A 56,573-nucleotide genomic window follows, 5' to 3' on the forward strand; every position below is an offset into this window, starting at 1 on the left:
GTCAAGGCCAAACGTTTGGCTTATGAAGCCATCAGCTCCGGACAGGCCAGACTGGCCATCGGCACCCAGGCCCTGATTCAGGACAATGTGCAATTTCAGCAATTAGGATTGGTGATTCTGGATGAGCAACACCGCTTTGGTGTTGGCCAGCGTCTGGAGCTGAACCGTAAAGGGGATGCGCAAGACAAGAAAGGTCAGGCTTATTTGCCGCATCAGCTCAATATGAGTGCCACACCTATCCCTCGTACCTTGGCCATGGCTTTTTTCGCGGATCTGGATGTCTCCGCGATTGACGAGTTGCCCCCAGGTCGCAGTCCCATCATTACAAAGCTGGCCGCCGATAATCGCCGTGATGAAATCATGGCGCGCGTCCGGGCTGAAGTTGCCCAAGGTAGACAAGCCTATTGGGTCTGCCCCTTGGTCGAGGAAAGTGAAGCCCTGCAATTGCAAACCGCCGTCGATACCCATGCTGCTCTGGAGCAAGCCTTGGCCCCCTTGCGGGTAGGGCTGATTCATGGCCGCTTGTCTTCCTCGGAGAAAGCCGAGGTCATGGAAGCGTTCCGTAGCGGCAATCTGGACGTGCTGGTGGCGACCACTGTCATTGAAGTCGGTGTAGACGTGCCCAACGCTTCTTTAATGATTATTGAACACGCCGAGCGCTTCGGCCTGGCCCAGCTGCACCAGTTGCGCGGCCGGGTAGGGCGGGGGCAGATTCAGTCCGTCTGCGTCTTGCTGTATCAGGCACCGCTGTCGGCCATTGCCCGCCTGCGCTTGCGCGCCATGTATGAAACCACCGATGGCTTTGAAATTGCCCGCCGCGACCTGGAACAACGCGGCCCGGGCGAGTTCATGGGCATGCGCCAATCCGGGCAGGCAGGCTTGCGTTTTGCCAGCCTGGAGTCCGATGAAGATTTGATCGAGCAGGCCCAAACATTGGCCAGCACCTTTCGCCGTGATTATCCAGACCACGCTCACCACCATTTACAGCGCTGGATGAAGGGCCGGGAAGAATTACTCCGTAGTTAACCCAAGGTCTTAATGCTGTTTTGCACAAGGAATTGTCATGACATTGACCGAGCTGAAATACATCGTTGCCGTAGCACGCGAGCGTCATTTTGGACGTGCTGCCGAAGCCTGCTTTGTGAGCCAACCGACGCTGTCGGTGGCCATCAAGAAGTTGGAAGACGAATTAGGCGTGGTCATCTTCGAGCGTGGCGGGCCCGAAGTGGCTATTACTCCCATCGGGCTGCGCATTGTCACCCAGGCACAGAAAGTCCTGGAAGAGGGTGCCAACCTGCGCGAGATTGCCCGCCAGGGCCACGATCCTTTGGCAGGCCCTTTGCGCGTTGGCATTATTTACACCGTGGCACCGTACCTGCTGCCCAAGCTCGTTCCCAAGCAAATCGAGCTGACCCCGCAAATGCCACTTTTATTGCAAGAAAACTTTACCGTGCGTCTGCTGGAATTGCTGCGCCAAGGTGAGATTGATTGCGCCATTGTGGCCCTGCCTTTGCCTGAAACAGGCTTGGTTATCCGCGAGCTGTACGACGAGCCTTTTGTGGTGGCCATGCCCCATGAACACGCCTGGGCCAAGCGCAAGGAAATTGATCCCGAACAGCTGAAAGATCAGACCATGCTGCTGCTGGGTGCCGGCCATTGTTTCCGCGACCAGGTGCTGGATGTTTGCCCGGAACTATCGCGCTTTTCAGCGTCCAGTGAAGGCATACAGCGCACCTTTGAAGGCTCTTCACTGGAAACCATCCGTCATATGGTGGCCACAGGCATCGGTCTGACTGTCCTGCCTGCCAGCTCTCTGACAGCCCCCGGCCAGGCCAACGAACTGCTGGCCTATGTCCCCTTCAAAAAACCCATTCCAGATCGTCGCATTGCCTTGGTCTGGCGCAAAAGTTTTCCACGTACGTCGGCCATTGACGCCTTGACCCGTGGGATCATGGAAAGTGGCTTGGCTGGGGTCAACTACTTAAAAGTCGAATACAACAGCAATTTCCCGTATCCTGAACTAGCGTAAATCGCACACCTACTGCGTGTTATTCTGCTTCAGTACCTATTTAGCCCTCTGTTCAACAGGAGTCCACTATGGCAAAAGCCGTGAAAGCAGTCAGTAAAACCGCCAAGGTCAGCAAGGCCGAAGAAGCCCCGAACACTGATACCAAGGTCGCAGTTGCAGCCGATGTAAAGGCTGAACCAAAACCGGCAGCCGCCAAGGCCCCCGCCAAAAAAGTGACCGCTAAAAAGGCCGTCGCCAAAAAGCCTGCCACCGCAGCCAAAGCTCCCGCCAAGGCGGCTGCTAAACCTGCGGCCAAGCCAGCTGCCAAACCAGCCGCTGCTCGCAAGCCTGCCGCAACCACGCCGGTTGCCGCCGCCAAACCCGCTGCTCCTGCCAGCGCCGCCAGCAGCGCTCTGAAAATTGATATCGGTATTTCGACGGCAGACCGTGCTGCTGTAGTTAAAGAGTTGTCCAAGGTACTGGCCGACTCCTACACCGTGTACCTGATGACGCACAACTTCCACTGGAACGTCACCGGCCCTATGTTCAAGACTCTGCATGAGCTGTTCATGACGCAGTACACCGAACTGTGGCAAGCCCTGGATGACATCGCCGAGCGTATCCGCGCCCTGGGTCACTACGCCCCTGGTACCTATGCCGAATTCCAGAAGCTGTCCTCCATCACCCAGCCCGCTTCCGTGCCGGATGCTACCACCATGATCGAACTGCTGGTCAAAGGTAACGAAGCGCTGGCTCGTACTGCACGCACCGCTTTTGACCGTGCCGACTCGGCCGACGACCAGCCTACCGCTGACTTGTTGACCCAGCGTCTGGACGTGCACGAGAAAAATGCATGGATGCTGCGTAGCCTGCTGCAGTAATTTCCATCTTATCGCCCTCAAATAGCGATAAAAAAAGGCCACCAAACGGTGGCCTTTCCTATTCCCCCTATAGAAAACCCTGAATTCAGGCGTCAGGCAGGCATAAAGCCCTGTTATCGGTGTATGCTTTCCTGCATATTCACGGAGGTGTTTTCTATGAAAATTCGTTTCACTCCTGTTGCAGCGGCCATGAGCCTGGCAACGGGTCTGCTCTTGTCCGGTGCTGCTCACGCTGACAACATCCGTATTGCACTGGCCGGTCCTTTCACAGGCTCGGTTACCCAATACGGTGACATGGTCAAACAAGGCGTCGATACGGCCATTGAACAGATCAATGCTGCCGGTGGCGTTCTGGGCAAACAGCTCGAACTGGTCACTGTTGACGATGCCTGCGAACCCAAGCAAGGTCCCGTCGCAGCCAACCGTATCGTGAATGACAAGATCCACTATGTTGTCGGTCACGTTTGTTCGGGCGCTACCATCGCGGCCACCGATATCTACAACAACGAAGGCGTGTTGATGGTGACTCCATCGGCAACAGCACCTGCTGTTACCGACGGCAAAGGCTACGAAATGATCCTGCGCACCATTGGTCGCGACGATCAGCAAGGTCCAGCCGCTGCCAAGTTCATCCTGGAACAGATCAAGCCCACTAAAGTTGCCGTCCTGCACGACAAACAGTCCTACGGCCAAGGTATTGCCGCTTCGGTTCGTTCCGAACTGCAAAAAGCCGGTACCGAAGTTGCCCTGTTTGAAGGCATTAACGCGGGGGACAGCGATTACTCCGCCGTCATCACCAAGCTGAAATCCACCGGCGTGGACTTCGTGTACTTTGGTGGCTACCACCCTGAAATGGGCCTGCTGCTGCGTCAAGCCGCCGAGCAAGGCGTAAAAGTCCACTTCATGGGACCGGAAGGCGTGGGTAACCCCGACATTAACGCCATTGCCGGCAAAGCCGTTGAAGGCATGTTGCTGACCTTGCCTGCGGACTTCTCGCAAGATCCGGACAACCAGGCCATCGTCCAGGCTTTCAAGGACAAGAAGCGCGATCCTAGCGGTGCGTTCCAGCTGTCCGCTTACGCCGCAACTATTGCGATTGCCGAAGGCATCAAGGGCGCTGGCGAGGACGATCCAGTCAAAGTGGCCGATTACCTGCACGCCAACAGCGTGAAAACGCCTATCGGTCAAATCAGCTGGAACAAGCAGGGCGACCTGAACGACTTCAAATTTGACGTCTTCAGCTGGCACGCTGACGGTTCCAAGACCGTCTACGGCAAGTAATCCCTGATTCTTGCTCGTAAAAAAACCGGCCTTCGGGCCGGTTTTTTATTATGTATCGCCTTGGAGCACCTTGTTTCAGGCAGGCTGCTCAGGCCTCGATACGCAAACCCGTATCGCGGTCGAACCAATGCAAAGGGTGGGGTGGCATGTAGCCAATCTGGATAGCCTCGCCAATTTGAATTGGATATTCGCGAGTCTGCTCAATCGGGCAGCGCACGATGATGCGATAGTCGCCACAACCCAGATGCAGCAACTGCTCGGAACCCAGAATTTCCACCATTTCCACCTGCGTAGTCACACCGGGCACATGCAGCTGGATGTGTTCTGGTCGTATGCCCAGGAACACCTTGCGGCCACGCACCGCAGCGGGCACCATTTCCGGGCCAAACTGCACAGGCTGACCATTGTCTTGCGTGATCTGACCTTGTGCATCCACCTCTACTGGCAACAAGTTCATGGGCGGTGAACCAATGAAAGTGGCCACAAAAACGGAAGCAGGCTTTTCGAATACCTCGGCGGGTGTCCCGATTTGCTCAGGCATGCCCTGATTCATCACAATCATGCGCTCGGCCAAGGTCATGGCTTCAATTTGATCGTGAGTCACATACAGGCTGGTGGTTTTCAGGCGACGATGCAGTTTCTGAATTTCCAGACGCATCTGCACTCGCAGCTTGGCATCCAGATTGGACAGGGGCTCGTCAAACAGAAACACCTTGGGTTCACGCACAATCGCACGGCCCATCGCAACACGCTGACGCTGGCCCCCCGACAGTTGCCCTGGACGACGTTCCAGCAGGGCACCCAATTCCAAGATCGCAGCGGCGGCATTGACCCTTTGCTTGATTTCATCCTTGGAAAACTTACGGATTTTCAAGCCATACGCCATATTGTCAAAGACTGACATATGGGGGTAGAGCGCGTAGTTCTGGAACACCATGGCAATGTCACGTTCAGCCGGTTCCAGATCATTGACGACCTTGCCGTCGATCAGCACCTGACCTGCCGTGACAGATTCCAGCCCCGCCACCATACGCATCAGGGTCGATTTACCGCATCCAGAGGGGCCCACAATCACCACGAACTCGCCATCCTTCACGTCCACATCAATGCCGTGAATAACGACCGTCCCGTTCGGGTAGGTTTTCTTGACGCCTTCAAATCGTAAGCTAGCCATTCAATAAAGCCTGTAGAGAATTACTTTTCAGAGTCGATGAGACCTTTGACGAACCACTTTTGCATCAGCATCACCACCAGGGCAGGCGGGATCATGGCCAAAAGGGCCGTGGCCATCACCACGTTCCACTCGGTCACGCTGTCACCACCGGAAATCATGCGCCGGATACCGACCACGATCGGGTACATATCCTCTTTGGTGGTAATGATCAGCGGCCACAAATACTGGTTCCAGCCGTAGATAAACTGAATCACAAACAAAGCGGCAATGCTGGTCTTGGACAAGGGCAGCAGAACATCTTTAAAAAACCGCATCGGGCCGGCACCATCAATACGGGCGGCCTCGATCAATTCATCGGGCACCGTCAGAAAGAACTGACGAAACAGGAAGGTCGCGGTTGCTGAAGCGATCAAGGGCAGGATCAGGCCCCCATAGCTGTCCAGCAACTGCAGGTCCGCCACGACCTTGTACGTGGGCATAATGCGCACTTCCACCGGCAGCATCAGGGTGACGAAAATCATCCAGAAAAACAGCATGCGGAACGGGAAGCGGAAATACACCACGGCAAAGGCCGAGAGCATGGAAATAATGATCTTGCCAACCGCGATGCCCAGCGCCATCACCATGCTGACCAGCAACATGCGTCCCACTGGTGGGGAGTTGGTGGCCGTCCCCTGCAAAGCGGTGATGTAGTTCTCTACCATGTGCGAGCCCGGCCAGAGCGACATGGGCGCACGGGCCACTTCCGCGCTGGTCTGGGTGGAAGCCACAAACGTGATGTACAGGGGCAGAGCAATCACGATCACACCCAGGATCAGGGTCAGATGCGTGAAAAAATCAAGAATAGGGCGTCGTTCAACCATGACTATGTTCCTTGCTGCGCATCAGCTGTACGTCACTTTGCGATCAATATAGCGGAACTGAATCACCGTCAGCGCCACAACCACCGCCATCAGCACCACAGACTGGGCTGCCGAAGAACCAATATCCAGGCCACGGAACCCCGTGTTGTAGACCCGGTAAACCAGAATCGAGGTGGCTTCACCCGGCCCGCCCTGACTGACCACGTCAATAATGGCGAAGGTGTCAAAGAAGGCATAAATAATGTTCACGACCAGCAGGAAGAAAGTCGTCGGGGCCAGCAAAGGAAACACAATGCCCCAGAAACGGCGCATGGGACCGGCACCATCCATGGCGGCCGCTTCAATCAGGGAGCGCGGGATGGCTTGCAGGCCAGCCAGGAAAAACAGAAAGTTGTAGGAGATCTGCTTCCAGACCGAAGCAATCACCACCAGCAACATGGCGTCATTGCCATTCAAGCGTGGATTCCACTGAATGCCATGCTCCAGCAGGAACACGGCCACAATCCCTACAGAGGGGGAGAACAGGAACAACCACAACACCCCGGCCACCGCCGTTGCCACGGCATAAGGCCAGATCAGCAAGCTGCGATACAGCAGCGCGCCTCGTATCACTCTATTCGCCATCACGGCCAGAACCAAAGCCACGACCAGGCCCAACACTGACACGGCAAGCGAAAATACCGCCGTCGTCTTGAACGAGGCCATATATTCTGCACTATTGAACAGCTCGGCAAAGTTATCCAGGCCTACAAACTGCGAAGACAGGCCAAAGGGGTCTTCCAAATGAAAAGCCTGCCACAGCGCTTGACCGGCAGGCAGAAAAAAGAAGATCAGAGTAATGGCTAGCTGCGGAGCAAGTAGCAAATAGGGCAGTGTCTTATGACGAAAGACGACACGTTTTTCCATAGGTTTGCGCGCAATGGGAAGGGAGCGCCACCATCAGGGTGGACAGACTTCTAATGAAACGAAAAGCGTATGAGCGGCTTGGACAAGATGGTGACAGTTTGCCGGCCTGAGGCCAAGACAAGACGCCGTCCGCACACTCATACGCTCGATTGTAAACCACCCGCGCAAGGCGGGCAGGGCTTACTTCACGCTCTTTTCAAAGCGCTCCAGCAGTTCGTTGCCACGACTTTGCATGGCTTTCAAACCTTCTTCAGGGGTGACTTTGCCAGCAAAAATCTGTTCCATCACACCGTCTTCGATGTCACGAATCTGCGGCAAGGAACCCAGGCGAATACCACGCGAGTTCTCGGTGGTGCTGGCGTCCAGCTGTTTGACGGCAACGTCTGCGCCCACGTTCTTGGCGTAGAAATCGGAGTCCTTGGTCTTTTCAAAGCCTGCTTTGGTCACAGGCACATAGCCGGTGTCCTGGTGCCAGGCCGCCGCTTGGTCAGGGCTGGAGATAAAGTGGAAGAATTCGGTCACGCCCTTGTAGACATCATCCGATTTCTTGGCAAAGACCCACAGGGAAGCACCACCAATAATGGAGTTCTGAGGCGCGCCCTGTACATCGCTGTAATAGGGCAGGCTGCTGGTGCCAAATTCAAATTCGCCGGTTTTGATGATGTTGGCGCGGTTACCGCTGGAGCCGGTAAACATGCCGCACTTGCCGCTGGTAAACAGGGCGTTGGCCGTATCACCACGACCGCCGTAGGAGAAGGAACCATCCTTGGACATATTTGCCAGGAAAGTCATGTGCTTCAGGAACAGTGGGTTATCCAGCTGCAGCCGAGCGCTGGGGCCGCCAAAACCGTTGTTCTCGCTGGCAAAGGGGATGTTGTGCCAGGCGGCAAAGTTCTCCAGCAGAATCCAGGAGGGCCAGGAAGAGGTATAGCCACACTCTTGGCCGGACTCACGCAGTTTCTTGGCGGCTTCGTGCAGCTCCTGCCAGGTCTTGGGTGGCTTCTCGGCATCCAGGCCAGCTTTCTTGAAGGCGTCCTTGTTGTAGTACAGCACCGGGGTGGAGCTGTTAAAAGGCATGGAAATCAGCTTGCCTTCGTTGGAGGAGTAGTAACCGGCAACCGCACCCAGAAAGTCATCCGGGTTGATAGGTTTGCCCGCTTTCTCCGACATTTCCTGAACTGGCTGAATGGCGCCCTTGGCGGCCATCATGGTGGCAGTACCCACCTCGAATACTTGCAAAATATCAGGGGCATTACCGGCACGGAAAGCGGCGACACCGGCGTTCATGGACTCGCCATAGTTGCCTTTATACGAGGCTTTAACCTGGTAGTCCGACTGAGATGCGTTAAAGTCTTTGACTAATGCATTAACCCGTTCGCCCAAGGCTCCTTCCATTGAATGCCAGAACTGAATTTCTGTGGCCGCTTGCGCAGTGCCGATAGAAGCAATCAGACCGGCTAGAGACAGAGCAAATAGTTTTGTTCGCATCAGGCTTTCTCCTGTATAAAAGGTGCCGCTAAGGTGTAGCAGGTTTTAAAACTCAAGCTTATGACTTGTTTATGACGCTCTCGTGAATGTATCCATGACAGCGTTATATAAGCAATGACTAATTACCCTCAAACGCTAAGAAAACGTGTCAGAGGACAGATTTTTAATGGGAGCGATGATGAATCCACACGATACCTCTTTTAAGCTGGCGTTTATCGGCGCGGGCAATATGGCCAGTGCCTTGGCGGCTGGTTTAATTGGGAAACGCTGCGGCGGCTCGGACGTTTTGGCGATTGATATTTACCCGCCCGCCCTGGAGTCGTGGGCCCAGCAAGGTGTACAAACCGCGTATGAACCCGGCCCGGCCTTGTCCAAGCAGCGTATCTGGGTTTTTGCCGTCAAGCCCCAGGTCATGAAAGAAACCGTGCTGGCCTGCAAACCCTATCTGCAAGGGGACACCCTGGTGATCAGCGTGGCCGCTGGCATTCCGGCAACTGCTCTGGCCCAATGGCTGGGCGAACCCGGCCAGCCGTACCAGCGTGTAATCCGCTGTATGCCCAATACCCCGGCCTTTATTGGTTGTGGCATTACCGGCCTGATGGCCCTGGAACAGGTAGATGAAAGCGATAAAGCCATTGCGCAGCAATTGTTGAAATCCGTGGGGGAAGTGGTCTGGGTTGAAAATGATGCCGCCATTGATGCCGTCACGGCGGTTTCAGGCAGTGGTCCAGCTTACGTGTTTTTGTTTATCGAAGCTTTGATCAAAGCCGGTATCGAGCAAGGTTTGTCGCCAGAACAGGCCCGCCAGCTGTCCCTGGCAACGCTGCACGGCGCCACCCAGTTGGCCACCTTGTCGCCAGAAGAACCTTCGGTCTTGCGCGAGCGCGTCACCTCCAAAGGGGGGACTACGGCAGCCGCCCTGAATGTCTTTAACGAAGGCGGCTTTACACCACTGGTCCAAAAAGCAGTCAATGCTGCCAAAGTGCGTGCCGGAGAGCTGGCCCAAGAGTTTTCCTGATCCCCGGATTACTCCCTATAGCATCGTCAAAAATTGATATAGCGCAATAAAAAAGCAGTAAAACAAAAAGCAGGGGAGTTCTCAAGAGAGCTCCTCTTTTCTTTTATAAACAAGGCTTTTAGTATGCGAGCGTGTTTTGGAAACACCCTGTTAACAATGCCTCGTTATTTTCAAAATAAATAAGCAGGGCGCTAGGGCTTATACGAAGTGACAAGTTTTAGGCAGCTACCCCAAAATGGGTTCCCCTGGAGCATAACAATGCCTATCCAGACCCCAGAATAAGCACTTTCTAAAAAGCAATGCCGGGAACCCCCGGCCTCGGGAGACAGCTGCTATGACCCTTACTCGACGCTTTACCCCCGCTCTGACCGCCTTGGCCACCGTACTGGCCATGGGCACCGCCTATGCGGCGGACACCATCAAAATTGGTATCCCTCAACCCATGACTGGTCCCTCCACCCAATATGGTGACCAAATCCAGGCCGGTGCATTGACCGCAATTGACGCGATTAACGCAGCAGGGGGTGTCAAAGGCAAAAAGCTGGAAGCCGTCCTGATTGACGATGCGTGCGAACCCAAACAGGCGGTGCCTGCAGCCAACCGTGTGGTCAACTCCGGCGCGAAATTCGCCGTGGCCCACGCGTGCTCGGGAACCACGGTGCCTGCCGTGAACATTTACGAGCAGGAAGGCATTGTGGCGATTACTCCCGGTGCGACCTCGCCTCTGGTCACCGACACTATCAAGCCCCATTACTTTTTCCGCACCATTGGTCGTGACGACCAGCAAGGCCCCTTTGCGGCCGACTACATTGCTGACGTCCTCAAGCCCAAGAGCATTGCCGTCCTGCACGACAAGCAGACTTACGGCTCCGGTGTTGCCACGCAAGTGCGTGACGCGCTCAAGAAAAAGAACATGAACATTGTCATGTACGAGGGCATTAACGTCGGTGACAGCGATTACTCGGCCGTAATCACCAAGCTCAAGGGCGTGAACCCCGATCTGATTTATTTCGGTGGTTACCATGCCGAGCTGGGCCTGCTGCTGCGTCAGGCGCGTGAACAAGGCATGACCAACACCTTCATGGGTCCGGAAGGCGTTGCCAACCGCGACCTGGTCGCCATTGCCGGTCCGGCAGTGGAAGGTTTGCTGGTGACCTTGCCAACCGACTTCACCAAGATGCCGGCCAACAAGGACGTGATGGAGAACTTCAGCAAATACAAGCGCAATCCTAACGGGGCCTTTACCTTCCCGGCCTACGCGGCGGTACAAATTATTGCTGACACGATCAATGCGGTAGGCGAAGATTCGGCCAAGGGAGCCGACTACATGCACGCTAATGCGTTCAATACCGCCATTGGCAAGGTAGAATACGACGCCAAGGGTGATTTGAAGCATTTCGAATTTGCCGTTTTCAAGTGGGATAAAGAAGGTAACTTTGATCTAGTTGAGAAATAAGACTGGATTATGTGCCCCCGCTCTTTACGAAGAACGGGGGCATTGCTTTTGGATGCCCACAAAGCCTTAGAACAAAACGACGGACTCAACGGAAAAAAACAAGCATGTCTGATTTACTCCCTCAGATCGTGCAGCAGCTGTTCAATGGATTATCCTTGGGCGCTATTTATGCACTGATCGCCATCGGCTACACAATGGTCTATGGCATTATCGGAATGATTAACTTTGCCCACGGCGAGATCTACATGATCGGTGCCTATGTCGGGCTGGTAACCCTGACTGCGATTGGCGTAGGCTCGGGTCTGCCTATCTGGCTGATCATTCTTATCATGTTGCTGGTTGCCATCCTGGTAACCGCGGTTTACGGCTATGCGATTGAAAAAGTTGCCTATGCGCCGCTGCGTGGCAGCCCTCGGCTGGTCCCGCTGATCTCGGCCATTGGTATGTCAATTTTCTTGCAGAACTGGGTTGCCCTGGGCCAGGGCGCACGCGATATGGCAGTGCCCACATTGCTGTCCGGCTCCTTTCAGTTCAGCCTGGGCGCAGACGGCTTTACCGTCACGGCGCCTTACTCACGCGTCATGATCATTGTCGTGACCGTGGTGCTGATGATCATGCTCAGCCTCTACATCAAGTACTCGCGTCTGGGTCGCGCCTCGCGTGCATGTTCACAAGACTTGCGCATGGCCAACCTGCTGGGTATCGACACCAATAAAATCATCTCCTTTACCTTTGTCATCGGCGCCATGCTGGCTGCCGTGGGCGGCGTGCTGATTGCCACCGCCATTGGCAAGCTGAACCCCTTCATCGGCTTTATTGCCGGTATCAAGGCCTTTACGGCAGCCGTGCTGGGCGGTATTGGCAGCATCCCTGGCGCCATGCTGGGCGGTGTCCTGCTGGGTCTGGCAGAAACCTTTGCCGCTGCCTTTATTTCGTCGCAGTACAAGGACATCGTGGCCTTTTTACTGTTGGTCTTTATCCTGCTGTTCCGCCCAACGGGCCTGCTGGGTAAACCCGAGGTGGAGAAAGTCTGATGATGAACCGCTTTAGCAATGCATTTATCGCCGCTGTCTTGGCAGGCATTATTGTGGCTCCCGTCTTTGGCCTGCAAATTGTGCGCGCCGGGATGAACACCCATCTGGAAAGCGATTGGCAGATCATTCTGATCGGTATGGCACTGGTCTTTGTGGTCCAGCTGATCCGTCCTAACGTCAATCGCACCAAGATACGTGAAAGCCGCTGGACGCTGCCCAAACTGAGCATGCAGCACAAGAAGATCCTGCTGTACATCGTGATCGCTTGTGCCGTGGTCTGGCCCTTTTTTGGTGGTCGTGCTCAGGTGGATATTGCCACCTTGGTGCTGATCTACATCATGCTGGGCCTGGGGCTGAATATCGTGGTGGGCTTTGCCGGCCTGCTGGACCTGGGTTTTGTGGGCTTTTACGCCGTGGGTGCCTACACCTACGCCTTGCTCTATCACTACGCAGGCTGGGGCTTCTGGGAAGCACTGCCATTAGCGGGTGGTATGGCGGCCCTGTTCGGCTTCCTGCTGGGTTTCCCCGTGCTGCGCTTGCGCGGCGACTATCTGGCTATCGTCACCCTGGGTTTTGGTGAAATCATTCGCCTCTTGCTCATCAATATGTATGACCTGACCGGGGGCCCGGACGGTATCTCCGGTATCCCCAAGCCAACCGTATTCGGTTTCCCCATGGCACGCCGTGCGCCAGAAGGGCAGACCACCTTCCACGACCTGATGGACTGGACCTTCAGCAATCAGGACGTGGTGGTGTATCTGTATTTGATGGCCCTGGCGCTGGCCCTGATCACCTTGCTGGTGTCCAGCCGTGTGGTGCGCATGCCTATTGGTCGTGCCTGGGAAGCCCTGCGCGAGGACGAGATTGCTTGCCGTTCGCTGGGTCTGAACCCCACTTCCATCAAACTGTCCGCCTTTACCATGGGTGCCATGTTTGCCGGTTTTGGTGGTGCTTTCTTTGCCGCCCGTCAGGGTCTGGTCAACCCGGAGTCCTTCACCTTTATTGAATCCGCCTTGATCCTGGCCATCGTGGTGCTGGGTGGTATGGGTTCACAAATCGGCGTCATTCTGGCGGCCATTGTGCTGACTGTGGTCCCTGAACTGGCCCGAGAGTTTGCGGAGTATCGGATGTTGATTTTTGGTCTGGTCATGGTGGCCATGATGGTTTGGCGTCCACAGGGCCTGCTGCCTGTGCAACGTCCTCATGTGGAGTTGCGTACATGAGCCCATTACTCCGAGTATCCGATCTGTCGATGCGTTTTGGTGGCTTGCTGGCGGTGGATTCCGTCAGCTTCGATGTGGCTAAAGACGAAGTGTTTGCCATCATCGGCCCCAACGGCGCCGGGAAAACGACGGTATTTAACTGCGTAGGCGGCTTTTACAAGCCCACCTCCGGTTCCGTCACCCTGGAAGACCAGCCCATCCACGGCCTGTCCAGCCACAAAGTGGCACAAAAAGGCCTGGTACGTACCTTCCAGAACGTGCGCCTGTTCAAGAAGCTGACGGTGCTGGAGAACCTGCTGGTCGCCCAGCACAGCCAGCTCAAGGCCGGCTTTTTGTCCGGTCTGCTGAACCTGTCACGCTACAAGCAGTCCGAAAAGGAAGCTAAAGAGCGTGCGGTGACATGGCTGGACTTCATGGGCCTGACCGATCTGGCCAACCGTGAAGCGGGCAATCTGGCCTACGGCCACCAGCGCCGCCTGGAAATTGCACGTTGCATGATCACCCAGCCGCGCTTGCTGATGCTGGACGAACCTGCGGCGGGCCTGAATCCCCAAGAGAAACGTGATCTGCAAGCCTTGATCGACCAACTGCGCCGCGAATTTGGCGTGGCCGTCCTGCTGATCGAGCACGATATGAGCCTGGTTATGGGCGTATCAGACCGGATCCTGGTTATGGAATATGGCAAACCCATTGCCACCGGCCTGCCTGAAGAAGTGCGCAATGATCCGCGCGTCATCAAAGCCTATCTGGGGGAAGAATAAGTGCTTAAGCTGGACTCCGTATCTACCCATTACGGCGCTATTCAGGCGCTGGATCAAGTTAGCGTGGACGTGAATCAGGGCGAGATCGTCACCCTGATTGGCGCGAACGGCGCTGGCAAAACCACCTTGCTCATGACCGTTTGCGGCTCGCCCCGAGCCAGCTCGGGAAGCATCAGCTTCATGGGCGAGGATATCACCCACGCCGACACGCACCGCATCATGCGCAAAGGCATCGCCATCTCTCCCGAAGGCCGTCGCGTCTTTCCAGACCTGACCGTGTCGGAAAACCTGAAGATGGGTGGTTTCTTTCTGAACCGCAGCGAGATCGACGAAGGAGAGGAACACGTCTACAAACTGTTCCCCCGCCTGAAAGAACGCGCTGCGCAACGAGCAGGAACCATGTCAGGTGGTGAGCAGCAAATGCTGGCTATCGGTCGTGCACTGATGAGCAAACCGTCCTTGCTGCTGCTGGACGAACCTACGCTGGGCCTAGCCCCGCTGATCATTGCGCAGATCTTTGACATCATCCGTACCATTCGAGATGAAGGCGTGACGGTGTTTCTGGTAGAGCAGAACGCCAACAAGGCCCTGCAAGTCGCAGACCGTGGCTATGTGCTGGAAACCGGCAAGGTAGTGATGCAGGATACCGGCGCCAATCTGCTGGCGAATCCGGATATTCGGAAGGCGTATCTGGGGGCTTAGACAGCCAGCGAATGCAGCCTCAAAGCGGTAGAGCGTCATCGATTTAAAGCACCGCTTTAATTTACGTGCTTGAAAAAAAACCTGAATCGCAGCTTTTGCTGGATTCAGGTTTTTTTTTCGGGTGACAAGTCAACACAAGGCCATCCGCACCAGAACTAAAAGCTATCGATATGCTTGCCGTACGCTTCAGGGGAGCAGAACACGACAGCATCCCCTGAAACCTGATATCGCTAGCTGCGAAACGACTTAATCCTTCAACAAGCCTTCGCCGCGCAGTGCCGCCTTCACACCTTCGTTCTGCTCCATGCGAGCAAAGAAGGCGTTCAGGTTCTTCATGCCCGACAGGTCCAGCTTCATCAGAGCAGCCCAGCGTAGTACCACGTACAGGTAAGCATCAGCCACGGACAAGGAGCCCGACAAGGTTTCTTTACCTTCCAGGTGCTTGTCGATCACGCCCAGTTGCTTGGTCAGCAAGGCAGCGGTCTTGGCCTTGACCTCGGCCTGAGTTGCTTCCTGATCCGCGTAGCGATGCGTACCGAACACCACACCCACGTTGCGGTGGATTTCGGCGTTGAGGAAGGCCAGCCAACGGCGGGCTTCAAAGCGTTGTTCGATGGTGCTGCCAATCAAATTGGCTTGCGGGTTCTTCTCGTTCAGGTATTCCAGAATGGCGATGCTTTGTGTCAGAACCAGATCACCATCGACCAGAACAGGCACAGCGCCGTTGGGGTTCAGTTTCAGGAATTCTTCTTGCTGCAGTTCGTCACGGCTGACGCGCTGGGATTCAAACGGCTTGCCTATCCACTCCAATGCAATGCGGGTCACCAAAGGACAAGCACCAGTCATGTAATACAGTTTCATAAGCTCTCTTTCCAAAAGTGCGATAAACAAATGGCGCGAGCTTGTCGCGCCACTCCAAAATCATCGAGGCTGCAGGTGGCGAGCCAGGAAGCGCTCCATACGCTCGTAAAACTCGAACTTGTTCTCGTCGTTATGGAAGCCGTGGCCTTCGTTATCCTTGACCATGTACTCCACATCCACACCACGCGCTTTCAAAGCGGCAACCATCTGGTCACTTTCTGCCTTGTTCACCCGTGGGTCGTGTGCGCCCTGGGCGATAAATAAGGGAGTGCGGATCTTGTCGGCATGTAAAACGGGGGAGTTGGCTTCCAGCAGCTCTTTATCCTTTTCCGGATCACCTACCATGGCGTGCATTTTCACCAGCAAAGGCTTCCAGTACGGCGGGATGGTATTCATGAAGGTCAGCAAGTTGGACACGCCCACATAGTCCACCGCTGCAGCGTACAAGTCCGGGGTTTTGACGATACCGGCCAAGGTCGCGTATCCACCGTAACTGGCGCCGTAAATGGCAATGCGCTTGGGGTCAGCAATCTTTTGATCGATCAGCCACTGAACGCCATCGGTAATGTCGTCCTGCATGCTCAGGCCCCATTGCTTGAAACCCGCTTCCCAGAACTTGCGTCCATAACCGGTCGAACTGCGGAAGTTGATTTGCAAGACGGCGTAGCCACGGTTGGCCAGGAACTGCACCTCGGGGTTAAAGCCCCAGTAATCGCGCGCCCACGGGCCGCCGTGCGGGTTGATGACCACCGGCAGATTACGGCTGGGGACACCCAAAGGCAGGCTCAGGTAGCCGTGAATCTTCATGCCGTCACGTGCCGTAAATTCGATAGGGTGCATGACCGCCATATCGCTTTCCGGCAAGGCACTGTTGATTACAGCCAGTTTGTGCAAGCTATTGCTGTCCACATCGTAAAGGTAGCGTGAGCCTGGATTGCGATCGCTGTAGCTGGCCACAATCATTTTCTTTTCATCGCGTGTGATGGACTGAATGCTGATCTCGTAGCCCGGCAATTGGCGGGCGATGGCAGCGTGGATTTTCTCGCTGTGCTCGTCAAAGAAATGCTGACCGGGTTTGTCGGTGTAATAATCCACCGAAGTCAACACCTGACGCAGGCGAGAATAGCCAGCTCCCATCAGATCGTGATCGGGTAATTCGTAGATTTTTTCTTCTTCATCCGGCTTGGCAGGGTCAATCAAGACCAAGGCCAAGGTGTCGCGACCACGGTTGCTCAAGGCGTAGAAGCGCTGATTGTCGGCATGAAAAAAGAGAGGGCTGACTTCCGTGCGGAAGTCCGTTTGCAAAATGCTGCGGAACGGCTCGGAATCGCTGTCGCGATAACGCAGTTCGGAATCCACGCCCGATATCGAAATCGCCATGCGCACCCGACCTTGATGATCTGTACTCCAGCCCAGTACATCACCGGGGTTCTCGGCCGCCAATGTGCTTTCACCGGTCAGGACATTGACCTTGTAGACGTCGAATACTTCCGGATTACGGCCGTTGTGCGACACCAGAATATGCTCCGGGTCGTCCGGCAAATCGTCCTGCACCCCGGCACGTACGCCTTCCAGCGGCGTCAGGTCCGTGACTTTGCCAGTCAGCACGTTCACCGCCAGAACGTGATAGTTCTCATCGCCATTGACGTCCTTGGCATAAATAACGGTTTCATCGCCTTTCCAGAAGTACTCGGCAATATCGCGCTGATGTTCGGCGGTGACGCGGCGAGCCTCGCCCACAGGCTCACTGCCTTTTAACTCTTGCACAAAGATATTCTGACGGGCGGGGTGACCGTCGATCTTGACGGGCTCCATAAAGCCGATCATGCGCCCCTGATCCGAAATCCGGAAACCGCTACGCTTGGGATTCTGAAAGAAGTCCCGAATGTCGTACAGTGGGGGAGTGGTGCTCGCGACGTTATCCGGTATCAGGGCGTGGGCGCCCAAAGAGAGCAAGAGGGACAAGAGCATAAGCAATAACCTATAAAACAGGGTTATGAGGGTGAGACCAGGGACAAGCCTGTATCAATCCCATTACTATATCGGATGATGGTCCCAAGCAAAGGCAAGAACCCTCTGAAAATAGGGCCAGAATGCCAGGGGCAGCTCAAGGACAAGGACAGGCATGACTTCTTTGACTCGTATCGTTTTTCTGGATAGGGAAACACTGTCAGACAGCGTAGAGCTGCCGCAGGTTCCCTTTAAGCATGAACTGCAAGTTTACGGACGTACCGCTCCCGATCAAGTGGCCGAACGTATTGCCGATGCCGACATTGTCATCAGCAATAAAGTGGCACTCCGCCGCGAGCATTTGCAGGCCGCGCCCAACTTGAAAATGATCGCATTGGCCGCCACAGGTAGCGACAATATTGATCTGGATGCCGCCCGTGAACGCGGCATTGTGGTCAGCAATATCCGCGACTACGCCGTGCGTAGTGTTCCGGAGCATGTTTTTGCCCTGATCTTTGCCCTACGCCGCAATATCTGCGCCTACCGCCAATCCGTCAAGGAAGGCCGCTGGCAAGATGCCCAGCAGTTCTGTTATTTCGACTATCCCATCCGTGATCTGGCAGGCTCCACCTTAGGGCTGATTGGCTCTGGTTCTCTGGGGCAGGCCGTCGCCACCATGGGTCGAGCCCTGGGCATGAAAGTCATCTTTGCTCAACGCCGTGGCCAGACCATCGTCAGCAATGCGGATGACCGCTTGCCCTTTGAGCAAGTGCTGGAGCAAGCCGACGTCCTCTCCCTGCATTGCCCCCTGACTGCTGAAACACAAAACATGCTGGGCATGGCCGAGTTCGAGCGTATGGCCCCACGCCGCCCCTTGCTGATCAATACCGCCCGTGGCGGGCTGATCGACAATCAGGCACTGGAGCACGCCTTGCGACAGGGCTGGCTGGGTGGTGCAGGCATTGATGTTTGCACGCCCGAGCCACCACCCGCTGACCATATCCTGATGCGCTTGTTAGACTTACCCAATTACATTTTGACGCCGCATATAGGCTGGGCCAGTCAGGAGGCCATGCAGGCCCTGGCAAACCAGTTGATCGAAAACATTGTTGCTTTCCACCGCGGCCAAGCACGCCATACGCTGTAAATAATGACTGATTTAAGCTCCTACCAAGCCAATTTCTCCCTCGCTGGTCGCTGTGCTCTGGTGACCGGCTCGTCCGCCGGTCTGGGCCTGGAAATCGCCCGTGCCTACGCCGCCCATGGCGCCCATGTGATTTTGCATGGTCGTAAGGCCAGTAAACTCCTGCCTCTTGCCAACGAGCTTGCAACTGGCGGTGCCCAGGTTGATACTTGGGAACATGATCTGGCCGATCTGGACTCCTTGCCAGACTCCTATCAAGCCCTGTGCCAGCGCGTCGGCACTCCCGATATTCTGGTGAACAATGTGGGCGTGCGACTACGCAGCCGCTTGCAGGATGCCGATTGGGACGATGTGGAACATTTGCTGAATGTAGACCTGCTGGCCACGCTGAAACTGTCCAAGTACGCGGCCCAAGCCATGCTCAAGGCTCAGACCCGGCACGGCCGTATTGTGACCTTGACCTCCATTGCAGGCCCGCTGGCTCGCCCAGGCGACGCTATTTACCCGGTTGCCAAGCAGGGTCTGGCCGGCATGGTACGAGCACTGGCCGTAGAATTTGGCGGGCAGGGCATTACCAGCAATGGCATCGCCCCCGGCACCTTTGCCACGGAAACCAATGCCGCCCTGGCTCAAGACCCCGTCAAAGGTCCTTTAGTGGTTGGTCGCAACCCCTTGGGACGCTGGGCCAAGCCGGACGAAATCCGCGCTGCCGCTGTGTTTCTGGCCTCTCCGGCTGCTTCCTATGTCAATGGCCATATCGTGGTTGTAGACGGCGGTTTCTCCATTACTTTCTGATTGTTCCCTGACCATGCCGCTACCTCGTCCCATCCGCATCGCGATCAATGGCTATGGCCGCATAGGCCGTTGCCTGCTGCGCGCCATTTACGAATCCCCACGACGCCAGGAATTTGATGTCGTGGTCATTAACGAGCCCGCCACCATAGCCACCATGGCGTATCTGACGCGCTTTGATTCGACCCATGGCGTATTTCCGGCCCAGGTAGAGCACAACGAACACGAGCTGATTGTGGGGGATAAGGCCATCCGGGTGCTGCATGAAACCGACCCCAAATCCATAGACTGGGCGGCGCTGGATCTGGACATGCTGATCGAATGCAGTGGCGCCTTTGGCAGTCGAGCCCAGCTGCAGCAATTTCTGGACGCCGGTTGCCCGCGTGTGCTGCTATCCAATCCCGGCAATAGTGCCCAGGACGTGGATTTCACCGCTGTGCTGGGTATTAACCATGAACAGTTGCAAGGCGACGAGCGGATTGTCTCCAACGCCTCCTGCACCACCAATGCCATCATCCCGGTTCTGGCTGAACTGGATAAGACCTTCGGCATACGCCACGCCTTTTTAAGCACGCTGCACTCAGTCATGAACGATCAACCCATGATCGACGGCTACCATAGCAGCGATCTGGCCCGCACCCGTTCCGCCTTGCAATCCATGATTCCAGTCTCTACCGGGCTGGCAACTGGCGTAGAGCGGCTGTTACCGCAGCTAAAAGGCAAAGTTCAGGCCAAATCCATACGCGTCCCTATCTTGAACGTGTCGGCCATTGATCTGATGGTCAACCTGGAACGCGACACCAGCCGGGATGAAATCAACCAGTTGTTCCAGAAAGCGGCGCAGCAATGGCCTGGTATTCTGGACTACTCCGATCAGGCCCACGCCTCGATCGACTTCAATCACAATCCACACTCTGCAGTCGTGGACGGCTCGCAAACCCGAACCAATGGGGACGGGCTGGTCAATATGCTGGTCTGGTTTGACAACGAATGGGGGTTTTCCAACCGCATGCTTGATATTGCCTGTGTGTGGGCTGCGCGCTTCTTGCGCCAGCCGTGAACACCCCATTTTCAAACTGAACTGTCTTCCGAATTCTTACAGGAGCCATGATGAGTACGACACGTATTGAACAGGATTCCATGGGAACCATTGAGGTTCCCGCCGACCACTATTGGGGCGCGCAGACACAGCGCTCGATCCAGAACTTCCCAATTGGCCGTGACCGCTTCCAGTGGGGCCGCAGCATGATCGAGTCGCTGGGCATCCTGAAAAAATCCACAGCCTTGGCCAACCAGGAACTGGGCGAATTGCCCGACGAACTGGCCCAGCTGATTGTAAAAGCGGCTGATGAAGTAATTGCGGGCCAGTGGGATACCGAGTTCCCCTTGGTTGTGTTCCAGACCGGTTCTGGTACACAAAGCAATATGAACGTGAACGAGGTGATCTCCAACCGCGCCATTGAGCTGGCTGGTGGCGAGAAGGGCAGCAAAAAGCCCGTCCACCCGAATGACCACGTGAACCGCGGCCAATCCTCCAACGATACTTTCCCCACCGCCATGTACATCGCTGTGGGTCTGGAATGTCAGCGCCGCCTGCGCAAAGACGTAGGTCAGTTGCGCGACACTCTGGCCGCCAAAGCCAAACAATTCAACAGCATTGTGAAAACCGGCCGTACCCACTTGCAAGATGCCACGCCCATCACGCTGGGCCAGGAAATTGGTGCCTGGGTGGCGCAGATTGATTTCGGCCTGCAAACCGTGGACAAGGCTCTGGACGGTATCTACCAACTGGCGATTGGCGGTACCGCCGTGGGTACGGGTCTGAACGCCCACCCTCAGTTTGGCGAACGCACAGCAGCCCATATTGCCAAGATCACAGGCCTGCCATTCCAGGCGGCTGAAAACAAGTTCTTTGCGCTGTCGGCTCACGACGCGCTGGTGAATCTGTCCGCCTCCCTGCGTACCCTGGCCGGTGCCTTGATGAAGATGGCTAACGACGTGCGCTGGCTGGCCAGCGGCCCTCGCTGCGGGATTGGCGAGCTGCAAATTCCCGAGAACGAGCCCGGTTCCTCCATCATGCCCGGCAAGGTCAACCCCACTCAGTGCGAAGCGCTGACCATGGTGGCCGTGCAGGTGTACGGTAACGACGCGGCGGTGGGCTTTGCCGGCAGCCAGGGCAATTTCCAGTTGAACGTCTACAAACCTGTGATGGTGCACAATGTGCTGGAAAGCATTGCCCTGATCAGCGACGCATGCCTGGCTTTTGACGAGCATTGCGCTCAAGGTCTGGAGCCTGTCATGGAAAAGATCCAGCACAATCTGGACCAGAACCTGATGCTGGTCACCGCCCTGAACCGTCACATCGGCTACGACAAGGCCGCCTACATCGCCAAGACAGCCCACAAGGAAGGCCTGACCCTGCGTGAGTCCGCCCTGAAATCCGGCTATCTGACTAACGAGCAGTACGATCAGTGGATTGTGCCACTGGATATGACCCACCCAGGCTAAATTCAGCCTCGCTTGTGCTTGAGCGTATTCGCCCCTTCAACGGGGCGACTACGTAAACAGCGTAGCCATTTGTCCCTATGAAAGAGTAGGGGAGTGTTCCATCCCACCTATCTGCCTTTCACTGCCTTATGCGTATAAAGAAAACCTTCAGTTTGTCCTCTGCATTTGCAGCCACCGTGCTGGGTCTGGCCGTAGCCACGGCCACAGTATCGGCCCAGGCACAATCTGAACCTGTTCCTGCCATCAGCGGACCGGCTGTCTCGGTTGAGACCCTGGTCAGTGGGCTGGAACACCCTTGGGCCATGGCTTTTTTGCCAAATAATGCCGGCATTCTGATTACCGAGCGCCCAGGCCGCCTGCGTGTTTGGACTCAGGAAAACGGCTTGTCCGAACCGATTGCCGGTGTACCTAAAGTCCATGCGCAGTCCCAGGGGGGCTTGCTGGATGTCGCTCTGGCCCCGGATTTTTTCCGTAGCCGTCGTATTTATCTGGCTTATGCCGAGCGCCGCGACAAACAGAACTCGGCCACCACCGTCGGTTATGGCGTGCTGTCGTCGGACTTGAAACGCATCGACGCCTTCCGCCCGATTTTCCGTCAGGAACCGGCCTTGTCCACCGGACAGCACTATGGTGTGCGTATGGCTTTTGATCCCGGGGGACGAGACCTGTATATCGCCCTGGGCGAGAACAATCAGCCAGCCACCGCTCAGCAACTGGATCACCTGCAAGGTAAAGTCGTGCGTATCCGCCCGGATGGCATTGTGCCGCGCGACAATCCTTTCCGCAGTCAACGTGGTGCCAGAGCAGAAATCTGGAGCTATGGCCACCGCAACCCGCAAGGCATGGCCTGGAACCCTTGGACAAACGAGTTGTGGGTGGCTGAACATGGCCCGCAAGGCGGCGATGAACTGAACCGGATTCAAGCCGGCGCCAACTATGGCTGGCCCTTGCGTACCGAAGGGCAAGGCTATGACGGCAAACCCATTCCCAACGCCAGCCCCACACCGCTTGAGGGGCTGACCGAGCCTTTCCACTACTGGTCAGTCTCGCCCGCCATCAGCGGCATGGCTTTCTATAACAACGAACGCGTCCCGGACTGGCAGCACAGCCTGTTTGTAGGTGCCTTGAAAGAACAAGCTTTGATTCGTCTGGAATTTGATGAAGAGGACGGCCACATCGTCGGTGAAGAGCGCTTGCTGCAAGACTTGAAGCAGCGTATCCGGGATGTGCGTGTCGGGCCGGATGGCGATGTCTATGTGCTGACCGACGAAAGCGACGGCCAGCTACTGCGCATTCAGCCCAAGCCTTGAGCCCTTAAAAAAGGCCGTCACAAGGACGGCCTGTACAGACTGAGCAGTCAGCTCAATTACTTGATCAAGGTTACTGGCACATTCACCAGGCTCAGCACCTTGGTCGTGACCGAACCCAGAACCAGGCCGGGCAGGGCGCTCAAGCCGCGCGTACCCATCACAATGTGATCGATCTGGTTCTTCTCTACATATTCTTTAATCGTTTGGGCGGCATTACCGGCAATAATGCTTTCCTTGATTTTCAGGGGAGAACCGGCGAGTACGGAACGAGCGGGCAGGAGCGCATTGCTGCCTTCGTCCTGGTAGTAAGCCTGCAGCACATCTTCCGAGAAAAAGCGTTTGACGTTACCCGACACGATCGGAGTAGGAACAGCCAGCACGTGCAAAGTGGCTTCTGGTTTGCCCGTTAGGATGTCCACGGCGGTTTTCAAAGCACGAGTGGAAGCATCAGACCCATCGACAGGAACGAGAACATTAAGCATGAAGACCTCTTGTAGTGTGTGAACTGTTTAAGTATGAAGCAATAACTTCTACTAGGACATTACAGAATAAGCGCGCAGACCAGCTTGATCAGTATCAAGACCCACCGCTATTTGCTAAAGACTGTTCTATCATAACCGTATGATCTCGGTATGGATGCCACATCACCCCGTTTATGTGTGGAAAAAAAACAAGCGCCACATCCTGTCGTCCCACCATTCCTTGAGCCCGTTTTTCTTAGGAGATATCCCTCATGAGCTTGAAGCAGCTACTGGTCTGTACGGCCTTGTTCAGTGCCGGTTTCAGCGCCCAGGCGGCCGAGGCCAGCTTTGACTCGGTCAAGGATGTGCTGACCAGAAATGCTTGTTTGTCCTGTCATACCGTAGACAGAAAAGTGGTCGGCCCCGCCTATAAAGACATAGCCAACATGCGCAAGGACGATCCAGCCAACGCTGAAATCATCGCCCAACATATCCGTCAAGGCAGCAAGGGCGTCTATGGACCGCTGCCCATGCCTGCGAATGCAGCCATTTCTGATGCCGACATCAAGGCGGTGGTGGCTTGGATCATGGCGGGTGCGCCAAAAGAGTAAGCAGGGTGTTTACACGGTGGGAAACGGTCATCCAGGGATGGCCGTTTTTATTGGCTGAACAGGATTGCGGTTGTCCACGCAATCCTGCGATCATCGTTTTGATGGAAAAAGACAAGCGCAGCAGCTGCGGTCAATGGCCAGACTTCAAAATCTCAAAACAATAAAAAACTGGGTGCATCCATAACCAGGCTTTTCGCCATTATCGGATTGACTTAAAGGCTGTCGTCCCCACTCATCTTTTGGGCGTATCGCGCAGGCTGAAAGCTCCAGGCCATGATGGCCACCAATACCGCCATTGCCGCATGCAACATCCAGCCTGCCTGAAAGCCTTTACTCATTTCACGCAACTGCACGCTGATCATGGGAAAGAGGGCGGCAATCGGAAAGCCACCGCCTTGCATCAAGGCACTCAAGGTCCCGGCACGGGCTGCATCCGGAAAGTGATCCAGAGCCACTAACAGCAGCAAGGAAAAGCAGCCGCCCAAGCCGATGCCGATAATAATCGCCCACAGATAGGGGGCCATATCGGGAATATAGGCAAAGGCCAGGAAGCCCACGAACTGACACGCCAGCGCCAGCCATACCCACATGCGGCGATCTTTATTCTTGGCCGCCAAGGTAGGCAAGCCAAAGGCGGCAATGGCTTGTGCCACCGACAGGACCGCCACCAGGCTACCGCTGGCTTCAGCCGTCCAGCCCCGGTCTTGATAGAACGTCGCCAGCCAGGTCACCAAAGAGGCATAGCCGCCATTGATCAGGCCAAAACACACAATCAAGGTCCAGGTGCGAGGGCGAGCCAGCAAGGACAAGGACGGGGGAGACAAATTCGCGCCCGGAGCTTCACGCGGCACCACTTTCCAGGCAATCCACAAGGCCACGCTGATCGGCAAGGCCCAGAAAGCCAGCGCGATACGCCAGCTGTCCGTCAAGGAGCTGACCCACGGCGTAATCTGCGCACCCAAAGCACCCCCACCCATCAAGGTCGCGGAGTACACCCCGGTGACCTGAGCGATATGGCGCGGAAACTGTTCCTTGATCAAACCGGGCATCCCCGCTTGCAGCAAGGACACGCCCAAACCACAGATCAGCGCTGTTGCAATCAGGCTGGCCCCATTAGGCACAAACCAGCGCAGCACACAGCCCAGGCACAGCAAGAGCAAGGATGTAATCAAGACATGGCGCAGTGCCAGGACGCGCCGCAAGGAGGGCATGCAGAAAGCGCCCAGTCCCATCACCATCATGGGCAGCAAAGTCAGCCAGGCCAGGCTGCTCAAGGGCATATTCAACCCTTGGGCCACCTGTCGTGCCAAGGTGCCGCTGGAGGTCAGAAAAGGGCGCAGGTTCAAGCCGACCAGAATGACGAAAGCCAGCCACAAAGCTGGGCTGGCTTGAACACCCGTCGACGACGGGGCAGTCTGAGTAGAAGACATAAAATCGTTATTGTTGTGATTGGAAGAAAAATGCAGCCGCCGAGTCGGCGACGTTTAAGGATTCGCGCCAGCCTGTTCCAGAATCTCGGCCATCTCTGTCTGGCTGCGCTGGCGAGCCAGGCTCAAGGGACGCACTCCCTGACGATCCGGCAGGTTCACATCCGCTCCGGCCTTGATCAGCAAACGCAGCACTTCCTGGTGGTCCGGCCCGCCATCAGAGAGCACAATCGCCTCATGCAAGGCAGTCCAGCCCAAGTAATTCACATGGTTAGGGTCGACCCCCGCCGCCAGTAAAAGGCGCACAACATCGACATAACCGTGCTCAGCCGCTGGAATCAGCGCCGTACCACCATAACGGTTCACGCTACGCAGATCGGCTCCGTTCTCCAGAGTCATGCGCAGGATTTCCAGACGACCTTGTGCACCCGCGACCAAGTAAGGGCTGTCGTGAATGGAGTCGGCCTGATTTACATCCGCACCGGCACGTATCAACTGCCGGGCAATATCAATATGGTTTAACCAGGTTGCACGTAACAAGGGGCTTTGCCCTTGATCGTCGCTGACACTGACGCTGGCGCGAGCCCGCTTTTCTGAAAGAATCTCGCGCACTTTGGCGCTATCGCCTTGCTCTACCGCTTCCAGCAATACTGTTTGTGACCACACGCTGCCACTCCCCAAGGCCAAACTCATCACCATTCCAGCCAGCAAGCTTTGCAGTGCTGCTTTCATGCGCTTCCCCCCCCGTCATGGCATTGGCTCCACAGGACCAAACGTTTATAAATAGCATAGATAGGCTTTGGGCAACACCGATTCATAAGCATACTGCTTATTTTCTTACGGATAAGCTTGACCGGCTGCGGCCACATCCAGTTCGGGCTGAGACATCAATCTATCCAGCTCGCTACGCAGATAATTAAGGAACACGCGCGTCTTTTGCGGCATCAGACGCGAGGGGAGCAAAGCCAGAATAGGAAAGGGGGCAAACTCCCAATCCGGCAAGACACGCTCCAGGTGTGCGCAATCCGGATCCAATTTTCGTTCCAGCAAGGAAGAGAAGGTAATACCCAAGTCATGCACGGCCAGTTTGCGCATCATGATGGCGTTATTGACGGTAATGGAACCCTCCACAATCGCGTCATAGCGCTCCTGATTCGGACCACGCAAGGACCAGACTCGATCCGAGCTGGCGGGGCGGGCACAAATACAAGTATGACCTGCCAGTTCAGAAGGATGCTTGGGTCGCCCTTTGCGGTCCAGATAGTTGCGGGTGGCATACAGCCCCAGGCGAATCTGTCCTAACATGGTGGCCACTGCGCTGGAGTCAGGCTGGGCACCCACACGGATGACGCAATCGTAGTTGTCGGCCTGCAAATCAATAGGCCGTATGGTCAGGTCAAACTCCAGCTCAATATCCGGGTACTGTTGATTAAAGCCCCGGATAATGGCGGGCATCAGCACAATGCTGAAACTGGCAGGCATGGAAACCCGCAAACGTCCTTTGGGGGTCTGAGCCACATCCAGCAATTGCTCATGAGCCAGACGAGCCTGTTCGACGACAGCCAGGCAACGCTCAAAATACACTTGTCCCGCGTCGGTCACATCTACATTGCGCGTGCTGCGTTTGAGCAAGGCCACACCCACTTCTTTTTCCAGTTCACGGATACGGCGTGACACGGTGGAAACCGGCATTCCCAGGGCTTGGGCAGCACGGCTAAAGTGGCGGGCACGAGCCACTTCCACGAAGATCGCGATGTCGTTGAGCAGGGGACCGGCAATAATGGTACTCATTTGAATTGTTCCATGAATGGAAATACGTTTGCAATATTAAGGGTTTTTACCAAGTTTAGAAAGGCTCATACTCCATCTAACGATTCGCTAAACACAACAGCGAACCACTGAAAAACACACCGTAGATTTGGAGTAAAGAATGAAAAACATCGCACGCGCAACTATCGCCAGCCTGATTCTTGGTGCCACCGCTTTGAGCGGCACTGCCATGGCAGCTACCAACAATGTCGCTACCGGCGAAAACCTGGACTACCCAGCAATTGAATCGACCGACGCTCCTTTGAGCCGTCAGCAAGTCGTTCAAGAACTGGCTGCTGCTCAAGAGCAAGGCTACATTAGCACGGGTTCCATGGGCGACTACCCACGTATCGATACCAGCTCCAAGCTGAGCCGTGATCAGGTTGCAGCAGAAGCCAAAGACTGGAACAACAACAACGGCACCTTTGTTGCTTACTAAGCTGCTGATTGATCCCTAATTAGTCGTAGTTCCCCCTTGAAACGCCTCTTCGGAGGCGTTTTTTTTATCAGCTGTTGACCTTCCCATCGGGTCAAGCCCTAAAGTGGCTTCATTGACGATCCATTGAAGGGTGATTTCGATGACAAGCAGCGCTTCAAACAAGGGCTCACGCCTGACTTTAGATGTGGAAGGCATGACATGTGCTTCCTGCGTCAGTCGGGTTGAAAAGATTATTGGCAAAGTCCCCGGTGTGCAATCGGCCCAGGTAAATCTGGCCACCAACAAGGCCACCGTGGAATTTGAGGGTGCCGCCCCGGTCGACGCCATTATGCAGGCAGTGGAAAAGGGTGGTTACAAAATTTCCCAGCAAGACATTGTGCTGGACGTGCAGGACATGACCTGCGCCTCCTGCGTGGGCCGCGTTGAAAAGGCCTTGCTGAAGGTGCCGGGCGTACAAAAAGCCTCGGTCAATCTGGCAACCGCCAAAGCGCACGTGCAAGTGGCGCAGGGTGTGAAAGCTCCTGAGCTGATCCAGGCGGTAAGCAAAGCGGGCTATCCCGCCAGCCTTGCCGAAGCGGCTGTCACGAATGACCAGTTCGAGCGTGCCGAACAAACCTACGAAACGCTGCGCAAGCGTTTCTGGCTGGCGACAGTACTGGCCTTGCCCGTTTTCATTCTGGAAATGGGCGGCCATATGGTGCCTGCTTTCCATCACTGGGTGGCCAGCACCATAGGTACACAAAACAGCTGGCTGATCCAGTTCGTGCTGACCACGCTGGTTTTGCTGTTCCCAGGCCGCGAGTTCTACACCAAAGGGATTCCTGTTCTCTTGCGCGGTGGTCCGGACATGAACTCGCTGGTCGCTGTGGGCACCCTGGCGGCCTACAGCTTCTCGCTGGTGGCTACCTTTGCGCCACAGTGGCTGCCTTCCGAATCCGTCTACGTGTACTTTGAAGCTGCCGCTGTCATCGTCGCCCTGATTTTGCTGGGCCGTGTCATGGAAGCGCGCGCCAAAGGTCGCACGTCTGAAGCCATTCAACGCCTGCTCAGCCTGCAGCCGCCTACCGCTCGTGTACGTCGCGACGGTCAGGAAATTGAGCTGCCCCTGGCAGACCTGCATACGGGCGATGTCGTGCTGGTTCGTCCCGGCGAGCGTATCCCCGTTGATGGAGATGTTCTTGCCGGTCAGAGCTATGTGGATGAATCCATGGTGACAGGCGAATCCATTGCCGTGTCCAAATCCCAGGGCGATAAAGTCATTGGTGGCACAGTGAACCAAAAAGGTTCGCTGGAATTTGAGGCTACCGCCGTGGGGCAGGACACCGTACTGGCCAATATTGTTTCCATGGTAGAGCAGGCCCAAGGCTCCAAGCTGCCTATTCAAGCCGTGGTCGACAAAATCACGCTGTGGTTTGTGCCCGCCGTCATGACACTGGCCGTCTTGACCGCCATTGTCTGGCTGATTTTTGGCCCATCGCCCGCATTGAGCTTTGCACTGGTCAATGCCGTCGCTGTGCTGATTATTGCTTGCCCATGTGCCATGGGTCTGGCCACGCCAACCTCCATCATGGTGGGGACGGGCCGAGCCGCACAGGCTGGCGTGCTGTTCCGTAAAGGGGACTCTCTGCAAGCACTGCGTGATGTAAAAGTCGTGGCCGTGGATAAAACAGGCACCCTGACCAAGGGCGCGCCCGAACTGACCGATTTTGTCTGCGCACCCGGTGAGAACCAGGATCAGGCTTTGGCAGCGATTGCCGCTCTGGAAAACTACTCCGAGCATCCGATTGCCCAAGCCATTGTCAGCGCCGCCAAGGAAAAGCAAATCACCTTGCCCAAGGCTGAGCAGTTTGAGTCCCTGACAGGCCTGGGTGTCACCGCCCAAATCGGAGCTGACCAATGGCATGTGGGTGCAGATCGCCTGATGACGCAATTAGGGGCGGACCTGTCAGCCTTTACCGAGCAAGCCCAGACGCTGGCGCAGGACGGCAAAACCCCCATGTACGCCGCCCGCAACAAGCAGGTCATTGCCTTGCTGGCCGTGGCTGACCCGATCAAGGAAACCACGCCGCGCGCCATCGAGCAGTTGCATGCCCGTGGCATCAAGGTCGTCATGATTACCGGCGATAACCGCCACACAGCCAATGCCATTGCCCGCCGTCTCAATATTGACGAAGTGGTGGCGGAAGTCATGCCTGAAGGCAAGGTGCAAGCGGTTCAGGCCTTGCGCGATACCCATCAACATCTGGCCTATGTCGGCGATGGCATCAACGATGCACCCGCTCTGGCTGTAGCAGACGTGGGGATTGCAATTGGCACCGGAACGGACATTGCCATTGAAGCGGCTGATGTAGTCTTGATGTCGGGCGATATGCAAGGCGTGGTCACCGCGATTGCCTTGTCCCACGCCACCATGCGCAATATCCGTCAAAACCTGTTCTGGGCCTTTGCCTATAACGTGGCACTGATTCCGGTAGCAGCGGGCGTGCTCTATCCCTTTAACGGCACTTTGCTCTCGCCCATGTTTGCCGCTGGCGCCATGGCCTTGTCCAGTGTCTTTGTGGTCAGCAATGCCTTGCGTTTGCGGCGGGTGAAGCTGAACTAAGGTACCCGCACAACACGTTTCACTGCCGCGCAGTAGAACCCGGTGTAAACCAAGAGGTTCTTTCAAGCAGAGAAACAAATGCCGCCCCGGTTGGGCGGCATTTTTCAGCAAGGCGATATTGCCAAACTCATCAGACTTCACCGATCAGGCTTTCAGCGTATAGCGCAAAATCTCCACGATTTGCTCGGGGCTAGTTGCCCAGGCCTGCGCACTGGCATCCACTTCTTTCAAGGGATGGATGATGTCTTCGGCGTGCAACGTCACGTACGGTTTGCCCAGGGCGGCACAGAAACCGGCATCAAAGGCAGCATTCCACTGTTTGTACTTGTCTCCAAAACGCACCACGACCAAATCCGCCTGTTCAATCAGGGTTCTGGTACGGATGGCATTGATTTTGGAGGATTTGTGATCACGCCAGAAACCTTCGCTGGCCGGTCCCAGGTGATCGCCGGCGGCATCGCTGGCATCGTGATCGGTAACAGGGCTGGTAAAGGTAATATCCAATCCAGCGGCCTTTGCACCTTGAGCAATCTGCTCGCGCCAATCCGTGTGAATTTCGCCGGACAGATAAACGGTGTAAGTCATTACATACTCCATAAAGAAAAGCCGGACGCCTCTTTAACAGGCGCCCGGCGCATTCAAACCCACCCAACAGTAGCATATTGAGCGGCACCTAACAGCAGGCAAACGCAATAAACCTTATTCGCAAACGCATCAGGGGGGGTAAAGAAACGGGTTTCTTTATGAAGCCTGTGGATCAGCGAATCGGAATGGCAACCGGACGCAGCGGAGCCGCATCACCGCCCCGGATCTTGAGCGGACCACCAATAAAGGCAAACTCATAGACCTTGTCCTTGGACAATTCATCCAGGGCAATCAATTCAATGATCGGTGCACCTTGTTGAGCCAATAGATAGGTATGCAAGGGGACGTAGTCATCAGGAACCTCGGAAGGGAAGGTTTCAAAGCTCAAGTTGTCCGCACCCACAATCATCGCACCGCCTTCCTCCACCAGATAACGAGCAGCATCCAGGCCCATGCCAGGTGGCGCGTTCATATAGGCTTTGGGATCATTAAAGAGCTTCATGCGGCCCGTGCGGATCAGGACAATATCGCCTTCTTTCAGCACCGTTTTCTGACGGGCCAGTGCATCCTTCAAGTCCTGGCGTGTGATGCGGTATTGATCGGGCAGCATGTCTACGCCTTTGGCGGCGGCCACATCAATCAAGACGCCACGGGCGATCAAGGGCGGGAATTTCTCGATACCAGTACGGTTCCAGCCACGGTCACCCAGATGCTCATCAGCCTTGAAACCATTCCAGATCTTTCCATGAATGCCGAAGTGATTCAGGGCATCGATATGGGTGCCCGTATGGCTGTACATGGAAAAAGCCGTGCCTGTGTAGCTACGAACCGCGTTCATCTCATCGCCAACTCCCATCGGGTCATCCACTGCGGTACCACGGGGGGTATGGGTCATCCAGAACTGATAGTGCGGGTCTCCCGCGTCCTGCCAACTGGGCATGCCCAAGTAGTAGTCAGTTGCCAGGTCATAGACTTTGCTGCCATCCAGACGGGACAAGATGGCAGCCCGGGAAGCAGGGGTGATCAGGTTCAAGCGACCAATTTCATCGTCCGGCCCCCAGGGGCTGATGCCCACTTCCTGAGCACTAAGGGGCAAAGGGTTGCTCGCTGGGTGAGTGGAATGAGCCAGAGAGACGCTCATGCTGCTTGCACCAACCAGCAGTAAACCGAGAAGACGGTGAGAAAAACGAATCGACATGGATGTCCTTTTATGAAGCGTAGATAAGAAAGAAAGGGGCAGCGCTTACAGCAAAGCGCGCAAACGGCTTTTGAGCATTTCGGCGGATTGGGTCTGCAAACGAGCCAACACTTGGCCGGTCTCGCGTGAGGAGACTAATAAAGTGGGGATGGTCTGGATCCCTAGCCGTACCGCTTCGGCGCGATCGGTTTGAACTCGCTGCTGCGCGATATCGCTATCCATAGCATTCAGAAAGGCCTCACCCTCAAAGCCTTGCGCAATGGCGACCTCCAGTAGCGTGTCCATATCGCCGATATTGCGACTTTCTGCCAGATGCACACGCTGCACCGCATCGAAGTAATCCCAATGGGCGTTATCGCCAGAAAGTAGCTGCGCCGCCTGACACGCCCGAGCGGACAACATTCCATGGGGATAGTCGAAGTTCTGTGCTCGCATGCCCTCGATATTGATGGACTGCGTATCGTCGTGTTGGGCGCAGGCGGCCCAGTGGCCCAGGATTTCACGCTTGGCGCGCTCCATGGAGCCGAAGGCTTCCAGCATCTGCTCGCGGCTGTCTTGCAGAACAAAGGTATGGTGGCGGACCTGGATGCCCAGTTCGGCGGCAACTTGCCGCAAGCGTGGCGACATGACATAACACCATCCGCAGACGGCATCATGGAAGAAATCAATAATCAGGGGGGAGACAAGCGGCTGGGTCGGGTGTGTTTGATCGTGCATTGTGATGTCCTTGTAAGATGGTCATCACAATAGCGTTCCCCGGAGCGGAGAATAAGCACGTGGCGGTGCAGACAGTTTTTACTCCGAGTTCATAAAGGTCTGTTTAAAGGGCGTTGGACATGGCATGGGGCAGTTGGTCGGCCAGATAATCCACGAAGGCTTTGACCTTGGGTTGCAGGTGTCGGTTGGTTGGATACACGGCGTAGATATGGCGGGGCTCATTCACCAATTCGGGCAAAACGCGTTGCAACTGCCCGCAAGCAATTGCTGGATCTGCCAGAAAGGAAGGCAGGGCGCCAATACCCAAACCGGCAATCAGAAAGTCGCGCAGCATCAGGCTGTTATTCACTTGACTATGCTCGCCTGAAAACAGCAAAGCCGTACCACTGGGGGGGTGCTGTTGAGGATTGCTGTCGAAATCACTATCAAAAGCAAGGCCCTGGGTATGTGCCAGGCTATAGCTGATCATTTTGTGATTGCGCAGATCCTGCAAGGTCTGAGGCAGGCCATGCTGCTTCAAATAGGTGGGGGCGGCGCATAATTTTTGCTCGATGGTGGCGAGGCGACGAGCAATCAGGGTGGAATCATCCAGGCTGCTACGCAAACGCACCGAGACATCAAAACCGTGAGCCACGGCATCCACGATCCGGTCTTCCATCACCAGCTCCAGCTTCAGTTCCGGATACTTGTGTAGAAAATCCGTCATCAATGGCGACAGGACGCTAAGTGCAAACGACAAGGGGGCATTCACGCGCAAGGTCCCCGTCACGCGCTGGGACTGCTGTTTGACCGAGCGCTCCAAAGCGTCCAGCTCATCCAGTATCCGACAGCATTCGGCATAGTAGCTGCGGCCAGTCTCCGTCAGACTCATGCTGCGCGTAGTGCGCTGGATCAGCACCGTATCCAGATGCGCTTCCAAGGTACGCAGTTGCTTGCTCAAACCCGCTGCGGATATCCCCAGATCCTCCGCGGCTTTGGCAAGTCCGCCCAGCTCCACAATGCGCCGGAAGGTGCGCATGACATTAAAAGTGTCCATAAGGGATAGGTACTCCAACAATCAGCTATAGCAAGGCATGGGCGGGGAGCATGTCTGAAAACAGGAACGCAGTCCCAACAGGAATCGTATCCTACCGCATTGCCGGGGGCTGTCTGCGTCTGATTTTCTTGTCTCGAAGCGGGTGCTTTATTTCCAACCCAGGCTATGGGATTGCTCCAGAGCCTGGTGACGCTGATCATCATCCGCATGCAGATAGATATTGGTCGTAGCGATAGACTCATGGCCCAAGGTGTCACGGATGATACGTAGATCCACCCCTTGATCAGCCAGGTGAGACCCTGCCGAGTGACGCAGCCAGTGAGCCGAGGCCTGCTCCAGAATACGGGCCTGGGACTCCTGATCGGGATGCAGACTCCGTAAACGATCCGCACTACCTTGAAAAACCTGTTTGACCAAAACATGCGCCATGGCCCGCGTCAAATGCTTGTCGCTGGCACCGGCGGACATTAATAAAGGATAGGGCTCCAAAGCCTGGGGCGGTCCTTCCAGCCCATGCGCTTGTCGGTAGCGCATCAATTCGCCGTAAAGCTCTTGCGTTAAAGGCACACGACGCCATTTGTCGCCCTTGCCGTGGATATGCAGCCACCACTGAGCCGTCGTTCCCGCATCAACACGTTCCTGAACATCGGCCATACGCGCCTGAACCAGTTCGGAAATGCGCAGGGCGCCGCCATAAAGAATGGAAAAGAGCCAACGTACGCGGGCTTTATAGCGCAACTCGCTCTGCGTATCTTCAGGAAGGGCCTGGATGTAATCCTGTACCCAACGCCATTGCAACCGGGTCAAGTACCGTTGCTGGGGGGCGGTGGTTTTCTTTTGACGTCGGCCCTGATGAGACAAGGCCAAAGGATTGCCCGCCAAATACCCCGCCTGTACCAGCCAGCTAAATAAAGAGTTCAGAATCAATAACGCCTGATTCCGGCTGCTTTCAGACAAGGGCCCCGCAAATGGCCGCCATGCCGCATGGTGACGGGCAGGGCGGGAGCGCCCTTGAACCACCCAGCGATGAGCGGGTTGAGGGTCCGCCAGAAACAAACGATAGGCCAGGATGTCTTCCAGGCTAAGCGAGGACAAGTCCTTGTGACGCTCCAATACCGCCCATAACAAGAGGCGCTCCGCCTCCTTGCGGTAGTTCGCATAGGTGCGTGGACTATCTATATAGCGCGCCAACCAAGCCCGCAACGCCTCTATATCTGTTTGCGCCTCAATCTGTGCACGTCCGCCGATAGACCGGTTGGCCCCTTGCCGCCCGTCAAAACGAGCCAGCAATTGAGCAATATCGTCCGATCCCAGGTCGGTTGAGGGCGAAGTGTTGGCTATTTCCATGAATAAGCAGAAAAACGAAGGCGATAAGAGAGCAGGGAAGGGCTTTCAAACCCGTGCCTGTGCCAATCAGTCTGTTTAGGGTCAGATATTTGACATTATAGAGATAATGTCAAATTATAAAATCCAATTTGTTGATAATTTTATATATTACGTTGTATTATTAATTAAATTATCAACAAAGGTGGAAAAATGGAGCAAAACCAGCCAAACGAGGGGCAAATCCTGGCCGATGTTGCCCAATTACGTGATCGCTTCAGCCATACGCAGACTTTGTACAAAGAAGTGGCCGCACTCCTGTTTTTCCGCTATGGCGTCACACCTACGGCCAACAAGCTGTACCAATTGGTGCGCAAAGGCAGCATGAGCGCTCCGGCTCAGGCACTACAGACGTTCTGGGAAGATTTGCGGGATAAAAGTCGAGTTCGGCTGGATGTGGCCGACATGCCTGAAGAGCTACAAGCCCTGACGGGGGATCTGCTGGGTCGTATCTGGCAAGAAGCGATGGGGCACTCGAAGCAGCAAATGCTGCATTACCAGACTCAGGCTGATGAACGCGTCGCACAGGCCCAAGCCCAAACCCTGGAGGCCCAACAGGCGCTGGAAGTAGAGCAGGGCGCCTTGAAAAATGCCCAAGCCCATATAGAAAAGCAGAAAGAAGAACTACAGGCAGCCAGTCAGGTACAAGCAGCTCTGAAACAAGACTTGCTGCACGCCAAACAACGTCAAAACGAGCTGGAAACCGAAAAACAATTGGTTCAACAAGAACTGCGCCGCCAAGGTGAGCAATTCACCCAGGACTTGGAGCGGCTGCAAAAGGCTATTGAGCTAACCGAAGAACGCGCCCAGGCCAACGAGCGCCGTGCCTTACTGGAAATCGACAAGGAACGCTCCATTCAAACGCGACTGCGTCAGCAAATAGAAGAGGCCGAGCAAGCAAACAAGACCCAGCGTCAAGCTCACGAACAGGAGCTGAACAAACAGCAGGATCAAATGCAGAAACTGCGCCAGGAGTTGGGGCAAGAGCAGGGCGAGCGCCGCGCGATGCAAGCGGCTATGGATATCAGCCATAACTTGGCCAAAGAGATGCAGGGGCAATTGCAAATGTTGCGTACTCGCGCTGCTTTGCTGGAGCGGGAGAATGAAGAGGCGCGCAAAACAGCCCAACGACTCAGCCAGGAACTGGAACAAGCCCAAAGCCAGCCTGTACGCCCCCTGCGGTTGAAGCGACGCCTGATCAAGAACGATCCTGAATAATAAAATCTATTTAGCAGCTTATGCCAGCCATCCGTAAGGCTGATTTGCTACGCTTGCAATCGCCTGGATAGACCACTGCGTGTAACGGTCTGTTTTAGCGTAAACGATGCACAGAAGGCTTATGCTAAGCTTTTGCCCATGCTGCGCGCACCCATTTCATCTCGCAAAACAATAGGCTGGCTTTTATTAGTCGGCCTGCTTGTTTTTTTTGCCAGCATGGGTTTGAGTAGCAGCTTTGCCGCACACGCCACGATTCAAAATACGGATCGCAGCACTGTTCAAGCGCAACATGCCTCGTCGGGGCAATCTCACCATAGCGCTCCCAACCATTGCAGCACTCCAATGAAAAGTGGTTGCTGCGCTTGTCTGGCGACGCAGGCTCCACCACCTGAAGCGGTGGCATTACAGCCCGTTTTCCCTCCCGTCCCCCTGCATCAAAACTACGTCTCCCGGCTGATTGGCCCCGCCCAGCCACCTCCGCGCTCGTCCTGATCCTCCCGTTCTAATTGCCGCCCAAGCGCTAAAAGCCTGTGCTGATCCAGCCTGGGTGGTACGTGTGTATTGATGATTGATAGGGATAAACCCATGAAACGACGCGATTTTTTTAAACTGACTTTGGGTGCCAGCCTCTTGAGTAGCCTGCCTATGCGAAGCTGGGGGCAGGGCATGATGGGGCACCACGGCTCCATGTCTGAAGGTATGCCCGGTCACGGCATGAGCACCCGCCCAGGCCTGATGCCCATAGAAAAAATGCCGGCTGGCCAGGCTCTGCAAGCTCTATCTGTACTTAAAAACAGTAGTCAGAAAAAAGGGCTTTTCCAGGCCAAAATTACTGCTGCTGCCCATCAACGCGTTCTGGCAGATGGAAAAAGCACCGAACTCTGGCTTTACAACGGCCAAGCTCCCGGCCCGCTGATCGAACTGTATGAGGGCGACCAAGTAGAAATCGAGTTTGAAAACCAGCTGGATCAGGCCACTACCATCCACTGGCACGGTTTGCCGGTTCCCTCTGATCAGGACGGCAACCCACAAGACGCGGTGATGCCAGGACAAAGCCGCTACTACCGCTTTACCTTGCCCGAAGGCTGCGCCGGTACGTACTGGTATCACCCACACCCTCATGGCAAAAGCGGTGAGCAAGTCGCCCACGGATTGGGCGGGACAATTATTGTCCGCTCTCCCAAAGACCCATTGAAAGACTATACGGAGCAACACTGGGCCATTAGCGATCTGCGGTTGGACATTAATGGCCATATTCCGGTCAACACAGGTCCTGACTGGATGAACGGCAGGGAAGGGCAGTTCGTGCTGCTGAATGGTCAACGCCAACCCCTTATCCAGGCCGGCACAGCAGAACGCATCCGTGTCTGGAACTCGTGTTCTGCCCGTTATTTGAAGCTGCACATCCCCGGCGCTCGGCTGGTTCAAGTCGGTACAGATGGCGGACTGTTAGAGCAAGCCTTGGCAGCGGCCGAGTCGATTTTGATGGCCCCGGCCGAACGGGTGGAGTTCTTTATCCAGGCGGATAAAGATCTGGATAGCAGCTTGCAAGCACTGTATTACGATCGGCAAAAAATGATGGTGCAGGAAAGTCCCGAAACCCTGACGCTGGCAACACTGAAAATCCACCATCAGGAAATCGAACTGCCCAAGCAATTACGCGCAATCCCTGCCATTCCAGCAGCCGCCAGTACCGCAAAAGTCGTGTTCAGCGAAGTCATGCCCATGAACCATGACATGCAGTCTGGGCACGGTTCTGGTATGACAAACTCATCCGGGATGAACCACCAGGGTATGGCAGGCATGGATAACGATATGATGCCCGGTATGGCTGCCATGCGTTCCATGTTCCGTATCAACAATCAGGTCTACGACATGGACCGCATCGACCTGCGTTGCCCAACAGGGCAGTGGCAGTACTGGGATGTGATTAACGATTCCCATATGGACCATCCTTTCCATCTGCACGGCACACAGTTTCAGGTATTGGCGCGCCAAACCGGGATGCAGTCCGTACCGGAGGCGTTCCGGGCCTGGCGCGACACGGTCAATCTGCGGCCCAATGAGACGGTCCGGCTAGCATTCCGCCAGGAATTGCCCGGCCTGCGCATGTTCCACTGCCACATTCTGGAGCACGAGGACCTGGGCATGATGGCGCAGCTAATGGTGGAGTAGCCTGACCCCTGAGGTAGAGCCTTGAAAACATCCGCCCTGCAAGCCTGTATGCCAGCAGGGCGGACAAAGCAGTCCTGCTTGAAAAAAACCCGGCGTCGCCTGCATTACAATACCGCTTTTGAATTTCTCATTTTCAGCGGAGCACGCGCCATGAGCCTGTTGGGCACCCCTTTATCGTCGTCGTCGGACAAAATCATGCTCTTGGGCTCGGGAGAGCTGGGCAAAGAAGTACTGATTGCGCTGCAACGCCTGGGGGTAGAAACCATAGCGGTGGACCGCTACGAGAACGCACCTGGCCAGCAGGTCGCCCATCACTCGCGCACCATCACCATGAGTGATGCCGAACAATTGCGCGCCCTGATCGAAGAAGAAAAGCCCACCCTGGTTGTGCCCGAGATTGAAGCCATTGCCACCGGCGTGCTGGAAGAGCTGGAAGCCCAAGGCAAGGTACGCGTCATTCCGACGGCCCGTGCCGCTCGCCTGACCATGGACCGCGAAGGCATCCGCCGCCTGGCCGCTGAAACCCTGGGTGTTCCTACCAGCCCCTACCAGTTCTGCGAATCGCTGGAAGAGCTTCAAGCCGCTATCGACGACAAGATTGGCTACCCTTGCGTCGTCAAACCCTTGATGAGCAGCTCGGGCAAGGGTCAAAGCAAGATCAGCGGCCCGGACGATGTTGCCAAAGCCTGGGACTACGCCATGGCGGGTGGCCGCGTCAGCCAATGCCGCGTCATTGTTGAAGGCTTTATCGACTTCGACTACGAAATCACCTTATTGACTGTCCGTGCCGTAGGCGCAGACGGCCAGATCGAAACCCAGTTCTGCGATCCCATCGGCCACAAGCAGGTAGATGGCGACTACGTTGAAAGCTGGCAGCCCCAGCCCATGAGTCCCGCGGCTCTGCAAAGCGCACGCGATATTGCCCAAGCCGTTACCCAGAACCTGGGCGGCCAGGGCTTGTTTGGCGTTGAGCTGTTCGTGAAGGGCGATCAGGTCTGGTTCAGTGAAGTCAGCCCCCGTCCACACGACACCGGCATGGTCACCATGGCCACCCAATGGCAGTCAGAATTTGAACTGCATGCACGCGCCATTCTGGGCCTGCCTGTGAATACCGCCTTGCGTATGCCCGGCGCCAGCGCCGTGATCTACGGCGGTGTAGATGCAAAAGACGTGAATTTCCTGAATGTGGCTGAAGCCTTGCGCATCCCGCAAACCGATATCCGTCTGTTCGGCAAACCCGAGAGCTTTGAAAAGCGCCGCATGGGTGTCGCATTGGCCGCAGACGCTGATCTGGAAACGGCCCGTGCAAACGCCCGCCAGGCCGCGGCCACCGTAAAAGTCCAAGCCCGCTAAAACAAGGAGTTTTCCACCATGCCCATCATCGTCGTCCTGCTGTTCCTGGGGATTATTGCGGCGCTTGTGTATGGTGGAATGCAGCTCTTTAGCCTGGTCAGTGCCAGTGCCGGAGTTATTGCCGCGATCTTGAGCCTGCTGATCGCAGCGGCCATTCTGGTGGCCCCCTTCATCGTATGGCGACGCCGTTATCTGGCCATTCACGGCAAAAAGCAGCAAGGCCAGCGCATTCTGGAGCTGGCCTTACCCGACGGTTCAATACGCCTGGATGCCCTGCAAAAACGCGGTCAGATTCAAACGGGGCAGGGAACACGAGCGTTTATTTTTGCGGATATAGACTCGGTCGAGCTGCAGGGCAGGGGATTGACGCTGACTTTGCGTAACCCAACGCAAAGTTGGGAAATCCAGCCTGCCCATACCGCAGAAGCCAAACGTTGGCGCAAAATCCTTAGCCTGGCAGCACGGCAGGATTTATAAGGCTCATCGTCAAAGCAAATCGACAATACGCCTAACCGAAGTAAAGCCTTGTCGGTAAAAAAGCACGTGCATCCTTATACCTGCTCACTCACCTGGTCAGACAAGGCCGGCTCATTCAGGCTGATCATGTGCTCATCCAAAGACTCCAGCGTCTCGACGACCGTACGCAGAACCTGAATACGGGCGGCTTTTTTGTCCTTGCTGGGCACAATATGCCAAGGTGCCATGTGAGTATCGGTCTGGGCGAACATTTCCTCCGCAGCGCGTTGATACGCCGTCCATTTCTCCCGGTTACGCCAATCGTCTTCCGTAATCTTGTAATTCTTGAAGGGCGTTTCCTCGCGGGCCTTGAATCGTTTGAGCTGCTCGTCCTTATCAATATCCAGCCAGAACTTGATCACAGCCGTACCGTTGGCCAGCAACTGTGCCTCAAATTCGTTGATTTCCTCGTAAGAACGATGCCAGGCGGCACGGGAAATCAATTTTTCCACCCGCTCCACCAGCACACGACCATACCAGGATCGATCAAAAATCGAAATTTCCCCCAGACGCGGCAGTTTGCGCCAGAAACGCCATAGATAAGGGCGTGCCAGCTCCACAGCATTAGGAGCAGAAATAGGGTGGATATCGTAAGTACGGACGTCCAGGGCTTCGGTCAAACGGCGGATAGTGCCGCCTTTACCCGCTGCATCCCGCCCCTCAAACACCAGTACCAAAGAGTGCTTGCGGAAAGCTTTACTACGCACCGCGCAAGACAAACGGCCCTGCCAATGCAAAAGCTCGGCGTCGTAATCCTGCACAGATTCTTCAGGAGGAGGGGACTGAAGCGAAGCAGTCGGGACGTTCAAGCGAAACGGGAAGGCATGCGGCTCTTTCACCTGACGCGGGACAATAGGCTTGTCCATGGCCTGCAACACCACCTTGGCCAAAGACACATCACGCAGGTTCTTATCTGCGCTAGGGATAACAACCCAAGGGGCGTAATTTCGATGGGTCAGATTGATAGTTTGCGTCGCGGCATTGCGCAAGCGATTGAATTGCTTATGAACTTTCAGGTCAGCCTTGCTGACACGCCAGGCAGTACTAGGATCAGCCATCAAGGTAGCGCATCGATCCAGTTGAGCCTGCGCAGAAAGATGGAACCACAGCTTCAAAACCTGCACGCCTTGATAGGCCAACTGCGCTTCAAAACGATTGATCAGATGGGTATACAAAGCAATCTTGGCCGGATCCGGTGCTTTACGGCCCAGCTCTTTCATTAAAGGCGCATACCAGGACCCAAACACCAAACCCGTCTGACCACGAGCGGGCAAGCTATTCCAATAACGCCACATCAAAGGGCGCATGGCTTCTTCTTCACTTAACTTGCCAAACGCCAGAGTGTGCACATGGCGCGGATCCAGCCACGTGTTCAAGGTATTGATAGCAGAGCCTTTACCCACACCGTCCATACCTGCCACCACGATCAGCAGGGTTTGATCTGCCTTATCCAGACGTTCGTACTGCTTTGACAGCAAGGCTTCACGCAGGATTTCAATCTGCGCCTTGGCCAAGTCATCACTCAAGCTGGGATCGCGTTCGGCAAACTGTAGTACATGGCCCATGGTGCTTTGCTCCGATTTACATAGCTGCTCACTATAACCATGCAAGGGAACACTTAACTACCTTCAGAGCAAAAATAATCCGGAAGAAGAGAGAGGAGTGACAAGCGATAAGAACAGGTGCTTAAGGGAATGGGGCTAATGTCTATCGATTACTGACTTTACATAATATACATTATGCGATTTTTATAATTATCCAGAACATCGTATTTCAAGGCCCAAAACCTCGTCACCCTCAATGGCTACTTGCCACCGCTCGCATCCAGGAATGTTCCCGTGATAAAGGACGCCTCAGAGCTGGCTAGCCATAAAATTGCACGCGCCACTTCCTCTGCTTGGCCACCACGGCCCCATCGGGATGCTGTCCTTTAATCGGTCTACACGGTCTGGCTCGCCGCCACTGGCATGCATCTCGGTATAAATATGCCCAGGCCGAACACAATTAACACGAATCCCTTCTCGGGCCACCTCTTTAGCGAAACCTGTTGTGAAAGTCTCCAGAGCTCCTTTCGAAGCGGCGTAATCCACGTATTCGTTTGGACTGCCAAGCTTGGCCGCTATCGAGGAAACATTGATGACAGAACCGCCTTTCCCACCATAGCGATAAGCCATGCGTTTGGCCGCCTGTTGCGCACAAAGCATGGGACCAATCGTGTTGACCGCAAAAGTGTGTTGTATACGCTCGAAGCTGAGATCTTCCAGGCGAGACTGCTGAAACAACACGCCTGCGTTATTCACCAGGACGTCTATCCGCCCAAACCTTTGGTCGATCTGCTCAAACAGCCGGCTTATCTGCTCAGGGTCTGCGCAATCTGCCTTGACAGCAAGAGCTTGCCGACCTGCCACCTCTATTGCACTGCCCACCGCCAAGGCATCTGATTCGCGCGCAACATAGCTAAGGACAACGTTATAGCCCTGTTGTGCAGCCAGGAGCGCCGTTGCCGCTCCTATGCCACGACTCCCGCCGGTAATCAAAATAACTGGATAATCTGACGCCAAACCCATTAGCCTATCTCCAACGTACTGTTTGAAGGCATGATAAGGCGAAAAACCAGGTTGGACGTAAAACCGATGCGCATCGGCTCCGGCCCCCATCCGAAGGTATTGCGTATAAAGGTCGGAGCAATTCCGACCTGTCTGTCTCAAGGCGCCAGGGACAAAGCCTGTCTCGTATTCATGGGAGTATCGGGGTTTGTGATACCAAGCGCCGGATTCAGTACGGGATTACCGACCGGCAAATGACCCTTGAATTTAAAAGACTGCAAATTGGCTAAAGAGATAGCCAGCTTGGCGTTGATAAAGTTGAAGGGAACGATGATTTCCAGTTCCGTGCTCGTATGCGGCCCCCGATAGAGATACCCCTGTAATCCCAGCGTTTCAATCAGCGGTTTGCTCTCAGGGATTTGAACCCCTATGTCGCTCAATGCTTTCCTGACCAGCCTGGCTTTTTCTTTTTGTGGAACATTAGGATCCGCTATTTCGCTGCCAGTAATGTCAACGAACTGGGTTTTCCTGCCCTTGCCGTCAAAATTTTTAACGGTAGACGCTTCAATATAGATCAGGTTGATATAGGCATCGCCCGTACCGTTTCCAGGTAGAGAATCCGGCAGATAACCTTCCGCGGTAGCCCGGTCTTCGGCGATATAAAGCCCTGCCCAATCGTCTTTTTTCCCTTCGGGATAAGATTTTATGATTTCTCGGTGGTTCAGGCTCTTGGCAGTAATACCAGAGGATTTGTAGCCAAGAAATACGCATGTGGGCCCTGGCTGTATGGCAATACTCGTTATTTTCGCTTTAACGGCCATCTCAATATCTCCCTATCAAGGATATCCAATACAATATTAATGGCCCCCGATATTTATATTTTTTTTATTATTAATAAAATCAAATAAACACCACAGCAAAGATATATTAACCAGACAAAACCCGTCAACCAATCATGGCGACTAACTAAAATTATTTATTCCATATAATCAGCCAGTTAAGGAACTAACTTTAATCTATCAGCAAGCGTATTAATTTTACCCCTTCACCTTCAGAGAAAAAAATCTTTACAGATTTTTAATCCAGACTCATCTGCAAACAGAGCCGCTTTAGCAGCAAAAAATGTGATCTGTATTCGATCAATGGAATCGCGTAGCGTTTATCAATAATGCTCTTGCTACATCCAATATTCGACAGAGGGCTTCCAAAAGCACAGAGCACAGAGCACAGAGCACAACATTCAGCCTATGCGGCTTTTTATAGTTATTTTTTTGCACCGCGTCAGGGCTGATTACTCAAGAGAAAACCGTCTTACAGAGTTAGCTTGAAACCCTTGTGACTGGCCGTGAAACCCAGTTGCTCATAAAACCGATGAGCATCCGTTCTAGCCCTATCCGAGGTCAGCTGCACAATGCGGCATTGACGCTGACGGCATTGCTCGACCGCCCACTGAATCATCAAACGGCCCAATCCGCAGCCACGCGCCGAGCTGGCGATGCGTACGGACTCAATTTCCCCACGCCAGGCACCTTGATGCGACAAGCCGGGCATATAGCTGATCTGCAAGGTTCCGACCACAGCGCCATTCAGCTCTACAACGGCCAGATACTGGTTTGGATCCGCTTCTATCGCTGCAAAGGCATCCAGATAGGACTGCGCCAGGGGCAGACTGGTATCTTCACGCTCATGGCCCAAAATATCGTCGGCCAACATGGCCACGATCGCTTCCAGATCTGCTGCTACAGCACGACGAAAAACAGGGGTAGACGTCAATTCAAACTCCTCATCAAGAAATAGACGGAATGGACTTGAAATTATGCCTCCTGAAGCTGACCAATCCGTGACTAGCCCTTCATTACGGCTGCGTATTCTCTGTAATTGCTGGCTTATCAGGCGTTCTCTGTGCATCCAACCAAGCCAGCCAGGAAGCTTGCAGGCGCCATGCACTGGCAGCACCGGGAGCGTAGCCCATGATTTCCTCGATTTCTGGCAGAGAAAAACCACGCTCGATCAAACCTGCACCAAAGGTATTACGCAAACGCTGTGGCGTCATCAACAGATCCATCTGCTTGATTCCCCATTTGCTGACGATACGAGCCAGCGTGGCAGGATTCATCTGTGCCTGGGGACGCGCAGCGCTGATCTGACGGCTACCAGGAAAGACCCGGCTATCTTTTACCCAAGCGGAAGCATCTTCGGCTCCGCTAAAGATCAACCAGCTACGCAAAATGCCTTCGCACCAGACAGGCACAACAACGTCGCGTTTTGCCGCGCCAGCAAGCCTGAGCAGAAGAGTGCCATCCCGCCAAAGAGCTGTCTCCTCGTGATCTGAGTCGTCTGTTTCTGAAGACTCTGCAGTGCGTTTGGCTACGCCTACCGCGCAAGGGTGCAACTGCCCCAACTCCACCGGGCGCAAGCCTGTGCCCAGCATCACAGCCACAATCGTCATATCCCGATATTCACGCCAACGGGCAGCAATGGTCATATCACTGGTCAACTCCAGGACACGCAGGCGGGTATTCAAGGCTTTGATGGTGGCAGAGCATTGATCGACAGAAAGAAACTGGGTGGCCTGGTTGTCAGGCGCCTGACGCCAGCTTTCCTTGAAAGGATCATTGATGGCGGGGGCCAGTGCGGGGTTTTCCGAGCGGCCATCCTGGCGGCAGAGCTCTTCATAAGCACGGGCAATGACTTGTTGATAGCGCTCACGCTGCGGACGGCGCACTTCGTCCAGATTGCTCAAAAAGTCCCGTATATCCACAGGCTTGATCTGGGTGTACTGCTTTTTGTGATCTTGCAGCGCCTGCAAGAAGCGTCGCCACAAGGTGCGATAAACCCGCTGCGTGCTGGGCGCCATGGGCGGGCGTTGATGCTGCAACCACGTGTCAAACAAGGCCTCCGCCGATATATCGGCGGCCTGCGAGCCCAAAATGGGCAGGTCAAACTGCCCTTCTTCTCTTGTAGACCGTTTTTTCATTCCCTATTTATCTTTTCCGTTAATTGCATTTATATAATAAAACCTTACGGTGGATTGATGCAACTTCGTCTTATCAGACAATGGAATGTATTTTCTTCCATTTCCGCAGTCGGATCCGAGCATTCGCATAAGGTGAGGCCGTATTGAACTGAATCATGCGCCCTAGAGAATACTTCTTGTACCAAGGCGCTCCATACAGATCACCATCTGTACTTTGCTCGACCAAGGCAACAATACGAGCTTGCGCCTCCTCCAGGCGATTTAATAAGTCCGAGTACGACACATTGGCAAAGTCGGCATAGAACTTCTGTGCCAGACGCCCGAGCTCGTTCCATTTAAAACCGGTTTCAGGGAAATCTACCGGCAAACCTTTGGCCTTGGCCTGGCTCCACTTCAAAACCAGTTCGTTCCATCCGATCAAATAAGCGACCAGATCAGCCACACTCATTTGCGTCCCCTTGGTATGACCTTCCAGGTCTTTTTCACGAGCCCGCGTAATGGGAACAGTAGCCAGATCTGCAGCCAACTTTTGATAATTGCTGCAAATGGCCACTAATAAATCGTGTTTGTTTTGAGGCACAGCCATATGATTGCTCCTCTTGCTCAAGACCGAACCACACCGTACTGCCCCACCTTTTTCATGCAGCCGTGTGGCATCACTTAACGATAAAGGTTCTGATGAACCCAGCCCTTATTGGTCAGAATCATTCGTGCCTGTCCCTCGACTTCCTGGGCCGTCAACGCGCGCAGATCCTCGTAGCTATCCTGAACCGCGCTATCTTTGATCCAGCCTGCCGCATCGGCCAGATGATAGACATAGCTCACCTGACTGACGGTAAACCCGTCTGCGCTGGCCGGTTCGGTAAAGTAGTTGATACGGTCCAGAACCAGGCGGCCTGTACAAAATGCATCATGCTCGCCCTGCGACTGTTCGGAGCTGGAACGACGCAAATAGGTGTCTGCATTGGCATCCAGCTCGTAGCGCGGTGCCTCTTCCTTTCCTACCTGACGCAACAAACCTACCTTGGCCAAGGCGGCCAGACGAGCTCGATCTTCCACAATCAAGGGGGAATCGTGCTCGGCCTGATAGGGATACACACGTCCAGGCACTCCTACACACAAGCCGTCTCGCGTATCCAGATAGCTCTGGATTGCCGTGCTGAAATTTTCCTCATTGGCCTTTTTCGAGTCCTGGCATCCTGCCAACAAACCGGCTACCACGACGACCAACGCTGTTTTCCACATAGAGACTTCCTTGCTTGCGAGCTGAAAAAAGGAGTTTAGCCCGCCCCCACCCCACCCTGAAAGCCTTGTCACACGCTGCAAGAAAATAGTCATCTTGCAAGAGATGCACGACCAATACCCCCCAATATTGCATTACTGCATTGCAAAATCTGGTCTTTTACGATGCTTACAAACAGGTTAAAGTTTCTTGGCTTCGTAAATGAAAGGCATTATCAATGAGCATCACCCCTGTTCCAGTGAATCGCCAACGCTACACCCGAATCGCACGCATCTTGCATTGGCTGATGGCACTGGCCCTGACCGCCCTAGTGACCGTGGGCTACACCATGAAAACCTTGCCCCTGTCCCCTTTGAAACTGCAAGTCTATTCCTGGCACAAATGGGCCGGTATTTCCTTGCTGGTACTGGTGATCCTGCGCCTGCTCTGGCGTTTGTTCAACCGCCCCCCTGCTCTGCCCCCTGGTATGTCTGTTTTCAGCCGGGCTCTGGCCCACTGTGGTCATGCAGCGTTGTACCTGTTGATGATTGGTATTCCCCTGACAGGCTGGCTGATGAGTTCTGCCAAAGGCTTTCAGACAGTGTGGTTTGGCGTGATCCCCCTGACCGATCTGGTTTCCAAAGATAAACCTTTGGGCGAGCTGCTGGTCCAAGTCCACATCTTTTTGAATTACGCCCTGATTGCCATGGTCAGCCTGCATGTTCTGGCGGCCTTGAAGCATCAGTTCATAGACCGTGACGGCTTGCTTGGCCGCATCACCTTTACTTTAGGCAAAGCCAAATCATGAAAAAATCTGTCTTCGTGTCCCTGCTGATCGGCTCTCTGGGCCTGGGCACCAGTCTGGCCGTCAACGCCAAGAACTACCAGGCTCTGGACACCCAAAATAGCGAAATCGGCTTTCAGTATTCCCAGATGGGTGTGAAGCTGGATGGTCAGTTCCGTAAATTTGAAGGCGAACTGAACTTCAACCCCGACGCCCTGGATCAGTCCAAGGTGGTCTTGAAGGTCGCCCTGGATAGCGTTGATACCGGCTCAGAAGAAGCCGATGATGAATTGCAAGACGTGCGCTGGTTCGATATTGACGCGCATCCCCAGGCCGTTTTCAGCTCCAAGAGTTTCCGCGCTGTCAGCGACCAGCAATATGAAGTGCAAGGCACGCTGCAGATCAAAGGCCGTGAGCAACCCGTCACTGTCATGGCGACCATGGCTCCCGAAGGCGACAAAGCCACTTTTAGCGGTGCCTTTGAAATCAAGCGTGGCGATTTTTCTATCGGTGAAGGCTCTTGGTCCAGCTACGACATCGTGGCCAACGAGATCACCGTCAACTTCAAGATTGATGCCAAGTAAGCAGACGCATCAGCGCCCCCTCCCTCTCCCTGCATAACAAGGATTACACCCTCATGATCAAGCCAGTGATTGCCCTGTCCGCCAGTTTCATGTTTGCTTTTGCTGCCCAGGCGGCTCCAGTCACCTATCAGGTTGAACCCAGCCACACCTTTGTGCACTTCAGCTACAAGCACCTGGGCCTGAGCACGCAAAGCCAGCGTTTTGACAAGGCACAAGGTACGGTTACACTGGACCAGGAAGCCAAGACCGGCAGCATCGACATGAAAGTCGACACCCGTTCGGTCAGCACCGGCTTTCCCCTGTTCAACGAACACATCCAGGGCAAGGATCACTTCGACACCGAGCAGTTCCCCGAAGCAACTTTTGTGTCCAAGGACATTCAGTTCGACGGTGACAAGCCTGTGTCCGCCAAGGGAGATCTGACCATCAAGGGCATTACCAAACCCGTGACCATGACCATCGAGTCCTTCCTGACCATGCCCAAGCACCCCATGATGAACAAACCCGCTCTGGGCGCGGACGGCAAGATTGAGATCAAGCGTAGCGAGTTTGGCATGGCTGCCAACGTGCCTTACGTGGGCGACGAAGTCACTATCCGCATTGCGCTGGAAGCCATTGCCCAGTAATAGCGAAGCACTCGCTACTCAGGAAGTCTGTTTAAAGGATTTCCTGAACCACTTCCAGGGGACGCGCCAGACGCGTCCCTTTTTCTGTCACCACGATAGGACGGTTCAACAAAACAGGATTGGCTTCAATCGCTGCCAGCAAGTCCTCGTCGCTCAGATCGGGATTGCCCAGGTTCAGCTCGCTGTAAACAGCCTCTTTGCTGCGCATGGCCTCGCGTACCGTCAAGCCCGTTGCCGCAATCAGCGCTTTGAGTTCACTGCGTGACAAAGGTGTTTTCAGGTACTCGATGATCTCGGGTTCCAGACCTTTTTCACGCATCATGGCCAGGGCATTACGCGAAGTGCTGCAGCGCGGATTATGATAGATTTTGCTCATGACAGTCTTTGACTTCCTATAAACCGTATTCAGGCGAACAATAGTAGCCCAGCGCCGCCGGATACGTCATCTGGGTAGCTTGCTGCAGACAGGCCAGCGTCTTCACTTAGCCAGGAGAACACATGATCGACCTGTATTACTGGACCACTCCCAACGGACATAAAATCACGATGTTTCTGGAAGAGTCCGGTCTGCCATACACCATCCACCCCATCAATATTGGCCAAGGCGATCAATTCAAACCTGAATTCCTGCGTATCGCCCCCAATAACCGCATTCCCGCCATTGTTGACCAGGCTCCGCAAGACGGTGGCGAACCTATCTCCCTGTTCGAGTCCGGCGCCATCCTGCAATATCTGGCAGAAAAAACCGGCCAGTTCCTGTCGACCGATTTGCGAGTGCGTACCGAAACCTTGCAGTGGCTGTACTGGCAAATGGGTGGCCTGGGCCCCATGGCAGGCCAGAACCACCATTTCAATGTCTATGCACCCGTCAAAATCGAGTACGCGATCGACCGCTATGTGCGTGAGACTGGCCGTCTCTACGGCGTGCTGAACAAACATCTGGAGCAGCGCGACTTTATTGCTGGGGACTACTCCATTGCCGATATGGCCAGCTACCCCTGGATTGTCTCCCACCAGCGTCAAAACCAGAATCTGGACGACTTCCCACATCTGAAGCGTTGGTTTGAGCGTATTGGCGCGCGTCCCGCAACTGAGCGTGCCTATGCCTTGGTCGAACAGATCAACCCCGGCTCGCCCGTCCATGACGACAAGGCCCGTCAAATCCTCTTTGGCCAAGATTCTAAAACCATCCGATAGGACTACGATCCCATGACCTTACAGCGCCCCTATCAGCTGCTGCTTATTGGCCTGACAGCCATGGCTCTGTCTGCGTGTTCCAGCACGCCCAGCAATATCTCCCTGATTCCAACGCAAACCCAGGATCAAACTGAAAAAGATGGCGTTTTTACCCAGCCCTTGGACTACAAGCACGTCAAACCAGGCTGTACCGGTGAATGCCCGCGCCTGGAAGTGAAATCTCTGATTTTCCCCGGCAATGCCGAGCTGACCAAACTGGTCGATGAAAGCCTGGCTCATATGACGGTTATCTCTGACCGCCATCCTGGCTATCGCGGTTTGAAGGAATTCGAGAACTACTACTGGGCTACCGCCAATAATCGTGACGAAGTACATTTATCCGCCCGTACGCGCTACCGTAACCGGGATCTGACGGTCGTCGAGCTAAGTTCGGGCATCTACATGACGGGTGCGGCCCACGGCATTACAGCAACCCAGTTCATCAACTGGGACAATCGCCTGAAGACAGCTTTACCTCTGGACCGCATTATTGCCCCCGGCAAGATCAAGCCTTTCCAGGAACTGGTACGCCATGCGCACAACAACTGGGTTTCCAGCCTGAGTGAAGCACGTGAAGACCGAGCCGGTTGGGACAGAATGTGGCCCTTCCAGCCCGCCCAGAACATTGCTCTGACCGATCAGGGCTTGCTGGTGAAGTACAACCCGTACGAGGTCGCCCCGTATTCCTTCGGTCAGCCAGAGTTACTGCTGCCCTACTCGGAACTGCGTGGCATTCTGCGTCCTGACTACCTGCCCGCCAATTAAGCGTTTGGGTCACCGTAAATAGACAGGCAGCGTATATCAGGCTGCCTGTTAATAAAAACAGTGTTTTTTTGTGCGCTACTCAAAGCCCGGAGCCTTTAGCCATACATGCTGGAGCCACGCCCGTCCTTAGCGTCCGATCATCCCCTCTTCCAAGCTCCCCTACCACCATGTCTGATAACTTGTTCCGCTTTCACGACCTGTTTGCTCAACTGGGTCTGCCCAACACCCCCGAGGCGATTGCCAGCTTTCTGGAAAAACACCGCCCTTTGCCTAATGACGTGCTGCTGGCTGACGCTCCCTTCTGGAACGAGTCTCAAGCCGAGTTCATTCGGGAAAAACGACTCCAGGATTCCCCGGAATGGATCCAGATCATTGACCAGTTAAGCAAGGCCCTGCGTCAAACGACTGGCGTGGTGAATCTGTCCGGCCCTTGCCGCGTTCTGGCTTTATCAGGCAGCCTGCGCCAAAGCTCCTTCAACACCGCTTTGGCACACGCCGCTCAAGCCCTGGCTCCCCAAGGCATGGAGATTGAAGTCGCCACCCTACACGGCATCCCCCTGTATGACGGCGATCTCGAAAGCAAGGACGGCATTCCAGAAGCCGTACTGGCCTTGAAAGAAAAGATCCTGAACGCCGATGCTCTCTTGCTGGTTACCCCGGAATACAACAATGGCGTACCCGGCGTATTCAAGAACGGAATCGACTGGCTGTCTCGCACAGACATGAAAGCCATCTTCTCGGGCCGTATCACCGGGCTGATTGGCGCTTCCATGGGGGGCTTTGGCACGATCTCCTCCCAGGCAGCCTGGTTACCTACGCTGAAAATGCTGGGTGTGTCCCTATACAGCGGCGGCTCGTTGCTGGTATCTCGTGCGCAGAATTCCTTTGATGCGGAAGGCAAACTGCAAGATGAGAATATCCAGAAAATGCTCAGCAACTACCTTCAAGGTTTCCAGACCTTTGTGCATGCCTCCCATATGGCCAAGGCGCAAGAAAAGGGCAATTAAGCGGCAATAGATAAAAAGGGTTTTGGTTTCCTGCCTGTAGAAATACTGAGTCACCACAGCTGCGAACGCAGTGCAGGACGTCAGTATCACTACAACCATTCCCGATTATTGCCGTAACAAAAAAGGAGCCCTCAAGGCTCCTTTTTACATCCTGCCCCCAGACTTAAGGCTGTACAGGCTTGTCGAAACGATCCAGGTCAAAATAGCGACTGGTACTGCTGGACGAAGCAGGTTTCGAACTGGAGCTGTCTTCTGCAGGAGCTGGCTCGGGCTCTACCGTCACCGTTTGCACCCGATTCAAATCAGGCTGCTCTACCCGCTCTGGCACACCATAAGTCTCTACCGCTCCACCGGAGTAAGTCCCCGCTGCGGCTGGTGCAGCGGCCGCTTTACGAGCGACAGCTTGATCCAGATAACTGGCCAATTGTTCATGATTGGCCGAACGAGCCCAGTCTGCCGGACTCAGGCCTTGGGCATTTTGCATACTCGGATCAGCACCCGCTGCCAATAACACATCGACTACAGCCCGTTTGCCCGACAAGGCAGCCATCATCAAGGGGCTGGTCCCGTCTGGTGCAGGTGCATTCACAATCGCTTTCTGAGACAGCAGATAGCGCACCGTCTCTTCATGTCCTTTGGAAGCGGCATAGTGCAAAGGTGACCAGCCCACCCGATTCACCTGCCCCCCTCGTGCTTGCAGATCACGCAAACGAGCGGTCTCCCCCATCAGGGCCAGATACATCATGGGAGTTTCGCGGGCCTCGTTCTCGATGTTCACATTGGTTTGTCGGTTAGCCAGCAAAGTGTCCACCACTTTCCAGGACTTGTTGCGGATCGCCAGCATCAAGGAAGGATTGCCCTTGGAATCGACTGCGTTGGGGTTCGCCCCCTTGATGAACTCCTGCTCGATGATGTTGGGTCGGTCATTTTCCAGCGCCAAATACCAATTTCGGCTTTCAAGCTCCGGTTCCTGCGCCGACACAGGGGCTGACAGCAGAAAGGCCAAAGGAAGCACCACAGAAAGGATGGTTTTATTGGGTATTTTTCTTTTAAAAATCATGCTATTAAATCCTTTTCATAAAGTGCTTTATCAGGTTATGAAAGTACAGATAGATGCCGCTTCAGAAATTGCTTCTCTCTATCCAAGCAGGAAGCATTTAACTATAAACAGGTTTAAGAATAATCAATAAATCTTTGATTACTAACAAAAATTGAATATTTTAAGTGAATCCCAACCAAGCCCGAAAGACGGAGAAAACACCATAAAATTCTATTTTTACGCTTAAAATCAAATACTTAAATCATCTTCTTAAAGTTTTAAATCAACTTTAAACCGCCCTTGTGCAAGATCCTGAATCTTGGCTCAAACAGTCACAAAAGCCTTACCAGAACCTCTAAACGAGATTAACTTAAAGCTATACCTTACTGAATAATTTGAAGAAATTCTCTGCGCTAGCCTCTTCCACTTCCTTCACCGAGATCCCACGAAGCTCCGCAATTTTCTCAGCCACATGAATGACCAGGGAAGGATCATTGGTTTTGCCTCGATACGGCACAGGAGCCAAAAACGGCGAGTCCGTTTCGATCAGCAGACGATCCAGCGGCACGCGTTGCGCCACATCCTGCAGCTGGGTAGCGTTCTTGAAGGTCACAATCCCGGAGAAGGAAATGTAGAAATTCAGATCCAAGGCCGCTTGTGCCACTTCCCAAGTTTCAGTGAAACAGTGCATCACGCCCCCGGCAATCTGCGCCTGCTCTTCACGCATGATGGCAATGGTGTCCTCACTGGCCGAGCGAGTATGGATGATCAAAGGCAGGCCCGACTCGCGACTGGCACGGATGTGGGTGCGGAAACGCTCACGCTGCCAATCCAGGGGCTCTTGCAAGCGGTAATAGTCCAGACCCGTTTCGCCAATAGCCACCACTTTGGGATCTTGAGCATGTTTGATCAGCTCCTGGACGGTAGGCTCGGTGACTTTCTCATAATCCGGATGCACGCCAACCGAGGCAAACAAATGGCCGTGGGGACGCACCAGCTCCATCAAACCGGGCCAGTCGTCCATATCCACGCTGACCACCAGCGCACAGCCCACCTGGTTCTGGCGCATCTTGTCCAGGATGTCGTCCAGATTTTCAGCAAGTTCAGGGAAATTAAGATGGCAATGCGAATCAACAAACATGATTAGACGGTACTTTTTTAAACACGACGACATGCCTGGTGCAAACGGTCCAGGGCATGATGAATAAACAATTTAGCATTGAGCGGATGATTCCCCAGCCGCTTTTGCTGCACCAGCCACTTCAGGGCTTCCGTCACCGCTGTGGTGTTGGATTGGGCTGCCAAGGCATCAATGCGCTTTTGCAGGGAAGGATAGTAACGCGCCGGTTGGGCAAAACCACCCAGCTGAATATCGACAAACAAGCGTTGCCAATGGTCAATCCACTCTTGAGCAGGCAGTTTTTCCAGCGTATCGGCCAAGGACAAATCCGCCTCACGGCCTGCTTTCAATACCCCATCCATCCAGACGCTTAACCAATCTGGGCACGGTGCATTCATATCCTGGCTGGCGCTTAACGCTTTTAGTGGAGCACCACCCCAGGCAGCCAACCAGTCCGAGGCTTGATCCACCCCTTGTTGCTCCAGCCACTGCACCGATTGCTGAGCATCAGGTGCGGGCAAAGGCAAACGGCGGCAACGCGATACCAGTGTAGGCAACAGCCGATCTGGCGCATCGGCTACCAGCAGAAAAACTGTGCGGTCCGCAGGTTCTTCCAGCACCTTCAGCAAGGCATTGGCCGATACCAGATTCAGAGCCTGAGCCGGATAAAGCACCGCCACTCGCCACCCGCCTCTATGAGTGGCCGTATTGAACCAGTGCTGCAACTGGCGTAATTGCTCCACCCGGATTTCCCGGGAAGGATTTTTACGGGCAGCCGAGTCTTTGGCCAAGTCCCCTTCCTGGGTGTCTGGCCCCTGCTCTTCCAGCGCAACCGCATCCGGGCGCAGCAGGCGCAAGTCCGGGTGATTTCCCCCCCGCACCCACTGACAGGCCTGACAGTGGCCACAAGCCAGACCCTGCACCGGCTGGTCGCACAATAAACTGGCGGCGGCCGCACGGGCGAATCGCGTCTTGCCGATGCCCGGCAGACCGTGGATCAGCCAGGCATGGGCAAAACGCTCCTGATTGCCCAGCCAATTTTGGGCGGTCGCGATTTGCCAAGGTAGAAAAGTCAAACTATCAGACACCGTATTGCCTCAAGGTTGCACATCAAAAGGCCTGATTCACGCAGGAAAGACCAGGCAATCGCCCCCGCTTGAACAGCTCAGCGCACATTGTAATATGAACCGGTAAAATGCCTGCTCCACTACCAAGGATGATGAAGTGAGCTTATTGATCGGGCTGGCCGCCAAAGCGCGTTCAGGCAAAGATACCGTCGCCAATCTACTACTGGCACAAAACCCTTTATTGGCCGCTTATGCCCTGGCCGACCCCGTGAAAATGGGCTGTGAAGTGCTGTTTGGCCTAAGTCCAGCCCAAGCCTGGACAGACGACAGCCTGAAAGAAGTGCCTATTGCCCTTTGGCAGCGCTCCCCCAGACAGTGTTTCCAGCTACTGGGAACGGACTGGATGCGCCAGCGCGATCCCGATCATTGGCTACGCCGCGCCCAACATGTGCTGGAGTTTGGACCGGGCTCCCCCCTTGCCAGAAGCATTCAGAACTACTCGGTCTGGGCGCTGGCTCTGGCCGCGATTTACGGCATGGTGCCTGAGCACCTGGATGATGAGCGGGCGGATAATGTGGATGCCTTTTGGGGTTTGAGTCCGCGTCAGGCGGCCGAACATCTACGCAATCAGGTTCTGGCCGAATACCCGGATTACGAGCACCGTCGCCAAACCTTGCCCCTGTTCCTGCCCAGCCACCAGCTTCCTGATA

General features: G+C 54.9%; 55 protein-coding genes and 1 pseudogene (2 of these 56 only partly in view). 29 read left to right on the plus strand and 27 right to left on the minus strand.

What is annotated here, in order from left to right:
• The 4 genes from recG to NBV64_RS10105 form a co-directional block, all read left to right on the plus strand.
• Window positions 1-1,026, plus strand: the 3' end of a protein-coding gene (gene recG, locus NBV64_RS10090; RefSeq protein WP_203144637.1) for an ATP-dependent DNA helicase RecG. 1,056 nt of this gene lie to the left of the window's left edge; only the last 1,026 of its 2,082 coding nucleotides appear in the window; its start codon lies off the left edge, out of view; the stop codon is at window positions 1,024-1,026.
• Window positions 1,027-1,063: 37 nt separating this feature from the next.
• The gene (locus NBV64_RS10095; RefSeq protein ID WP_009453943.1) at window positions 1,064-2,029 is read left to right on the plus strand and encodes a LysR substrate-binding domain-containing protein; all 966 of its coding nucleotides are present in this window, start codon (window positions 1,064-1,066) and stop codon (window positions 2,027-2,029) included.
• A gap of 392 nt (window positions 2,030-2,421) precedes the next feature.
• The gene (locus NBV64_RS10100; protein WP_026482584.1) at window positions 2,422-2,889 is read left to right on the plus strand and encodes a Dps family protein; all 468 of its coding nucleotides are present in this window, start codon (window positions 2,422-2,424) and stop codon (window positions 2,887-2,889) included.
• Window positions 2,890-3,045: 156 nt separating this feature from the next.
• Window positions 3,046-4,170, plus strand: coding sequence for a branched-chain amino acid ABC transporter substrate-binding protein (locus tag NBV64_RS10105; RefSeq protein WP_026482583.1), 1,125 nt, complete (start codon window positions 3,046-3,048; stop codon window positions 4,168-4,170).
• Between the two features lie 88 nt (window positions 4,171-4,258).
• Here NBV64_RS10105 and NBV64_RS10110 read toward each other — a convergent pair whose 3' ends face one another.
• The 4 genes from NBV64_RS10110 to ugpB form a co-directional block, all read right to left on the minus strand.
• Window positions 4,259-5,344: a sn-glycerol-3-phosphate import ATP-binding protein UgpC gene (locus NBV64_RS10110; RefSeq protein ID WP_021446598.1), complete on the minus strand. Its 1,086-nt coding sequence runs from the start codon at window positions 5,342-5,344 to the stop codon at window positions 4,259-4,261.
• A 20-nt stretch (window positions 5,345-5,364) separates the two neighbouring features.
• Entirely contained in the window at window positions 5,365-6,207 is an 843-nt protein-coding gene (gene ugpE / locus NBV64_RS10115) for a sn-glycerol-3-phosphate ABC transporter permease UgpE (RefSeq protein WP_021446597.1), read from the minus strand.
• 21 nt (window positions 6,208-6,228) lie between these two features.
• The gene (gene ugpA, locus NBV64_RS10120; protein WP_009453951.1) at window positions 6,229-7,113 is read right to left on the minus strand and encodes a sn-glycerol-3-phosphate ABC transporter permease UgpA; all 885 of its coding nucleotides are present in this window, start codon (window positions 7,111-7,113) and stop codon (window positions 6,229-6,231) included.
• 180 nt (window positions 7,114-7,293) lie between these two features.
• A complete protein-coding gene (gene ugpB / locus NBV64_RS10125; RefSeq protein WP_250755681.1) occupies window positions 7,294-8,601 on the minus strand; it encodes a sn-glycerol-3-phosphate ABC transporter substrate-binding protein UgpB in 1,308 nt (435 codons plus the stop codon).
• 166 nt (window positions 8,602-8,767) lie between these two features.
• Between ugpB and proC the strand changes: the two genes are divergently transcribed.
• The 6 genes from proC (at window position 8,768) to NBV64_RS10155 (ending at window position 14,795) form a co-directional block, all read left to right on the plus strand.
• Window positions 8,768-9,619 carry a pyrroline-5-carboxylate reductase gene (gene proC, locus NBV64_RS10130; protein ID WP_021446596.1) on the plus strand — a complete coding sequence of 284 codons (852 nt, stop codon included), beginning with the start codon at window positions 8,768-8,770 and terminating at the stop codon, window positions 9,617-9,619.
• Window positions 9,620-9,953: 334 nt separating this feature from the next.
• Window positions 9,954-11,075 (plus strand): high-affinity branched-chain amino acid ABC transporter substrate-binding protein, encoded by a 1,122-nt coding sequence (locus tag NBV64_RS10135; protein ID WP_035271556.1) that lies wholly within the window; start codon window positions 9,954-9,956, stop codon window positions 11,073-11,075.
• A 104-nt stretch (window positions 11,076-11,179) separates the two neighbouring features.
• Complete coding sequence (livH, locus tag NBV64_RS10140) at window positions 11,180-12,109, plus strand: high-affinity branched-chain amino acid ABC transporter permease LivH (protein ID WP_009453959.1); 930 nt, start codon at window positions 11,180-11,182, stop codon at window positions 12,107-12,109.
• Window positions 12,109-13,332, plus strand: a complete 1,224-nt coding sequence (gene livM / locus NBV64_RS10145) for a high-affinity branched-chain amino acid ABC transporter permease LivM (protein ID WP_250755683.1) — start codon at window positions 12,109-12,111, stop codon at window positions 13,330-13,332. Before livH ends, livM begins: the two co-directional genes overlap by 1 nt.
• Complete coding sequence (livG, locus tag NBV64_RS10150; protein ID WP_009453965.1) at window positions 13,329-14,093, plus strand: high-affinity branched-chain amino acid ABC transporter ATP-binding protein LivG; 765 nt, start codon at window positions 13,329-13,331, stop codon at window positions 14,091-14,093. Before livM ends, livG begins: the two co-directional genes overlap by 4 nt.
• Complete coding sequence (locus NBV64_RS10155) at window positions 14,094-14,795, plus strand: ABC transporter ATP-binding protein (protein ID WP_009453966.1); 702 nt, start codon at window positions 14,094-14,096, stop codon at window positions 14,793-14,795. It abuts the gene before it with no gap.
• A 246-nt stretch (window positions 14,796-15,041) separates the two neighbouring features.
• Here the strand turns inward: NBV64_RS10155 and NBV64_RS10160 are convergent, their stop codons facing one another.
• Together NBV64_RS10160 and NBV64_RS10165 are read right to left on the minus strand one after the other, a co-directional pair.
• Window positions 15,042-15,656: a glutathione S-transferase family protein gene (locus tag NBV64_RS10160; protein WP_060185070.1), complete on the minus strand. Its 615-nt coding sequence runs from the start codon at window positions 15,654-15,656 to the stop codon at window positions 15,042-15,044.
• A 60-nt stretch (window positions 15,657-15,716) separates the two neighbouring features.
• Window positions 15,717-17,627, minus strand: a complete 1,911-nt coding sequence (locus NBV64_RS10165) for a S9 family peptidase (RefSeq protein WP_009453968.1) — start codon at window positions 17,625-17,627, stop codon at window positions 15,717-15,719.
• A gap of 154 nt (window positions 17,628-17,781) precedes the next feature.
• Here NBV64_RS10165 and NBV64_RS10170 point away from each other — a divergent pair, with 154 nt between their 5' ends.
• From NBV64_RS10170 to NBV64_RS10190, 5 genes are all read left to right on the plus strand, one after another.
• Entirely contained in the window at window positions 17,782-18,753 is a 972-nt protein-coding gene (locus NBV64_RS10170) for a D-2-hydroxyacid dehydrogenase (protein WP_250755685.1), read from the plus strand.
• Window positions 18,754-18,756: 3 nt separating this feature from the next.
• Complete coding sequence (locus tag NBV64_RS10175; protein WP_250755686.1) at window positions 18,757-19,545, plus strand: SDR family oxidoreductase; 789 nt, start codon at window positions 18,757-18,759, stop codon at window positions 19,543-19,545.
• Between the two features lie 13 nt (window positions 19,546-19,558).
• Window positions 19,559-20,602 carry a type I glyceraldehyde-3-phosphate dehydrogenase gene (locus tag NBV64_RS10180; protein WP_250755688.1) on the plus strand — a complete coding sequence of 348 codons (1,044 nt, stop codon included), beginning with the start codon at window positions 19,559-19,561 and terminating at the stop codon, window positions 20,600-20,602.
• 50 nt (window positions 20,603-20,652) lie between these two features.
• On the plus strand, window positions 20,653-22,050 hold the full coding sequence (fumC, locus tag NBV64_RS10185; protein ID WP_026482570.1) for a class II fumarate hydratase: 1,398 nt from the start codon (window positions 20,653-20,655) through the stop codon (window positions 22,048-22,050).
• Window positions 22,051-22,178: 128 nt separating this feature from the next.
• Entirely contained in the window at window positions 22,179-23,360 is a 1,182-nt protein-coding gene (locus NBV64_RS10190; protein ID WP_425541732.1) for a PQQ-dependent sugar dehydrogenase, read from the plus strand.
• 56 nt (window positions 23,361-23,416) lie between these two features.
• Here the strand turns inward: NBV64_RS10190 and NBV64_RS10195 are convergent, their stop codons facing one another.
• Complete coding sequence (locus NBV64_RS10195) at window positions 23,417-23,842, minus strand: universal stress protein (protein WP_009453980.1); 426 nt, start codon at window positions 23,840-23,842, stop codon at window positions 23,417-23,419.
• Between the two features lie 251 nt (window positions 23,843-24,093).
• Between NBV64_RS10195 and NBV64_RS10200 the strand changes: the two genes are divergently transcribed.
• Entirely contained in the window at window positions 24,094-24,432 is a 339-nt protein-coding gene (locus NBV64_RS10200; RefSeq protein ID WP_009453982.1) for a c-type cytochrome, read from the plus strand.
• A gap of 212 nt (window positions 24,433-24,644) precedes the next feature.
• Here the strand turns inward: NBV64_RS10200 and NBV64_RS10205 are convergent, their stop codons facing one another.
• From NBV64_RS10205 to NBV64_RS10215, 3 genes are all read right to left on the minus strand, one after another.
• Window positions 24,645-25,862 carry a cyanate transporter gene (locus NBV64_RS10205; protein WP_250755692.1) on the minus strand — a complete coding sequence of 406 codons (1,218 nt, stop codon included), beginning with the start codon at window positions 25,860-25,862 and terminating at the stop codon, window positions 24,645-24,647.
• Window positions 25,863-25,916: 54 nt separating this feature from the next.
• Window positions 25,917-26,591 (minus strand): ankyrin repeat domain-containing protein, encoded by a 675-nt coding sequence (locus NBV64_RS10210; RefSeq protein WP_009453986.1) that lies wholly within the window; start codon window positions 26,589-26,591, stop codon window positions 25,917-25,919.
• A 105-nt stretch (window positions 26,592-26,696) separates the two neighbouring features.
• Window positions 26,697-27,650: a LysR family transcriptional regulator gene (locus NBV64_RS10215; RefSeq protein WP_009453987.1), complete on the minus strand. Its 954-nt coding sequence runs from the start codon at window positions 27,648-27,650 to the stop codon at window positions 26,697-26,699.
• A gap of 139 nt (window positions 27,651-27,789) precedes the next feature.
• On the opposite strand from NBV64_RS10215, the gene NBV64_RS10220 reads away from it, so the two are divergent.
• Window positions 27,790-28,107: a DUF4148 domain-containing protein gene (locus NBV64_RS10220; protein ID WP_250755694.1), complete on the plus strand. Its 318-nt coding sequence runs from the start codon at window positions 27,790-27,792 to the stop codon at window positions 28,105-28,107.
• 15 nt (window positions 28,108-28,122) lie between these two features.
• Here the strand turns inward: NBV64_RS10220 and NBV64_RS10225 are convergent, their stop codons facing one another.
• Window positions 28,123-28,302 (minus strand): hypothetical protein, encoded by a 180-nt coding sequence (locus tag NBV64_RS10225; protein ID WP_021446589.1) that lies wholly within the window; start codon window positions 28,300-28,302, stop codon window positions 28,123-28,125.
• Here NBV64_RS10225 and NBV64_RS10230 point away from each other — a divergent pair.
• The gene (locus NBV64_RS10230; protein WP_425541733.1) at window positions 28,301-30,709 is read left to right on the plus strand and encodes a heavy metal translocating P-type ATPase; all 2,409 of its coding nucleotides are present in this window, start codon (window positions 28,301-28,303) and stop codon (window positions 30,707-30,709) included. The two genes, NBV64_RS10225 and NBV64_RS10230, sit on opposite strands and share 2 nt — an antisense overlap.
• A 144-nt stretch (window positions 30,710-30,853) precedes the next feature.
• On the opposite strand, the gene NBV64_RS10235 is transcribed toward NBV64_RS10230, so the two are convergent.
• The 5 genes from NBV64_RS10235 to NBV64_RS10255 form a co-directional block, all read right to left on the minus strand.
• Window positions 30,854-31,294 (minus strand): YtoQ family protein, encoded by a 441-nt coding sequence (locus NBV64_RS10235; protein WP_060185080.1) that lies wholly within the window; start codon window positions 31,292-31,294, stop codon window positions 30,854-30,856.
• 172 nt (window positions 31,295-31,466) lie between these two features.
• A complete protein-coding gene (locus tag NBV64_RS10240; RefSeq protein ID WP_371477525.1) occupies window positions 31,467-32,435 on the minus strand; it encodes a cyclase family protein in 969 nt (322 codons plus the stop codon).
• Between the two features lie 102 nt (window positions 32,436-32,537).
• Entirely contained in the window at window positions 32,538-33,209 is a 672-nt protein-coding gene (locus NBV64_RS10245) for a DsbA family oxidoreductase (RefSeq protein ID WP_250755695.1), read from the minus strand.
• Window positions 33,210-33,312: 103 nt separating this feature from the next.
• Window positions 33,313-34,245 carry a LysR family transcriptional regulator gene (locus NBV64_RS10250; RefSeq protein ID WP_250755697.1) on the minus strand — a complete coding sequence of 311 codons (933 nt, stop codon included), beginning with the start codon at window positions 34,243-34,245 and terminating at the stop codon, window positions 33,313-33,315.
• A gap of 147 nt (window positions 34,246-34,392) precedes the next feature.
• Window positions 34,393-35,592 (minus strand): tyrosine-type recombinase/integrase, encoded by a 1,200-nt coding sequence (locus NBV64_RS10255; RefSeq protein WP_250755699.1) that lies wholly within the window; start codon window positions 35,590-35,592, stop codon window positions 34,393-34,395.
• Between the two features lie 189 nt (window positions 35,593-35,781).
• Here NBV64_RS10255 and NBV64_RS10260 point away from each other — a divergent pair, with 189 nt between their 5' ends.
• The 4 genes from NBV64_RS10260 to NBV64_RS10275 all read left to right on the plus strand — a co-directional run bounded on the left by NBV64_RS10260 (window position 35,782) and on the right by NBV64_RS10275 (window position 40,851).
• Window positions 35,782-36,846, plus strand: a complete 1,065-nt coding sequence (locus NBV64_RS10260; protein WP_250755700.1) for a DNA-binding protein — start codon at window positions 35,782-35,784, stop codon at window positions 36,844-36,846.
• A gap of 585 nt (window positions 36,847-37,431) precedes the next feature.
• Window positions 37,432-39,021 (plus strand): multicopper oxidase family protein, encoded by a 1,590-nt coding sequence (locus NBV64_RS10265; protein WP_250755702.1) that lies wholly within the window; start codon window positions 37,432-37,434, stop codon window positions 39,019-39,021.
• Window positions 39,022-39,171: 150 nt separating this feature from the next.
• Entirely contained in the window at window positions 39,172-40,374 is a 1,203-nt protein-coding gene (gene purT / locus NBV64_RS10270) for a formate-dependent phosphoribosylglycinamide formyltransferase (RefSeq protein ID WP_060185305.1), read from the plus strand.
• Window positions 40,375-40,392: 18 nt separating this feature from the next.
• Window positions 40,393-40,851 (plus strand): hypothetical protein, encoded by a 459-nt coding sequence (locus NBV64_RS10275; protein WP_035271590.1) that lies wholly within the window; start codon window positions 40,393-40,395, stop codon window positions 40,849-40,851.
• Between the two features lie 74 nt (window positions 40,852-40,925).
• Here NBV64_RS10275 and pap read toward each other — a convergent pair whose 3' ends face one another.
• The 7 genes and pseudogenes from pap to NBV64_RS10310 form a co-directional block, all read right to left on the minus strand.
• A complete protein-coding gene (gene pap, locus NBV64_RS10280) occupies window positions 40,926-42,455 on the minus strand; it encodes a polyphosphate:AMP phosphotransferase (RefSeq protein WP_250755704.1) in 1,530 nt (509 codons plus the stop codon).
• Between the two features lie 239 nt (window positions 42,456-42,694).
• Window positions 42,695-43,457 (minus strand): annotated as a pseudogene (locus NBV64_RS10285) (SDR family oxidoreductase).
• Window positions 43,458-43,594: 137 nt separating this feature from the next.
• The gene (locus tag NBV64_RS10290) at window positions 43,595-44,257 is read right to left on the minus strand and encodes a hypothetical protein (protein WP_009454085.1); all 663 of its coding nucleotides are present in this window, start codon (window positions 44,255-44,257) and stop codon (window positions 43,595-43,597) included.
• 490 nt (window positions 44,258-44,747) lie between these two features.
• Window positions 44,748-45,209, minus strand: a complete 462-nt coding sequence (locus NBV64_RS10295; RefSeq protein WP_009454086.1) for a GNAT family N-acetyltransferase — start codon at window positions 45,207-45,209, stop codon at window positions 44,748-44,750.
• 82 nt (window positions 45,210-45,291) lie between these two features.
• Window positions 45,292-46,413, minus strand: coding sequence for a site-specific integrase (locus NBV64_RS10300; RefSeq protein WP_009454087.1), 1,122 nt, complete (start codon window positions 46,411-46,413; stop codon window positions 45,292-45,294).
• Window positions 46,414-46,486: 73 nt separating this feature from the next.
• Window positions 46,487-46,999 carry a ClbS/DfsB family four-helix bundle protein gene (locus NBV64_RS10305; RefSeq protein WP_009454089.1) on the minus strand — a complete coding sequence of 171 codons (513 nt, stop codon included), beginning with the start codon at window positions 46,997-46,999 and terminating at the stop codon, window positions 46,487-46,489.
• A 74-nt stretch (window positions 47,000-47,073) separates the two neighbouring features.
• Entirely contained in the window at window positions 47,074-47,658 is a 585-nt protein-coding gene (locus NBV64_RS10310; protein ID WP_009454091.1) for an SEN1982 family lipoprotein, read from the minus strand.
• 215 nt (window positions 47,659-47,873) lie between these two features.
• Between NBV64_RS10310 and NBV64_RS10315 the strand changes: the two genes are divergently transcribed.
• From NBV64_RS10315 to NBV64_RS10325, 3 genes are read left to right on the plus strand one after another with little or no spacing between them, the layout of a single operon-like run.
• Window positions 47,874-48,443 carry a cytochrome b gene (locus NBV64_RS10315; RefSeq protein ID WP_250755707.1) on the plus strand — a complete coding sequence of 190 codons (570 nt, stop codon included), beginning with the start codon at window positions 47,874-47,876 and terminating at the stop codon, window positions 48,441-48,443.
• On the plus strand, window positions 48,440-49,003 hold the full coding sequence (locus tag NBV64_RS10320; RefSeq protein WP_250755709.1) for a YceI family protein: 564 nt from the start codon (window positions 48,440-48,442) through the stop codon (window positions 49,001-49,003). Before NBV64_RS10315 ends, NBV64_RS10320 begins: the two co-directional genes overlap by 4 nt.
• Window positions 49,004-49,056: 53 nt before the next feature.
• Window positions 49,057-49,629, plus strand: a complete 573-nt coding sequence (locus NBV64_RS10325) for a YceI family protein (RefSeq protein WP_250755711.1) — start codon at window positions 49,057-49,059, stop codon at window positions 49,627-49,629.
• Between the two features lie 31 nt (window positions 49,630-49,660).
• Here the strand turns inward: NBV64_RS10325 and arsC are convergent, their stop codons facing one another.
• The gene (gene arsC / locus NBV64_RS10330; RefSeq protein WP_009454095.1) at window positions 49,661-50,005 is read right to left on the minus strand and encodes an arsenate reductase (glutaredoxin); all 345 of its coding nucleotides are present in this window, start codon (window positions 50,003-50,005) and stop codon (window positions 49,661-49,663) included.
• A 122-nt stretch (window positions 50,006-50,127) separates the two neighbouring features.
• Between arsC and NBV64_RS10335 the strand changes: the two genes are divergently transcribed.
• From NBV64_RS10335 to NBV64_RS10350, 3 genes are all read left to right on the plus strand, one after another.
• Complete coding sequence (locus NBV64_RS10335) at window positions 50,128-50,826, plus strand: glutathione binding-like protein (RefSeq protein ID WP_009454096.1); 699 nt, start codon at window positions 50,128-50,130, stop codon at window positions 50,824-50,826.
• A gap of 12 nt (window positions 50,827-50,838) precedes the next feature.
• The gene (locus NBV64_RS10340) at window positions 50,839-51,630 is read left to right on the plus strand and encodes an RsiV family protein (RefSeq protein WP_009454108.1); all 792 of its coding nucleotides are present in this window, start codon (window positions 50,839-50,841) and stop codon (window positions 51,628-51,630) included.
• Between the two features lie 167 nt (window positions 51,631-51,797).
• Entirely contained in the window at window positions 51,798-52,637 is an 840-nt protein-coding gene (locus tag NBV64_RS10350; RefSeq protein ID WP_342466580.1) for a DUF2789 family protein, read from the plus strand.
• Window positions 52,638-52,800: 163 nt separating this feature from the next.
• On the opposite strand, the gene NBV64_RS10355 is transcribed toward NBV64_RS10350, so the two are convergent.
• The 3 genes from NBV64_RS10355 to holB all read right to left on the minus strand — a co-directional run bounded on the left by NBV64_RS10355 (window position 52,801) and on the right by holB (window position 55,884).
• Entirely contained in the window at window positions 52,801-53,697 is an 897-nt protein-coding gene (locus NBV64_RS10355; protein WP_250755713.1) for an ankyrin repeat domain-containing protein, read from the minus strand.
• 355 nt (window positions 53,698-54,052) lie between these two features.
• Window positions 54,053-54,817 carry a TatD family hydrolase gene (locus tag NBV64_RS10360; RefSeq protein ID WP_250755714.1) on the minus strand — a complete coding sequence of 255 codons (765 nt, stop codon included), beginning with the start codon at window positions 54,815-54,817 and terminating at the stop codon, window positions 54,053-54,055.
• Window positions 54,818-54,834: 17 nt separating this feature from the next.
• A complete protein-coding gene (gene holB / locus NBV64_RS10365; RefSeq protein ID WP_250755716.1) occupies window positions 54,835-55,884 on the minus strand; it encodes a DNA polymerase III subunit delta' in 1,050 nt (349 codons plus the stop codon).
• Between the two features lie 136 nt (window positions 55,885-56,020).
• Between holB and NBV64_RS10370 the strand changes: the two genes are divergently transcribed.
• Window positions 56,021-56,573 carry the 5' portion of a deoxynucleotide monophosphate kinase family protein gene (locus tag NBV64_RS10370; RefSeq protein WP_250755717.1) on the plus strand. It continues 257 nt past the right edge of the window, so 553 of the gene's 810 nt are visible here — the first part of the coding sequence; the start codon lies at window positions 56,021-56,023; its stop codon lies off the right edge, out of view.

This window comes from Alcaligenes sp. DN25, assembly GCF_023674485.1.
Classification (GTDB): Bacteria; Pseudomonadota; Gammaproteobacteria; order Burkholderiales; family Burkholderiaceae_B; genus Alcaligenes; species Alcaligenes phenolicus.

What these genes read in the sequence shown, in the direction of transcription:
- purT (WP_060185305.1), top strand. Translation starts at nt 39,172, where the DNA reads ATGAGCCTGTTGGGCACCCCTTTATCGTCGTCGTCGGACAAAATCATG.
- NBV64_RS10235 (WP_060185080.1), bottom strand. Translation starts at nt 31,294, where the DNA reads ATGACTTACACCGTTTATCTGTCCGGCGAAATTCACACGGATTGGCGC.
- NBV64_RS10215 (WP_009453987.1), bottom strand. Translation starts at nt 27,650, where the DNA reads ATGAGTACCATTATTGCCGGTCCCCTGCTCAACGACATCGCGATCTTC.
- NBV64_RS10325 (WP_250755711.1), top strand. Translation starts at nt 49,057, where the DNA reads ATGATCAAGCCAGTGATTGCCCTGTCCGCCAGTTTCATGTTTGCTTTT.
- fumC (WP_026482570.1), top strand. Translation starts at nt 20,653, where the DNA reads ATGAGTACGACACGTATTGAACAGGATTCCATGGGAACCATTGAGGTT.
- NBV64_RS10135 (WP_035271556.1), top strand. Translation starts at nt 9,954, where the DNA reads ATGACCCTTACTCGACGCTTTACCCCCGCTCTGACCGCCTTGGCCACC.
- livM (WP_250755683.1), top strand. Translation starts at nt 12,109, where the DNA reads ATGATGAACCGCTTTAGCAATGCATTTATCGCCGCTGTCTTGGCAGGC.
- NBV64_RS10170 (WP_250755685.1), top strand. Translation starts at nt 17,782, where the DNA reads ATGACTTCTTTGACTCGTATCGTTTTTCTGGATAGGGAAACACTGTCA.
- NBV64_RS10210 (WP_009453986.1), bottom strand. Translation starts at nt 26,591, where the DNA reads ATGAAAGCAGCACTGCAAAGCTTGCTGGCTGGAATGGTGATGAGTTTG.
- NBV64_RS10260 (WP_250755700.1), top strand. Translation starts at nt 35,782, where the DNA reads ATGGAGCAAAACCAGCCAAACGAGGGGCAAATCCTGGCCGATGTTGCC.
- NBV64_RS10095 (WP_009453943.1), top strand. Translation starts at nt 1,064, where the DNA reads ATGACATTGACCGAGCTGAAATACATCGTTGCCGTAGCACGCGAGCGT.
- NBV64_RS10290 (WP_009454085.1), bottom strand. Translation starts at nt 44,257, where the DNA reads ATGGCCGTTAAAGCGAAAATAACGAGTATTGCCATACAGCCAGGGCCC.
- arsC (WP_009454095.1), bottom strand. Translation starts at nt 50,005, where the DNA reads ATGAGCAAAATCTATCATAATCCGCGCTGCAGCACTTCGCGTAATGCC.
- NBV64_RS10265 (WP_250755702.1), top strand. Translation starts at nt 37,432, where the DNA reads ATGAAACGACGCGATTTTTTTAAACTGACTTTGGGTGCCAGCCTCTTG.
- ugpE (WP_021446597.1), bottom strand. Translation starts at nt 6,207, where the DNA reads ATGGTTGAACGACGCCCTATTCTTGATTTTTTCACGCATCTGACCCTG.
- NBV64_RS10300 (WP_009454087.1), bottom strand. Translation starts at nt 46,413, where the DNA reads ATGAAAAAACGGTCTACAAGAGAAGAAGGGCAGTTTGACCTGCCCATT.
- NBV64_RS10310 (WP_009454091.1), bottom strand. Translation starts at nt 47,658, where the DNA reads ATGTGGAAAACAGCGTTGGTCGTCGTGGTAGCCGGTTTGTTGGCAGGA.
- NBV64_RS10340 (WP_009454108.1), top strand. Translation starts at nt 50,839, where the DNA reads ATGACCTTACAGCGCCCCTATCAGCTGCTGCTTATTGGCCTGACAGCC.
- NBV64_RS10350 (WP_342466580.1), top strand. Translation starts at nt 51,798, where the DNA reads ATGTCTGATAACTTGTTCCGCTTTCACGACCTGTTTGCTCAACTGGGT.
- ugpA (WP_009453951.1), bottom strand. Translation starts at nt 7,113, where the DNA reads ATGGAAAAACGTGTCGTCTTTCGTCATAAGACACTGCCCTATTTGCTA.
- ugpB (WP_250755681.1), bottom strand. Translation starts at nt 8,601, where the DNA reads ATGCGAACAAAACTATTTGCTCTGTCTCTAGCCGGTCTGATTGCTTCT.
- NBV64_RS10275 (WP_035271590.1), top strand. Translation starts at nt 40,393, where the DNA reads ATGCCCATCATCGTCGTCCTGCTGTTCCTGGGGATTATTGCGGCGCTT.
- NBV64_RS10205 (WP_250755692.1), bottom strand. Translation starts at nt 25,862, where the DNA reads ATGTCTTCTACTCAGACTGCCCCGTCGTCGACGGGTGTTCAAGCCAGC.
- NBV64_RS10360 (WP_250755714.1), bottom strand. Translation starts at nt 54,817, where the DNA reads ATGTTTGTTGATTCGCATTGCCATCTTAATTTCCCTGAACTTGCTGAA.
- NBV64_RS10105 (WP_026482583.1), top strand. Translation starts at nt 3,046, where the DNA reads ATGAAAATTCGTTTCACTCCTGTTGCAGCGGCCATGAGCCTGGCAACG.
- NBV64_RS10200 (WP_009453982.1), top strand. Translation starts at nt 24,094, where the DNA reads ATGAGCTTGAAGCAGCTACTGGTCTGTACGGCCTTGTTCAGTGCCGGT.
- NBV64_RS10240 (WP_371477525.1), bottom strand. Translation starts at nt 32,435, where the DNA reads ATGAGCGTCTCTCTGGCTCATTCCACTCACCCAGCGAGCAACCCTTTG.
- NBV64_RS10190 (WP_425541732.1), top strand. Translation starts at nt 22,179, where the DNA reads ATGCGTATAAAGAAAACCTTCAGTTTGTCCTCTGCATTTGCAGCCACC.
- NBV64_RS10250 (WP_250755697.1), bottom strand. Translation starts at nt 34,245, where the DNA reads ATGGACACTTTTAATGTCATGCGCACCTTCCGGCGCATTGTGGAGCTG.
- NBV64_RS10110 (WP_021446598.1), bottom strand. Translation starts at nt 5,344, where the DNA reads ATGGCTAGCTTACGATTTGAAGGCGTCAAGAAAACCTACCCGAACGGG.
- livH (WP_009453959.1), top strand. Translation starts at nt 11,180, where the DNA reads ATGTCTGATTTACTCCCTCAGATCGTGCAGCAGCTGTTCAATGGATTA.
- pap (WP_250755704.1), bottom strand. Translation starts at nt 42,455, where the DNA reads ATGGGCCATGTACTACAGTTTGCCGAACGCGATCCCAGCTTGAGTGAT.
- NBV64_RS10160 (WP_060185070.1), bottom strand. Translation starts at nt 15,656, where the DNA reads ATGAAACTGTATTACATGACTGGTGCTTGTCCTTTGGTGACCCGCATT.
- NBV64_RS10195 (WP_009453980.1), bottom strand. Translation starts at nt 23,842, where the DNA reads ATGCTTAATGTTCTCGTTCCTGTCGATGGGTCTGATGCTTCCACTCGT.
- NBV64_RS10355 (WP_250755713.1), bottom strand. Translation starts at nt 53,697, where the DNA reads ATGATTTTTAAAAGAAAAATACCCAATAAAACCATCCTTTCTGTGGTG.
- NBV64_RS10230 (WP_425541733.1), top strand. Translation starts at nt 28,301, where the DNA reads ATGACATGTGCTTCCTGCGTCAGTCGGGTTGAAAAGATTATTGGCAAA.
- NBV64_RS10305 (WP_009454089.1), bottom strand. Translation starts at nt 46,999, where the DNA reads ATGGCTGTGCCTCAAAACAAACACGATTTATTAGTGGCCATTTGCAGC.
- NBV64_RS10335 (WP_009454096.1), top strand. Translation starts at nt 50,128, where the DNA reads ATGATCGACCTGTATTACTGGACCACTCCCAACGGACATAAAATCACG.
- proC (WP_021446596.1), top strand. Translation starts at nt 8,768, where the DNA reads ATGGGAGCGATGATGAATCCACACGATACCTCTTTTAAGCTGGCGTTT.
- NBV64_RS10220 (WP_250755694.1), top strand. Translation starts at nt 27,790, where the DNA reads ATGAAAAACATCGCACGCGCAACTATCGCCAGCCTGATTCTTGGTGCC.
- NBV64_RS10180 (WP_250755688.1), top strand. Translation starts at nt 19,559, where the DNA reads ATGCCGCTACCTCGTCCCATCCGCATCGCGATCAATGGCTATGGCCGC.
- NBV64_RS10175 (WP_250755686.1), top strand. Translation starts at nt 18,757, where the DNA reads ATGACTGATTTAAGCTCCTACCAAGCCAATTTCTCCCTCGCTGGTCGC.
- NBV64_RS10320 (WP_250755709.1), top strand. Translation starts at nt 48,440, where the DNA reads ATGAAAAAATCTGTCTTCGTGTCCCTGCTGATCGGCTCTCTGGGCCTG.
- NBV64_RS10315 (WP_250755707.1), top strand. Translation starts at nt 47,874, where the DNA reads ATGAGCATCACCCCTGTTCCAGTGAATCGCCAACGCTACACCCGAATC.
- NBV64_RS10225 (WP_021446589.1), bottom strand. Translation starts at nt 28,302, where the DNA reads ATGCCTTCCACATCTAAAGTCAGGCGTGAGCCCTTGTTTGAAGCGCTG.
- NBV64_RS10245 (WP_250755695.1), bottom strand. Translation starts at nt 33,209, where the DNA reads ATGCACGATCAAACACACCCGACCCAGCCGCTTGTCTCCCCCCTGATT.
- NBV64_RS10165 (WP_009453968.1), bottom strand. Translation starts at nt 17,627, where the DNA reads ATGCTCTTGTCCCTCTTGCTCTCTTTGGGCGCCCACGCCCTGATACCG.
- livG (WP_009453965.1), top strand. Translation starts at nt 13,329, where the DNA reads ATGAGCCCATTACTCCGAGTATCCGATCTGTCGATGCGTTTTGGTGGC.
- NBV64_RS10255 (WP_250755699.1), bottom strand. Translation starts at nt 35,592, where the DNA reads ATGGAAATAGCCAACACTTCGCCCTCAACCGACCTGGGATCGGACGAT.